The sequence below is a fragment of the Allobosea sp. BH3 genome (assembly GCF_025499465.1).
Taxonomy (GTDB): Bacteria; Pseudomonadota; Alphaproteobacteria; order Rhizobiales; family Beijerinckiaceae; genus Allobosea.
Window position 1 is genome coordinate 55446 of the sequence record NZ_JAIMCA010000001.1, and the last position, 54941, is coordinate 110386.

Consider the following 54941-nt stretch of genomic DNA (forward strand, 5'->3'; position numbering starts at 1 on the left):
GTGGCGGTGGAGGAAACCTTCATCAACCGCGATCCACAGTCGGCGTTGAAGCTCGGCCAGGCCCGCGGCATCGCTCTGGTGGTGCCCTCTCTGGCCGGCCTCGGCGTCGCGGAATACGCCGCCAATCTCGTCAAGAAGACCGTGGTCGGTGTCGGCCATGCCGACAAGAAGCAGGTCCAGGCGATGATCCGCGTGCTGCTGCCCAAGGCCGAGACAAGCTCGGCCGACGCGGCGGATGCGCTTGCCGTCGCGATCTGCCACGCCCAGCATCGCGGCATGAAGGCGCTGGTCGCGCAGTTGAAGGCGTCATGACGGCCATGCTGCCGATCGACATTTTCCGCGCCGCCCCCTCCCCCGGGTCATCCCGGGTCTCCCTCCGGTCGCCCGGGATGACGCCTGGAGAAAATCCATGATCGGCAAGCTCAAGGGCCTGATCGATTCCTATGGCGAGGACCACGTCATCATCGACGTGCAGGGCGTCGGCTATGTCGTGCAGTGCTCGGCGCGCACGCTGCAGCGCCTGCCGAAGCCCGGCGAGGCAGCCTCCCTCTCGATCGAGACCCATGTCCGCGAGGATGCGATCCGCCTCTACGGCTTCATGTCCGATGTCGAGCGGGATTGGTTCCGGCTGATGCAGGTCGTGCAGGGCGTCGGCGCCAAGGTCGCGCTCGCGATCCTCTCGACGCTCGAGCCCGGAGCGCTCGCCGCCGCCATCGCCACCAATGACAAGGCGGCCATCGCCCGCGCACCGGGCGTCGGCCCCAAGCTGGCCCAGCGCCTCTGCGCCGAGCTCAAGGACAAGGCGCCCGCCTTCGGCCATATCGACCCCGGCGTCGTCCAGCTCTCCGGCGCGTTGGAAGACCGGAAGCTGCCGCAACCCATCGCCGACGCCGTCTCGGCGCTCGCCAATCTCGGTTATCCGCAGGCGCAGGCCGTCGCCGCCGTCGCCGCAGCCTCCAAGGCCGCGGGAGAAGGCGCCGGCACGGCCCAGCTCATCAAGCTGGGCCTGAAGGAACTGGCGAAGTGACCGCGCCCGAGCGGCTCGAGCTGCGGGTCGTCACCGACAAGAGCGAGCTGCTGCGGATTATGATGGCGGCCTGGGGCTCGCACAGCATGATGATCGGCCTGCATGTCTACGACGTCGCCGAGATCGATGCGCTCGGCCTGTTCACGCCCGATGGTGAGACGGCAGCGCTGGCGAGCTGGACCGCCCGTGGCGAGACCGCCTATCTCTGCGCGCTCCATTCGCTGAAGCCCGGCGAAGGCGTTGCCATCCGCATGCTAGACGCCGTCCTCTTCGCCGCCCGCAAGGCCGGCGCGAAGAAGGTCAAGGCGATGCTGACCAATGACAACATGCCGGGGCTGACCTTCTACCAGCGCCGCGGCTTTCGTCTTTCGGGGCTTTATCTCGAAGCCATCGACGCCTATCGCTCCGTGGTGCCGACCATCATCAAGACGGGGTACAAGGACATTCCGATCCACGACGCCATCGAACTGGAGATCGCGCTGTGAGCGAGCCGAAACGCTCGGGGCTGATGACGGCCGAGCGCCGTGACGACGACAGCGAAACCTCGCTGCGGCCGCTCTCGCTGTCCGATTTCACCGGCCAGGCTGCGGCGCGCGCCAATCTGCAGGTCTTCATCAACGCCGCCCGCACGCGGGGCGATGCGCTCGACCATGTCCTCTTCGTCGGCCCGCCGGGGTTGGGCAAGACGACGCTGGCGCAGATCGTCGCGCGCGAGCTTGGCGTCAACTTCCGCTCGACCTCCGGCCCCGTCATCGCCAAGGCCGGCGACCTGGCCGCTCAGCTCACCAATCTCGAAGAGCGCGACGTGCTCTTCATCGACGAGATCCACCGCCTCAACCCGGCGGTGGAGGAAATCCTTTACCCAGCGATGGAGGATTACCAGCTCGACCTGATCATCGGCGAGGGCCCGGCAGCCCGCTCGGTCAAGATCGACCTGCCCAAGTTCACCCTCGTCGGCGCCACCACGCGCGCAGGCCTGCTGACCACGCCGCTGCGAGACCGCTTCGGCATCCCGATCCGCCTGCAGTTCTACACGGTCGAGGAGTTGCAGGGCATCGTCGCGCGCGGCGCCCGCGTGCTCGGCGTGCCGATGTCGGATGACGGCGCAAACGAGATCGCCAAGCGGTCCCGAGGGACACCCCGCATCGCCGGCCGCCTGCTCCGGCGCGTGCGGGACTTCGCCATCGTCGACGGCGATCCGATCGTCACGCGCAAGGTCGCCGACAAGGCGCTCTCCTTGCTCGATGTCGACGCCATCGGCCTCGACCAGATGGACCGGCGCTACCTCACCACCGTGGCGATCAACTTCGGCGGCGGCCCGGTCGGCATCGAGACCATCGCCGCCTCACTCTCCGAGCCGCGCGATGCGATCGAAGAGATCATCGAGCCCTTCCTGCTGCAGCAGGGCTTCATCCAGCGCACGCCGCGCGGCCGGCTCCTGACGCCCCACGCCTTCCGCCATCTCGGCATGCCCGAGCCATCGCGCGAGACGGCGCAGTTCGGGCTGTTCGGAAGCGACGAGGACGAGGCGTGAGGCAGATCTTTCGGAATGTCGCTCTGGCGCTTGCCCTGACGGGCCTGTTCGCGGCCCTGGCGATCTCGGCGCACGCAGGCGACGACGTCCCGCGCGGGCCGGTCGAAGAAGGCTATGCCATCACGATCAAGGTGCTCGCCGCCAAGGGCAAGGCTCCGCCGCCGGCCTGGCGCCCGCCGCATCGCGACAGGCTGATGAGCAAGAGCCTCGCCGCGCTCTTCGCCCGCGACGATCTCTACCAGGACGAGAGCGGCGATATGGGCCAGATCGGCGCCGATCCTTTCCTCAACGGCCAGGATGGCGAGATCAAGAAGCTGAGCCTCGATACGCTGCCGGTTGCAGCCGGCAAGGCGACGGTGGTGGCGAACTTCCGCAGCTTCGGCAAACCCGTCATCGTCCAGTTCCAGATGCTGCGCGAGAACGGCGGCTGGCGCATCGACGACATCGTCAACCAGTTCGAGGGCAAGAGCTATTCGATCCGCGAGGCTCTCTCGCAGCCCTATGACTGCGGCTCCTTCATGGATAAGCCCTGCAAGCGCTGAGCGCCCATTCGAAAACCTGCAGCCCTCATCCTGAGGAGCGCTACAAGTTTCCAAACAGGCGGGTTTCGCTGCCCGCTACGACTGCCGGGCGATCTTCGAGCGCATCATGGCGGGACGAGCGCCGGCATCCTTGAGCGCGCCAGATTTCGCAGCCTTTGGATTCTCGACGGATCGCATGCCCTTGCCTGCGGTCCGGCTCGCGGGACGCGTCGGCGCCTGCTCGCGCTGCTTCAGGGCGAGCGCCTTGCGGGCGATGCTGCGCTGGCTCGGGGCCCGCAACTTCTCGGCGCGGCGCGTCTGCTCGGCGCCGACCCGCTTCAGCGCCACGGTCAGCGCATCGGCCTTCGCCTTGCTGCCGTGATTGTCGGTCGCCGGACGCGTGCCCTGCGGAGCAGCCTTGCCGCGGAACTCGCGGCGCTGCTGGCGCGCGACGGTGCGAGCCTTGTCGCGGCGTTCGCGCAGCGTCCGGGAGAGGTCGCGTAGATCCTGGTCCTTCTCATCCGCGAGCTTGCCCCTGCGGGTGCGCGCGACGAGGCCGAACTCCGACTTGTCGAGCAGGCGCTCCAGTGCCTTGGCCGAAAGCGACATATGCGTCTCCTTCCTGTTTTACCCAGCCCCTTCTGCTACCCGCGGCGGCGCCTCCTGGTTCCACTATTTGCCTGCAGCCGTCGCGACGACTATGCCGGCCACCATGACCAAGACCCATCAGATCACTGTCCGCGTCTATTATGAAGACACGGATTTCTCCGGCGTCGTCTACCACGCCTCCTATCTGCGCTTCATGGAACGCGGTCGCACGGAGCTGATTCGCGCGCTCGGCGTCGAGCAGCGCGAGCTCTTCGACGGCGAGACGGCGCTCGGCTTCGCGGTCCGCAAGATGACCATCGACTTCCTGCGCGCCGCCGTGATGGACGATCTGCTGACCATCGAGACGCGTTCCGTCGAGGCACGCGGCGCCACCATGGACCTCGAGCAGCGCGTGCTGCGCGGCGAGGAAGTCTTGATCACGGCGCAGGTCAAGGTCGCCTGCGTCGGCGGCGGCCGGGCCAGGCGCATCCCCGATGGGCTCCGCAAGCGGCTAATGCTCGACGACTGACACGATGAACAGCACCGTCGACGCCGGACCCGCCCCCATGTTAGCGCTCTTTACATGAGCTGGAAGCGCGACAGGCCCGAACATCCCCGCGGCTATCACCATGGCAACCTCAAGGAGGAGCTGGTGCGGGCCGCGCTCGGACTGATCGGCGAGAAGGGACCAAACGGCTTCACCTTCGCGGAAGCCGCACGTCTCGCCGGCGTCAGCCCCGCGGCGCCCTATCGCCATTTCCGCGACCGCGACGAGCTTCTCGCCGATGTCGCGACCCGCGGCTTCCTGGCCTTCGAGGCGGCGCTGACGCGAGCCTGGGACCAGGGCCGGCCCGACCCCGAGACCGCCTTCCAGCGGCTCGGTCGCGCTTACCTCGCCTTCGCCCATGACGAGCCGGCCTATTACTCGGCGATGTTCGAGGCCGGCGTGCCGCTCGATGCCAGCCCCGAGCTGCGCGCCGCCGCCGAACGAGCCTTCGCGGCGCTGCGGCAATCCGCGGAGGCGCTGATCGCGCTGCTGCCGCAGGGCAAGCGCCCCCCCGCCCTGATGATGGCGCTGCATATCTGGGCGATGTCCCACGGTATCGCCGCCCTCTTCGGCCGTGCCGATGGCGGGCGCCGCCCGCTGCCGATGTCGGCGGCCGAGCTGCTCGAGGCCGGAACGCTGATCTATCTGCAGGGCTTGGGCATCGGCGGCGACGGGCCCGCTTCGGACGACTGAGCGCGCCGCCGTTCCGGAGCAGGCCGGAAGCCTGAGCTAGGCACCCAAGCAGGGCAGCCATCCAGTCCCCGTCATGCTCGCCTCCGTGGCGAGCAGCCACATCTTGAACACCGCTTTCGATCAGCAAATAGCTGGATGGTGGGACAAGCCCGAACGTGATGGAGAAGCCGCGCACGACCAGGAAGCGTCGTATTCGCGCGTTCCGCTCTCAGGCATCGGGACCGCCCCGGGCAACAGCCCAGCTCGCCTGACCGACAGCCCTCCCCCATATCCATCTTGACAAGCCGGGCGACCGGGGCCATTTATGTAAATGTGATTTACATTCACGTCATGGGACGCGGAGGAGGACAATGCCGATCGTCGAGAAGCTGGATCAATATGGGAAGGGAGCCTGGATCGCCTTCGCGGTTCTCGGTTTCATCGTGTTCTGGCCCCTGGGTCTGGCGACCCTGGCCTTTCTTTTCTGGAGTGGACGCATGGGTTGTGGTTACGCGGGAGACCGTTACGAGCACCGGATGAACCGCCTGCAGGACAAGATGGACCGCATGCGGGAGCGCATGGCTGGCCGTGAAGGCCGCGGCTTCGGCGGTTTTGGCGGCTGGGGACGCGAGCCTTCGAGCGGCAACCGCGCCTTCGACGAGTACCGCGGCGAAACGCTGCGCCGCCTCGAGGAGGAGCAGCGCGAGTTCCAGGATTTCCTGGGCCGGCTGCGCATGGCCCGCGACAAGGCCGAGTTCGACCAGTTCATGACCGAGCGCCGTAGCCAGCGGCCCACGCCGCCGAGCCCGCCCTCCGCCCAGCCCGACGCGGCCTGAAGCCAGCTCTGCAATCCTGACGCGCAGCGTCTGCGCCGATCTCGCCCGCTCCGTGCAAACGGAGCGGGTTTTTCTTTTCCCGGCGCGTCGGAGAGGCATGCGCGAACCCGCCGTATACCCGGCATTAACCTTGCTGGATGCTTAACTCGATCTGGAGCATGCGTTTCGTGGGAAACCCCGTTTCGGCCCATCTTTCGCCGGATTCACGCGCGATTGACGGGATACGGCATTTTCCCCGATCGCGGAAACGGGCGGCGGCGTGGGTCTCCCGCGACGCGAGCGGCGGGGTTTGGGCCGGAGCCCGGACCGGGAGCAAGGATCTCCCGGCTCGGAAATCGGCCATACCGCCTGTGTAGAAGGATGACAGGATGAACCCCGCCGACGTCGCGCAGGCCGCGCCGCAGATCGACATGTCGTTCTGGACGCTTTTCTGGCACGCTCACATTGTCGTCAAGCTGGTCATGATGGGCCTGCTCGGTGCCTCGGTCTGGTGCTGGTCGATCATCATCGACAAGACGCTGCTCTACCGCCGTACCCGCAAGGACATGGACGCCTTCGAAGAGGGCTTCTGGTCGGGCCGCTCGTTGGAGGAGCTCTATCGCGATCTCGCGGGCCAGCCGGTCAACGACATGGCCGCGGTCTTTGTCGCAGCGATGCGGGAATGGAAGCGCTCCTTCGAGAATGGCGGCCGCTCCGTCGCCAGCCTCTCGCAGCGCATCGACAAGGTTCTCGACGTCACCATCCAGCGCGAGACCGAGCGGTTGGAATCGAAGCTGCTCGTGCTCTCCACCATCGCTTCGGCCGCGCCTTTCATCGGCCTGTTCGGCACGGTCTGGGGCATCATGAATTCCTTCACCGCGATCGCGGTCTCGAAGAACTCCTCGCTCGCCGTGGTCGCGCCCGGCATCGCGGAAGCCCTCTTTGCCACCGCCATCGGCCTCTTCGCCGCGATCCCCGCCCTGATGGCCTACAACAAGCTGCAGGCCGAGGTCGCCAAGGCACAGGGCCGGCTGGAAGCCTTCGCCGACGAATTCTCCGCGATCCTGTCGCGGCAGATCGACGAACGCATGGCGGCCTGACCGATGGGTATGTCTGCAGCCACAGCCGCTAAGGGCGGCTCCCGCCGGGGCCGTCGCGGGCGCCGTCACGGCGCCATCGCCGAGATCAACATGACGCCGTTCATCGACGTCATGCTTGTGTTGCTGATCATCTTCATGGTCGCCGCGCCGCTGATCGCGACCGGTGTGCCGCTCGATCTGCCGCAGACCGGCGCCAAGCCGATCAATGTCGATCAGAAGCCGATCACCATCGCCATCGACAGCAAGGGCCAGATCTTCCTGCAGGATCAGCCGACGCTGGAGCCCGATCTCGCAGCGAAGCTACAGGGCCTCGCCAAGCAGGGCTTCGACGAGCGCATCTATGTGCGCGGCGACAGGCAGGTGGATTACGGCAGGGTTGCCTCGGTGATGTCGACCATCACCTCGGCCGGCTACAAGCGCGTCGCGCTGGTCACCGAGCCGGCGAACCGCTGAAGGCGTAGAAGCGTAGGGATGTTAAGGGCGTGAAGCTTTCGACCTCCGAACCTGGCATGCTGATGTCGGCGCTCGGCCACGCGACGGTCCTCGTCGCGGGGCTATTGGCGTTCTCGTCGCCGACGCCGCTGCCGGAGAACGAAGAAGCCATCGCCGTCGAGCTCGTCGACCCCAGCGCGCTGAACCAGGTGACGCGCGGCGAGCGCAACGCCCAGAAGGTCGAGGCCGAGCCCAAGCCGCGCGCCGAGCGCCAGTCCGAGGTGACGGAGCGCAAGGAGGCCGGCGAGGCCAAGACCGACGCGCCCGCCCCGCCCTCCCGCCCGGCCGAGCTGAAGACCGCTGACGAGAACGCCTCCGCGCCGTTGCCGCCGACCCGCACAGCCGAGGCGCCGAAGCCCGAAGCCAAACCGCCGGAGGCCGCCAAGCAGCCGCCGCAGAAGAGCGAGGCCGCCGCCGCGCAGGAGGCCGAGCAGAAGCGCGAGGCGCAGGCGAAGCTCGCCGAGGAGGCGGAGCTCGCCGCCAAGGCCAAGCAGGCCGAGGAAGAGCAGAAGGCTGCGGCCAAGGCGAAGGCTGAAGCCGACGCCCAGGCCAAGCGCCTCGCCGAGGCCAAGGTAAAGGCCGAGGCGCTCGCCAAGGCCGAAGCCGACAAGGCTGCCAAGGAGAAGGCCGAGGCCGCCGCCAAGGCCAAGGCAGAGGCTGAGGAGAAGGCCAAGATCGCCGCCGAAGCGAAGGCCAAGCGGGAGGCCGAAGCCAAGGCCAAGCGCGAACTCGAGGTGGCCAAGAACTTCAACGCCAGCGACATCGAGCGGCTGCTGCAGTCGAAGGAAAAGGCCCAGTCTTCCGGCTCGTCGGCGCCGCAGGTCAACCGCACCGCCTCGCTCGGCACCGAACGCGGCTCCGCGCAGAAGCTCAGCCCCTCGCTGCGCGCGCAGCTCATCGGCATCATCCAGGACCAGTTGCTGAAGTGCTGGAACGTGCCGATCGCGCTCGCTAACGCCCAGGGCGGCGCCAGTATCGTGCCGTCCGTCAGGATGAAGCTCAACACGGATGGCTCGCTCGCCGGTCAGCCGGGCGTGATCAATTCGTCCTCGGACCCGCTTTTCCGTGTCGCCGCCGATTCGGCGCTGACCGCAACCCGACGCTGCGCACCGTTGCGCATTCCGGCTCAATTCGCCGCCTATTATGACGACTGGCGTGATGTCGTCGTCAATTTCGACGCAAGGGACGTACTGTGACCCTGATCGACCGCACTCCCCTTCCGCTGCTGGCGTCCGCCCCGACGCGCCGCAGCCTGCTGGCGACCGCCGGCGCAGCCCTTCTCGTGCCCGCGGCCGCCCGCGCCGAGCTCGTCATCGACCTGCGCGGCGGCAGCTTCCAGCCGATGCCGATCGCTATCGCCGATTTCGGCGGCGAGGGCGGCGTGCTGGTCTCCGGCGTCATCGCCAACAACCTGAAGCGCTGCGGCTATTTCCTGCCGGTCGACAAGGCTCGCTTTCCCGAACCCAACCCGCCCTTTGACAACGCGCCGCGCTTCGACGCCTGGAAGGCGGCCGGCGTGCAGGCGCTGGTCACCGGCCGCGTTGCGCGCGACGGCGGGCGCCTGCGCACCGAATTTCGCCTCTGGGACGTGGCGACCGGCACCCAGACCGACGGTCAGCAGTATTTCACCGATCCGAACAACGCCCGCCGTGTCGGCCACATCATCTCGGACGCGATCTTCAGCAAGGTCACCGGGCTTGGCGGCTTCTTTGACACGCGCGTCGTCTTCGTCGACGAATCCGGCCCGAAGGAGAGCCGCCGCAAGCGCCTCGCCATCATGGACCAGGACGGCGCCAATGTGCGCTACCTGACCGACGGCAACGTCTCGGTGGTGACGCCGCGCTATTCCCCGGTCTCGCAGGACGTCACCTTCATGTCGCAGCGCCAGGGCGAGCAGCCGCGCGTGCAGGTGCTCAACATCGAGACCGGCCAGCGCCAGATCGTCGGCAACTTCCCCGACATGAGCTCGAGCCCGCGCTTTGCGCCCAACGGCCAGCGCGTCGTTCTCTCGTTGCAGCAGGGCGGCAATTCCAATCTCTACGCCATCGACATCGGCTCACGCACCACGATGCGGCTGACCTCGACGGCGGCGATCGACACCTCGCCCTCCTATTCCCCGGACGGCGCGCGCATCGCCTTCGAGAGCGACCGCGGCGGCCAGCAGCAGCTTTATGTGATGCCGGCGGCCGGCGGCGAGGGCCAGCGCATCTCCTTCGGCCAGGGTCGCTATTCGCAGCCGGCCTGGTCTCCGCGCGGGGACCTGATCGCCTTCACCCGCCAGGGCGGCGGCGGCTTCGCCATCGGCGTGATGCGCCCCGACGGCTCGGGCGAGCGCATCCTCACAGAGGGCTTCCACAACGAGGCCCCGAACTGGGCGCCGAACGGGCAGTACATCATGTTCTTCCGCGATCCCGGCGGGCAATCCGGCGGCAAACTCTACATGGTCGATATCACCGGCCGCGTCGAAGTGCCGGTCCCGACCCCGGCCTTCGCTTCGGACCCGACCTGGTCACCGCTGCTCAGCGGCGGTCGTTGAGGCGAGAAGAGCCCCTCACTCTTGTATTTCGGAAAGCCGCCCGACGATCTCGGGCGGCTTTTGCTTTGGCGCCATGCCGGGCTCAATCGCGATAGATCGGCTCCTCGGCATCGAGCTGTCGGCGGATCGAAGCCAGGTGCAGGCGCGCCGATTCCGGATCGCCCTCGCGCATCTGGCGATAGGCCGCCTCGGCGATCTCCGGCTTGACCGGCAGGACCTGGCGCCCCGTCGCGAGCGCCAGCGCCTGAACCTCGCAGGCCCGCTCCAGATAATAGAGATCGTCCCAGGCCTCGGCGATGTTCGGGCCGAGCACCATCACGCCATGATGCTTCATGAAGACGATATCGGCGTCACCGACCGCGGCAGCGATGCGGTCGCCCTCGCGCTCGTCGAGCGCCAGCCCGTTATAATCGCGGTCGACGACGGTGCGGCCGTAGAACTTGAGAGCCGTCTGCCCCGCGAAGACCAGCGGGTCCCCCTCCGTCATCGAGAGCGCCGTCGCATAGGGCATGTGCGTGTGGAAGGCGACCTTGGCGCGCGGGATGTTCTTGTGGATCCGGGCATGGATGTAGAAGGCCGTGGCCTCCGGCTGCCCTTCACCGGAAACGACATTGCCGTGGAAGTCGCAGATCAGGAGCTTCGAGGCCGTCAGTTCCCGGAAGGCCCAGCCATAGGGATTGACGATGAACAGGTCGTCATAGCCCGGCACCAATGCGGAGAAGTGATTGCAGATCCCCTCCTCGAAGCCGTAGCGCGCGGCCATGCGGAACGTCGCCGCAAGGTCGCGGCGCGCCTCCCATACCGGTTCGGAGTCGAGATCGGGCTGGTTCGGACCTCGGGCAGGCGCGGCATATGCAGCACCGGACTTGAGGGAGTGGGCCATGGAGATCTCCGGTCGGCGGGAAAAGTGAAATCGAGCTAATATCCAGCCAAATCTGGCCGAACGATAGGTTCAGATGGCGAAACAAGCGCTGCAATTGCCATGCCGATTTGCAAGCTTCTTTCGCAAGCCACGAAATGTAGCGCTTGCAGCACAGCCGCTGCCGAAATTGCCTTTCGCCATAATTGGTTAACCATATGCCCTAATGCCGCCACTTCGCCTTGTTCTGGCAAGGTCTCGTTTAGGTTGACGCTTCATTGATGGAGCCACGCGAAGCCGTTCCTGAAGCGCGACGCCAAGAGATTTTTGAACAAGATTCGATCGCCCGGAGTTCAGCCATGATGACCACCCTTTTCGCCGGCGGCCGCACGGTCCGCTTCGCCGCCGCCCTCGCCGCCACGCTCGCGCTCGGCGCGTGCTCGAAGGACCAGAATGCCGATGGCTCGGGCTTCGGCGCCGGCGGCGCCGCGACCCCGGGCAGCGCGCAGGACTTCGTCGTCAATGTCGGCGACCGCGTGTTCTTCGAGACCGATCAGACCGACCTGACCTCGACCGCGACCGCGACGCTGGACAAGCAAGCCGCCTGGCTGCAGCGCTATCCGCGCTACACCTTCACCGTCGAAGGCCACGCCGACGAGCGCGGCACCCGCGAATACAACTACTCGCTCGGTGCCCGTCGCGCCCAGACGGTGCGTGACTACCTCGCCTCGCGCGGCATCCCCGCCAACCGCATTCGCACGATCTCCTACGGCAAGGAGCGCCCGGTCGCGGTCTGCAACGACATCTCCTGCTGGTCCCAGAACCGCCGTGCCGTCACGGTGCTGGACGGCGCCGGCGGCGTCTGATCGCCGCGGCAACGCGAAAAGGAAAGGCCCCGGACATCGTCCGGGGCCTTTTTTGTTTGCCGTCATTCTCGGGCTTGACCCGAGAATCTCATGACCGGAAGACGCTGGTTTCCGAGATGCTCGGGTCAAGCCCGAGCATGACGAACAGCGTTACCCCACCGCCGTCGGGATCAGGCTCTTCGCCACGCCCTCGATTCGCTCGGCCGCAGCGACCAGCGCTTCCGCCGCGCGATCCTCGATCTCGGTCAGGCGTCGGTCGATCGCCCCGGCATTGCCCTGCGTCGCTGCGAGGTCGGCCTCGAGCCGTCCCACGCGCTGTCTGAGTTCATGCACCTCGTCGGTCACCATCAGCGCCGCCATCACATGCAGGCGCATGTCGCCGATCTCGCCGAAGGCCTGCCGCATCTCTCCGATCTTCTCGTCATAGAGCCGCGCGAGACCTTCCAGATGGGCTTCCTCGCCCTCTCCGCAGGCCATGCGATAGGCCTTCCCGGCGATCATGACGTTGACTTGCGGCATGTGCTTTCCTGCCTTCTTCTCGTTTTCAGCCTCCGGCTCCCCCCAAACCGGATCCTGTTTACGCCCTTACTCTTCCATCTCCGGCTCGACCGGCTGCTGGGCCTGCACGCGCTCGATCACCACACCGATCACGTTCATCGCCCGCTGCAGCCGCTGGTCGACATCGGCCGCCGCCGTCTCGACATGGCCGAGTCGCGCCATCGCGCCGTCGAGATCGGCCGCGAGCCGCGCCCGATCGTCCTGCATCAGCGCCAGTTCCGTTTCGAGGTTGGAGCGGCTGCGCTCCGCGTCGATCCGCCGCCGTGCGGCTGCTTCCAGCTGTCCCAGCGCCCCATCCAGCCGCGCCAGCGCATTGTCCAGCATCAGGCTCGCCACCATCGCTCTCCTTTCAGATCGAAGCCGGCTCACGCGATTCGTGACTGAATTTACAGCAGAACGCGGGAAAACAGGAATCGCCCCTTTGCAGGGAAGCACAGCTTCGCAATGGCTTGGCAACCGAGGCTGAGACTCAGCCTCACGGAAAACCGACCCGAACCGGCTCCGCGGGCCCAAAATGCGGGCATCCCGAATTGACTTGGACGGAGCGCAAGGCCTAATCCACCCGTCCTTTCGAAGCCGAAGTCCCGGCCGAGCCGCCCGCCAGACGGAACCCCGAGAGTATCATGACCAGCATCGACCGCGCCCAGCACGACAAGCTCGCCAACGCCATCCGCGGCCTGGCGATGGACGGCGTCGAGAAGGCCAAGTCCGGCCACCCCGGCCTGCCGATGGGCGCGGCCGACATCGCGGCCGTGCTGTTTACCCGCGTGATGAGCTATGACGCTTCCGATCCGCGCTGGCCGGACCGCGACCGTTTCGTGCTTTCCGCCGGCCACGGCTCGATGCTGCTCTATGCCCTGCTCTATCTCACCGGCACGCCGGGCATGGAGCTCGACGACCTGAAGCTCTTCCGCCAGCTCGAATCCAAGACGCCGGGCCATCCCGAGAACTTCATGACGACCGGCGTCGAGACCACCACCGGCCCGCTCGGCCAGGGGTTGGCCACCGCCGTCGGCATGGCGATGGCGGAGCGCATGCTCGCCGCCGACTTCGGCAAGAAGGTCGTCGACCATCGCACCTATGTGCTGGCATCGGACGGCGACCTGATGGAAGGCATCAGCCAGGAGGCGATCGCGCTCGCCGGCCATCACAAGCTCAACAAGCTGATCGTGCTCTGGGACGATAACGGCATCTCGATCGACGGCCCGCTCTCGATCTCCGACTCGGTCGACCAGGTCGCGCGCTTCAAGGCCTGTGGCTGGCGCGCCGAGCGCGTCGACGGCCATGATCCGGACGCCATCGAGGCCGCTATCCGCCGCGCGCAGAAGTCCAGCAAGCCGACCATGATCGCCTGCAAGACGGTGATCGGCTTTGGCGCGCCGAAGAAGGCCGGCACCTCCAAGGCCCATGGCGAGCCGCTCGGCGCCGAAGAGCTCACCGCCGCCAAGCAGAAGCTCGGCATCACCGGCGGCGCCTTCGAAGTCGCCGCCGAGGTGCTTAAGGCCTGGCGCGCCCACGGCACGGCCGGCGTCGCCGCCCGCCGCGACTGGCAGGATCGTTTCGCGGCGCTGTCCGAGCGCAAGCGCGGCGAGTTCGCCCGCCGCCTCGGCCACACTCCGCCGGCCAAGCTCGACAAGGCGATCCTCGCCCACAAGAAGGTGCTGGTCGCCGCGCCGCAGGCCGTCGCCACCCGCAAGGCTTCGGAGCTGGCGCTGGAAGCCATCATCCCGATCATGCCGGAGCTGGTGATGGGCTCGGCCGATCTGACGCCCTCGAACAACACCCGCGTCAAGGCTGCCGAGGACTTCACGCCCAAGACGCCGAAGGGCCGCTACATCCGCTACGGCATCCGCGAGCACGGCATGGCTGCGGCGATGAACGGCATCAACCTGCATGGCGGCTTCCGCACCGCGGGCGGCACCTTCCTGGTCTTCGCCGACTATGCCCGCCCTTCGATGCGGCTAGCCGCGCTGATGGGCCTGCCGGTCGTCTATGTCATGACGCATGACTCGATCGGTCTTGGCGAGGACGGCCCGACCCACCAGCCGGTCGAGCATCTCGCCTCGCTGCGCTCGATGCCGAACATGCGCGTGTTCCGCCCGGCCGACACCATCGAGACCGCCGAGGCCTGGCAGTATGCGCTGGAGCACACCAAGGGGCCGACCGTGCTCGCCCTTTCGCGCCAGAACCTGCCGCAGCTTCGCACCGACGCAACGGTGAAGAACCGCAGCGCCACCGGCGCCTACGAGCTTCTGCCGGCCGAAGGCGGCAAGGCGCAGGTTTCGCTCTTCGCTTCCGGCTCCGAGGTGGAGCTCGCCGTCAACGCCCGCAAGCTGCTGGCCGAGAAGGGCGTGCGCGCCCGCGTGGTTTCGGTGCCCTCGCTCGAGCTCTTCCTGGAGCAGGACGAGGCGACGCAGAACGCCGTCATCGGCTCCGCGCCGGTCAAGGTCGCGGTCGAGGCCGGCGTGCGCTTCGGCTGGGATGCGATCATCGGCCGCGAGGGCAGCTTCGTCGGCATGCACTCCTTCGGCGCCAGCGGCCCCTACAAGGAGGTCTACAAGCACTTCGGCATCACGGCGGAAGCGGTGGCCGAGGCCGCGATCAAGCGTCACAACGGCTGACGTTTCCCGTCATTGGGAGCAGAGCGAAGCAATCCAGGGGCGGCAAGGCTCGACGTCCCCCTAGCTGGCTTCGTCGCTTCGCTGCTCGCAGTGACGGTTTTCCCTTGCGTTCGGCCACGCTTTGGCCGAATTGCCCGCGTGAATGGCGTGCGAGCGCCGTGGCAGAGTATCGCGCGGAAGAGTGGACACCGGTTTTTCGCGGAAGCGATGCTCCGAATGGGCGAAGGAGAGGATTGAGATGACGGTCAAGGTGGCGATCAACGGCTTCGGCCGCATCGGGCGCAATGTTCTGCGCGCGATCATCGAGTCGAAGCGCAAGGACATCGAGGTCGTGGCGATCAACGATCTCGGCCCGGTCGAGACCAATGCCCATCTCTTCCGCTTCGACTCCGTCCATGGCCGCTTCCCCGGCACGGTGACCGTCTCCGGCGACACGATCGACGTCGGCCGCGGCCCGATCAAGGTCACCGCGATCCGCGACCCGAAGGACCTGCCGCACAAGGCGCTCGGCGTCGACATCGCCTTCGAGTGCACCGGCATCTTCACCACCCGCGACAAGGCGGCCGCCCATCTCGCCGCCGGCGCCAAGCGCGTGCTGGTCTCGGCCCCTTGCGACGGCGCCGACCTCACTGTGGTCTTCGGCGTCAACCATCACGAGCTGACCAAGGACCACCTCGTCGTCTCGAACGCGTCCTGCACCACCAACTGCCTCGCGCCGGTCGTGCGCGTGCTCCATGACGCCGTCGGCATCGACAAGGGCTTCATGACCACGATCCACGCCTATACGGGCGACCAGCCGACGCTGGACACGATGCACAAGGATCTCTATCGCGGCCGCGCCGCCGCGCTCTCGATGATCCCGACCTCGACCGGCGCCGCCAAGGCGATCGGCCTCGTCATCCCAGATCTGAAGGGTCGTCTCGACGGAACCTCGATCCGCGTGCCGACGCCGAACGTCTCGGTCGTGGACTTCAAGTTCCTGGCCAAGCGCAAGACCACGGTCGAGAAGATCAACGACGCGATCATCAAGGCTTCGAAGCGCGGGGCGCTGAAGGGCATCCTCGGTGTGACCGACCAGCCGAACGTCTCGATCGACTTCAACCACGACCCGCATTCCTCGACCTTTGCCCTCGACCAGACCAAGGTCATGGACGACAAGTTCGTGCGCGTGCTGTCCTGGTATGACAACGAGTGGGGCTTCTCGAACCGCATGAGCGACACAGCCGTCGCCATGGGCCAGCTCCTCTGACCATCATGAGGGCCGCGCCACACAGCGCGGCCCTTTTCGTCTACCCTCATCGGACGGACAGCTGATGACCAAGATCGAGCCCACCATCGACCAGCCCGCAGCGGAAAGCAGCGAGCCGAGCACCTCGCCAGCCACATGGCGGCAGGTCCGGCAGCAGGACACCGTCTCGCCCGAAACGATCGAGCCAGCGCTCGCCGCAATCCCGGTCCCGGCTCCGCAGGTGATGCCGAGCGTCGCCGCTCCGCCGCCGGTGGCCCCGCCGCCCGCAGCGCAGACGATCGCCGTCGCTCCCGCGCCCGCCCGCGCCACCGATCCGCGCCAGCTCGACCAGCTCGCCCGCATCGAGGAGAAGGCCGCGCGTATCGAGGAGAAGTTCGCCCGCTACGAGGCCGTGCTGACACGCGCCGAGGCCTCGCTGGAGCGCGCCGCCCACAAGGTCGACGCCGCCGCCAGCACCATGGATTTCGCCTCGATCCGCGGCGAGGTCGCCGCCCTGCGCGAGCGCATCGACGCCACGCCGCGCGCCGGCATGCTCTTCGTCACCGCTGCCGTCACCGCGGTGCTGACCGTGATCCTCACCGTCCTCGTGCTGCGCTTCGGCGTGCCCGGCCTGTTCGGGAGCCTGCTGGTCCGATGAGCGCCTTCCGCACTCTCGACGACGCCGATCTCGCCGGCAAGCGCGTCCTCCTGCGCGTCGACCTCAACGTCCCGATGGAGGATGGCAAGGTCAGCGACACCACACGCATCGACCGCGTGCTGCCGACCATCCGCGAGATCGCCGACAAGGGCGGCAAGCTCATCCTGCTCGCCCATTTCGGCCGCCCCAAGGGCCGCGACGACAAGAACAGCCTGAAGCAGATCGTTCCGGCGCTCGCTCACGCGCTCGGCCGCCCCGTCACTTTCGTGGACGATTGCATTGGCGATCCGGCCGTGAAGGCCGTCGCTGCGGCGAAGAATGGCGATGTCCTCCTCTTCGAGAACACCCGCTTTCACGCCAGCGACGAGAAGAACGACCCCGAATTCGTCAAGGCGCTCGCCGCCAATGGCGATCTCTACGTCAATGACGCCTTCTCGGCCGCCCACAGGGCCCATGCCTCGACCGAGGGCCTCGCCCATGTCCTGCCGGCCTATGCCGGGCGCACCATGCAGGCGGAGCTCGAAGCGCTATCCGCCGGCCTCGACAATCCCGCCCGGCCGGTGATGGCGATCGTCGGCGGCGCCAAGGTCTCGACCAAGCTCGAGCTGCTCGGCAATCTCGTCAAGAAGGTCGACGTGCTCGCCATCGGCGGCGGCATGGCCAACACCTTCCTGGCGGCGCGCGGCGTCAATGTCGGCAAGTCGCTCTGCGAGCACGATCTCGTCGGCATCGCCCGCGAGATCGAAGAGAAGGCCAAGGCGGCCGGCTGCGAAATCCTCCTGCCCGTCGATGCGCTGGTGGCGCGCGAGTTCAAGGCCCATCCCGGACACCGCGTCGTGCAGATCGGCGACGTGGAAGCCGACGAGATGATCCTGGACGCCGGCCCGCTCTCGATCGCCGAGGTCGTGCTGCGGCTGGAGAAGGTCAAGACGCTGGTCTGGAACGGCCCCTTCGGCGCCTTCGAGCTGCCGCCCTTCGACACCGCGACCGTCGCGGTCGCCAAGGCGGTAGCCAAGCACGTCAAGGCCGGAGAGCTGGTCGCGGTCGCGGGCGGCGGCGACACCGTCGCGGCCATGAACCATGCCGGCGTGGCCGAAGACCTGACCTATGTTTCCACGGCCGGCGGCGCCTTCCTCGAATGGATGGAAGGCAAGGCCCTGCCCGGCGTCGAGGCGCTGCGGAAGGGCTGAGCAGAACCTGCAGACCAAATCAAAAGCCGCGCTGCCACCAGCGCGGCTTTTGATTTTAAGCGCATTTTCCGCTTTCGCTTTACCTTCGTCTTAGTTCGCCGCTAAACCCTCCCCTACATCCATTGCCTCAAAGGGGAGAGCCATCGTGGCCCGTATTACGCTTCGCCAGTTGCTCGATCATGCCGCCGAGAACGACTACGGCGTGCCAGCCTTCAACATCAACAACATGGAGCAGGCTCTGGCGATCATGTCGGCGGCGGATGCGACCGACGCTCCGGTCATCATCCAGGCGTCGCGCGGCGCCCGCAGCTACGCCAACGACATCATGCTCAAGCACATGATGGACGCCGTCACCGAGATCTATCCGCATATCCCGGTCTGCGTGCATCTCGACCACGGCAACGAGCCGGCGACCTGCATGACCGCGATCCAGGCCGGCTTCACCTCCGTGATGATGGACGGCTCGCTCAAGGCCGACGGCAAGACACCCGGCGACTGGGACTACAATGTCGGCGTGACCCGCACCGTAACCGAGATGTCCCATCTTGGCGGCATCTCCGTCGAGGGTGAGCTCGGCGTGCTCGGCTCGCTGGAATCCGGCGAGGGCGAGAAAGAGGACGGCCATGGCTTCGAAGGCAAGCTCAGCCACGACCAGCTCCTGACCAACCCTGACGAGGCGGTTAAGTTCGTGGCCGAAACCAAGGTCGATGCGCTCGCCATCGCCATGGGCACCTCGCACGGCGCCTACAAGTTCACTCGCAAGCCTGATGGCGCGATCCTGGCGATGCATGTCATCGAGGAGATCCACAAGCTGCTGCCGAACACGCATCTCGTGATGCACGGCTCGTCCAGCGTTCCGCAGGACCTCCAGGACGTCATCAACCAGTACGGCGGCAAGATGCCCCAGACCTGGGGCGTGCCGGTCGAGGAGATCCAGCGCGGCATCAAGCATGGCGTGCGCAAGATCAACATCGACACCGACAACCGCATGGCGATGACCGGCCAGATCCGGAAGATCCTGTCGGAAAACCCCGGCGAGTTCGATCCGCGCAAGTATCTCAAACCCGCCATGGAAGCGATGACCAAGCTCTGCAAGCAGCGCCTGGAAGAGTTCAACACCGCGGGCCAGGCTTCGAAGATCAAGCGCGTCATCACACTGGCCGACATGGCCAAGCGCTACGCCAAGGGCGAGCTCGACCCGACCTTCGGCGCGAAGAAGGCCGCCTGAACGGGCGCGGCAGCGATCTGAAAGAGAAGAGCCGCCGGAGCGATCCGGCGGCTCTTTTTCGTTGCAGGCTGGCTGCGCCTCAAACCCCGATCTTGCCGCCGCCGCGCTTGGTGATCGCCACCACGGAAGGCCGCACCGGCATGTCCGGCTTGAAGTCCGGCCAGCGGGTCGAGAGGTCCTCGTAATAGGAGCGGCGGCCGAAGGCCGGCCAATCCGGCCCATCATCGCCCGGATGCTGCACGGCGACGAAGGCCGTGGTGTCATCCGGCGTGAAGCAGGGCCCGCAGAGTTCCGCGCCGTGCGGCACGCGGTAGAACAACTTCGAGGTGCGGCGCGCGCCGCCCTCGGTGTCGACCGCCCAGAGACCGTCAGTGCGCCCAGTCACGTCGATGCCGTTGCCGTCGGTCGCGACCCAGAGCCGGCCGGCGGAATCGACAACAGCATTGTCGGGCATGCCGAACCAGCCGTTTTTCGTCGTCTCGGTCGAGAAGCTCGCGCCAACCTCCGCGACGGAAGGATCGCCGCATTTCAGCAGGATCTCCCAGCGCCCTTTGGTCGCCGTATGGTCGCCATCGGCCTCGGCGATCTCGATGATGTGGCCGAAGGCGTTCTTGGCGCGCGGATTGGCGGCGTCGACCTGCTCGTCCTTGCGGCTCGTGTTGTTGGTCAGCATCACATAGACCCTGCCCGTCACCGGGTTGGGCGTGATGTCCTCGGGCCGGTCCATCTTGGTCGCGCCGAGCAGGTCGCCGGCGCGGCGCGCCTCGATCAGCACGTCGGCCTGGCTCTGGAAGCCGTTGGCAGCCGTCAGAGGCCCCAGCCCGAAGACCAACGGCAGCCACTCATGGGTGCCGTCGGCCGCGAACTTCGCGACATAGAGCGTACCGGAATCGAGCAGGTCGAGATTGGCCGCGCGGTTCTTCGGATCGAACCGGCCGGTCGTCACGAATTTGTAGACATAGTCGAAGCGCTCATCGTCGCCGAGATAGGCGACCACGCGCCCGTCCCTCGCGACGATCATGTCAGCGCCCTCATGCTTGAAGCGGCCGAGCGCGGTGCGCTTCTTCGGGGCCGCGCTCGGATCGAACGGGTCGACCTCGATCACCCAGCCGAAGCGATTGGCCTCGTTCGGCTCCTTGGCGAGGTCGAAGCGCTCCTCGAAACGCCCCCAGGCATAGGGCGAAGATGGCACGGCGAGGCGCTTGTAGTTCGCCTCCTCGCGATGGCCCTCCGGCAGCTTGCCGGAGAAATAGCCGTGGAAGTTCTCCTCGCCCGAGACGAAGGTGCCCCAGGGCGTCAGCGCGCCCGAGCAGTTGTTGAGCGTGCCCAGCACCTTGCGGCCGGTCGCGTCGGCGGCGGTCTTCACGCGGTCCGTGCCGGCGACGGGGCCGGAAAGCTGCATCTCGGTGGTGACCGTGATGCGGCGGTTGTATTTGGAGTCCTTCACGAGCGCCCACTGGCTGCCGGTCTTGCGGATCTCCGCAACCGTCGCGCCATGCGCCATCGCCTCGACGGCGAAGCGCTCGGGCGTCGCATTCTTCATCACCGCCTTGCCGTCCTTCATTTCGACGACGCCGGGGAACATCAGATGCGGATTGGTGTACTCGTGATTCACGAACAGCAGACCATGGGCCGAAGGATCGGCCGCGCCCTGCATCGGCACATAGCCGACGAAGTCGTTGTTGTAGCCGAACTGCTTCGCCTGCGACCGGGCCGTCTGCTTCGTCGGGTCGAATTCAGGCGCGTCGGCGAACAGCGGGTCGCCCCAGCGCAGCAGCACCTGCGCGTCATAGCCTTCGGCGACATGGTGGTCGGCGTCGACGCCGATCTCGACCTCCTTGAAGTCGAAGGCGGATTTCGCGCTTTGGGCTTGCGCCTGCGCCGCCGTCTCGAGCGCGACCGTGCCGATGGTGGCGGAGATGGCCGAGACTGCAAGCGCGCCCTTCAGCAGCCCGCGCCGGGAGAAGCGCTGTGAGATCAGCTCGCCCATCGTCGGGTTATCGGAGAGGTTGCGCGGCTCCGCGTCCTCATGCTCGAGCATGCTGGCGCCGAAGGTGGATTCGTAATCGTCATCGCGCATGGCCGGCCCCGCTGGCTCGAACTGGAACAATGAGAATAGCTACGGTTCGGGATTGACGGCCACATGACAGCACAGGCCCGCCGGGCCGCGTGCCGCAGCATCGCCCCCGCCTTGCTCCCGCCACCCTTTCCGCTTTCGGCTATTTCTGGTTCAACACTCGCCCTTCCCGCTCTTAGCCTGCCATTCCCTCCCGCCATGTCCATCGTGTTCTCCGCTCTGGTCGCGGTCTTCGTCGGCTTCGCCGCCTCCGTCGCCGTCATCCTCGCCGCCGCCCAGGCGATGGGGGCGAGCGCGAGCCAGACCGTGTCTTGGGTCGCAGCGCTTGCGATCGGCACCGCCCTGTCGAGCACGATCTTGTCGTGGCGCTACCGTATGCCGATGATCTGCGCCTGGTCGACGCCGGGCGCGGCGCTGATCGCCGCCGCGAGCGGCTTCGACATGGCGTCGGCAGTCGGCGCCTTCCTCCTCGCCGCGGTGCTGATGATGCTGACGGCCGCTTTCCGCCCGCTGGGGCGATTGATCGAGCGCATCCCGATGCCGATCGCCTCCGCCATGCTCGCAGGCGTGATCTTCCGCTTCGTCGTCGCCGTCTTCGACGAGATGCGGCTTGCGCCCGGCCTCGTACTGGCGCTTCTGGTCGTCTTCCTGGTCACGCGGCTGATCAGCCCCTTCCTCGGCGTCATCGCCGCGCTCGTCGCCGGCATCGCCATCAGCTTCGCCGGCGGGCTCAGCCATTGGCCGGCGGATGGCGTGGCGCTGACCAGCCTCGAATTCGTCACGCCCCGCTTCGATATTGCGGCCATGCTCGGCATCGGCATCCCGCTTTATCTGGTCACCATGGCCGCCCAGAACCTTCCGGGCTTCGCCGTGCTGCGCGCCGCCGGCTATCACCCGCCGACGGCGCCTGCCCTCTTCGTCACCGGCCTGGCCTCGCTCGTCACGGCCCCCTTCGGCGCACATATGACGAACATGGCCGCGATCAGCGCCTCGATCTGCACCGGCGGCGACACCCACCCCGATCCGGCCCAGCGCTGGAAGGCGGGCGTGATCTACGGCCTCTCCTATTTTGCCGTCGCGGGCTGCACCGGCCTGCTTATCGCGCTGCTGCTGTCGCTGCCGAAGGCGCTCATCGTCGCGGTCGCCGGCCTCGGCCTCGCGGGCTCGCTGACCGGCGCCCTCGCGCAGGCGATATCCTCCGACCGGGAGCGCTTCGCGGCAGTCGTCGCCTTCGCCGTCGCGGCCTCCAGCCTGTCGATGTTCGGCGTCGGCTCGGCCTTCTGGAGCCTCGTTGCCGGGCTTGCGGTCTTGACATTGGACTTCGCTGCGGGCCGTTTGCGCAGCCGATCATGACCACACACGCTTCACATACCCGCCTGATGCTCGTCACCCCGCCCGTCGCGGATGCGGAGGCGTTCGCCTTTCGCCTGATGCAGGCCATGGCCGGCGGCGACGTCGCCGCCATCCTGCTGCGCCTGACGCCGGGCGACGAGCGCAGCCGCATTGAGCGCGTCAAGCGCCTCGCCGGGCCAGTCCAGGCCAACAACGTCGCGCTCGTCGTCGAGGACTCGGCGCTCGTCGCCGCGCGCGGCGGCGCCGACGGCGTGCACCTGACCGGCGGGCCGGAGGCGATCGCCGAGGCCCGGTCGAGCCTGAAGACCGAGCGCATCATTGGCACGGGCGGTCTTCGCGCCCGCCATGACGCCATGGACGTCGGCGAAGCCGGTGTCGACTATGTCATGTTCGGCGAACCGCGCCCGGATGGCAGCGTGCCGCCGCTGCCGGCCGTGATCGAGCGCGCAGGCTGGTGGGCCGAGATCTTCGAGACGCCCTGCGTCGCCTATGCGCCTGACGCGGAATCCGTCGCAGCGCTCGCCGAGACCGGTGCGGAATTCGTCGCGCTCGGCCCCTGGGCCTTCGATGAGGGGCAGGACGTCCGTGCGCTGGTCGAGGCGGCCAACGCCGCGATCACCGCATGCGCAGCACGGAAGACGGCGCGATGATGCGGGTCGCCCGCCTCGCACCTCTTTTGCTCCTTCCGCTCATGACGCCAGCCGCGGCGGCGCCTGTCGTCGACATTGCCTATGGCGCCTATCAGACCGGGCACTATCGTCGCGCCCAGGCCGAGGCGTTGAAGCGTATCGAAGCCAACAACAATGACGCCGCCGCCATGACGCTGCTCGGCGAACTCTATCGCCAGGGCTTCGGCATCCCGGCCGATCAGAAGGTCGCGACCGAATGGTATGAGCAGGCAGCGGCGCGTGGCGACATCAACGCCACCTTCGCGCTGGCCATGCAGCTTCTCGACGAGAAGAGCAGCAGGCGCGATCCGGCCCGCGCCGGGGTCCTGCTGGAGAAGGCCGCAGCCGCGGGCCATCCGCAGGCCAGCTACAATCTGGCGCTCGCGCTGCTGGCCACCGGCCGCCCGGAGGACGACAAACGCGCCGTCTCCTATCTGGATATCGCGGCCAAGGCCATGATCGGCGAGGCCATGTATGCGCTCGGCACACTGGCGCGTCAGGGCCGCGGCATGCAGGAAAGCGAAGAGGCGGCTGCGGGCTGGATGAAGCGCGCGGCCGAGGCCGGCAATGCCGCCGGCCAGGTCGAATACGCCATCATGCTCTTCAACGGCACCGGCGTGGCGAAGGACGAGGCGGCGGCCGGCAAGCTCTTCCTGCGCGCCGCCGGACAGGGCAACGCCATCGCGCAGAACCGCCTCGCCAAGCTCTATCAATTCGGCCTCGGCCTGCCGCCCGACAGGATCGAGGCTGCCGCCTGGCATCTCGTCGCCCGCGCCCAGGGCCTGGAGGACGCATCGCTCGATGGCCTCTTCGATCGTCTGAATCCCGAGCAGCAGGCTCGCGCCGGGCGCATCGCCGCCTCCCGCATCAGCACCGCCGTCTTGACGTCGCCCTAAGACCCGCGCAAGTGACGGCTCGCTAAATTTTTCGCCGGGCGCGAGGCTTGCGCCGCTGGCTCATCGCGGCGTTCTGGCGCGCAAGAGGTTTCCGATGATCCGTTCCCCCCTGATGACCGTGATGACCGACGCCGTGATCAAGGCGTCCCGCTCGCTGAAGCGCGATTTCGGCGAGGTGGAGAACCTGCAGGTGCTCGCCAAGGGCCCGGGCGACTTCGTCTCGAAGGCTGACCACAAGGCGGAACAGATCATCCGCGAGTCGCTGGAGAAGGCCCGCCCCGGCTACGGCTTCGTCATGGAGGAGAGCGGCGTCGTCCAGGGCACGGACGAGAGCAACCGCTGGCATATCGACCCGCTCGACGGCACCCACAACTTCCTGCGCGGCATCCCGCACTGGAATATCTCGGTCGCGCTGGAACGCGACAACCAGTTCATCGCCGGCGTGGTCTATGACGCCGCCAAGGACGAGATGTTCATCGCCGAGAAGGGCAAGGGCGCCTTCGTCAACAACCGCCGCCTGCGCGTTTCCGGCCGCACCGACCCCTCCGAGATGCTTATCGGCACCGGCATCCCGCATATCGGCAAGGGCGGCCACGGCCTCTTCCTGCGCGAACTGGCCGCGGTCATGCCGCGCTTCTCGAACGCCCGCCGCATGGGCTGCGCAGCCCTCGACCTCGCCTATGTCGCCGCCGGGCGCTTCGACGGCTATTGGGAGCGCGGCCTCAACACCTGGGATTTCGCGGCCGGCAGCGTGCTGGTGCGTGAGGCGGGTGGCACCTTCGGTACGCTGGACGGCAAGCCCGCGACCAGCGCCAGGGACATCATCTGCGGCAACGAGGCCGGCGAGCAGGCGCTGCGCGCCGCGCTGAAGACGGCGGCGGGCTGAGAGCTCGAACCACGAAGCCGAGAGCTCCCGTCATGGTCGGGCTTGTCCCGACCATCCACCTCTTCGCCAGTCGAAGGTCGTGCTGGAGACGGAGATGCTCGCCACAACGATGAGCATGAGGGGAACGGGATAGCGGTCCCGCTCGCAGGTTCTGCACGCTTCCGTGAAGGCCTGCCCCAGAACAGTGCCGCGTTTCCGCGCAACACCGGCCATATGGCGGGAACCCTGCGCCTCTTTCGTGCTTGATCCCGGCGGCGGGGGAGGCGACAGTTCCTCCCGCACTCCGAGGCGAACGGAAGACGATTCATGGCGACTGAGGATCTTGCGGCCGAGCCGATCGAGGCCGCACCAAAGCGGATCGAGACTCGCTTCTCGCGTCCGTTTCGCTACGTCGTCCGTGCGCTCCTGTTCCTCGCGCTGATCGGCTTCCTCGGCTACATCCTTCAGGCCGGGCTGGTTCAGGCGTTCATGACCAATCCGGGGCTGAACGGCCTCATCCTCGGCGCGCTTCTGGTCGGCGTGCTGATAGCGCTGCACGAACTCTGGCGTCTCCACGGCGAGGCTCGCGCCACCACCCGCCTCGCCTCCGCCCCCCTCGCCGCCGAGGTGACGCGCAGGCAGGTCATCGCCCCGCTCGGCCCGGTGCTCCCGGCCCTGGAGCACGGCACGCTGGCCCCGGCCCAGGCCGCCTCGGCGGTCGAATCGATCGCGGTCCGGCTCGATGACGGGCGCGAGGTGCTGCGCTATCTCGCGGGCCTGCTCGTCTTCCTCGGCCTGCTCGGCACATTCTGGGGCCTGCTCGACACGGTCTCCTCCGTCGGCAACGTCATCAAGACGCTGCGCACCGGCGCAGAGGCCGGCGTGCTCTTCGACGAGCTGAAGGCCGGCCTCGCCGCGCCGCTCGCCGGCATGGGCCTCTCCTTCTCGTCTTCGCTCTTCGGCATCGCGGGCTCGCTGATCCTCGGCTTCCTCGATCTCCAGGTGGCGCAGGCGCAGCGCCGCTTCCGCAACGAGATCGAGAGCTGGCTCGGCACGCGCACCGGCGTCATCGGCGGCGCGCTGGAGCTTGCGCCGCTGCCCGCGACCGGTGATTCGCTCTCCCATCGCTTCGACCGGCTGAGCGTCGCGATGTCCGACGGCGCCGCCAACAACCGCGCCGCGACCCAGGCGCTGGCCAATCTCGCCGAGGGCATCCAGGGCCTCGTCCAGCATATGCGTGCCGAGCAGCAGATGATCCGCGACTGGGTCGAGGCGCAGGCCTCCCGCGAGAAGGATCTCAAGCGCCTGATCGACCGCCTTACGGCCGACCAGGTCACAGAGCCATGATCGCTGGCCACACCTTGGGGATCTGAGCATGGCCCTCTCCCGCGCTCATCGCCGCGAGGAAACGAACTTCTGGCCGGGCTTCGTCGACGCGCTCTCGACGATGCTGATCGGCATCGTCTTCCTGCTGACCGTCTTCGTGCTCGGCCAGTTCTTCCTCTCGCAGGAGATCACCGGCAAGGACACGGCGCTCGAGCGCCTCAACAAGCAGATTTCCGAGCTCACCGACCTGCTGGCCTTGGAGCGGTCCTCGAACCGACAGGCGCAGGAGAGCCTGCAGCTCATGCAGTCGACCCTGACGCGCGAGCAGGCCGAGCGCGGCCGCATCCAGGACATGCTCAGCACCCAGTCCAGCAATGGCCCGGCCCAGCTCGCCGACGCGCAGAAGGCACTGGAAAGCGAGAAGCAGCTCACCGCCCGCGCCCAGGCCACGGTCGATCTGGTCAACCAGCAGATTCTCGCCATGCGCCGCCAGCTCGCCGCGCTGGAGGAGGCGCTCTCCGCGTCGGAGGCCAAGGACAAGGATTCGCAGGCCCGCATTTCCGAGCTCGGCTCGCGCCTCAACGTTGCGCTGGCCCAGCGCGTGCAGGAGCTGGCGCGCTATCGTTCGGACTTCTTCGGGCGCCTGCGGCAGGTGCTCGGCACGCGGCCGGACATCCGCGTCGTCGGCGACCGCTTCGTCTTCCAGTCCGAGGTCTTCTTCGATGCCGGCCAAGCCGTGCTGAAGCCCGAGGGCAAGGTGGAGCTCGACAAGCTCGCCACGATCCTGGTCGATCTCGGCCGCGAGATGCCGCCCGACCTGCCCTGGATCCTGCGCGTCGACGGCCATACCGACAACCGTCCGATCAAGACCGCGCAATTCCCCTCGAACTGGCACCTCTCCTCGGCTCGCGCCATCGCCGTCGTCGAGTACCTGATGTCGCGCGGCCTTCCGAGCGACCGTGTCGCGGCCACCGGCTTCGGCGAATACCAGCCGCTCGACGTCGCCAATACCGACGAGGCGCACCGCCGCAACCGCCGTATCGAATTCAAGATCACGGAGCGCTGAGATCACGGATCCACGGCCGGCCAACCCGGCGGCTACGCCCCCTGCCCCGCCCGGCCTTCCCCTGTAACGGCGATGACTCGCCGCAGGGTCGCGCGCAAATCCGCCGCCTCCTGCGTGCCAAAGGCCGCCTCGAACTCGGCCTGCGCCTCTTGCCAGCGCCCCGCAGCCGCAGCGAGCTTCGTTTCTCCGGTCGCCGTCAGGTGCAGGCTGCGCGTCCGGCCGTCCGGGCCCGGCCCGATCTCCAGCAACCCGTCGCGCTCGAGCGGCTTGAGCGCCCGTCCGAGCGTGGTGCGGTCCATCACCATCCGCTGCGCCAGCGCGCCGATCGGCTGGGGGCCGCACCGCCCCAGCGTCGAAAGGATCGAGTACTGCGAAGCGCGCAAGCCCTCCGCAGCGAGATGGCGTTCATAGATCTGGCTGACATGCCGCGCCGCCTGGCGTAGCGCCAGGCTGTTGCAGAGCGTTGCCGAGCGTTCCTCGAAGGTCGCTTTTCGCATGGCATCCATTCTCCATACGCGCCGCCTCCGGTGCGCCCGGCCCTTGGAAACAGGTGCATATGCGCGTATTGCCGGCAAGACAAGTGCATATGCACCTTTTCCGGAGATGGTTATGGACGCGCGCACCCGACGCCTGCTGGAAGCGCCAGTCGGTCCGACAATCATTCGCCTGGCCCTTCCCAATGTCGCGGTGATGGTGGTGCAGGCCTCGATCGGCCTGATCGAGACCTATTTCGTCGCCCGGCTGGGGCTGGACGCGCTCACAGGCATGGCGCTGGTCTTCCCGCTGCTGATGCTGCTGCAGATGGTCTCCGCCGGCGCGATGGGTGGCGGCATCCTGTCCGCCATCGCCCGCGCCCTCGGCTCCGGCCGGCGCGAGGAGGCGAACGGGCTGGTCTGGCATGCGGTGGCGATCACCGTGCTGCTCGGCACCCTGACCACGGTCGCGGCCTTCGCCTTCGCACCGAGGCTGTTCACAGCCATGGGCGGCCGCGAGGGTTCGCTCGCCGCCGCCCTGCTCTATGCCAACATCGTCTTCGCCGCCGCCGTGCCGCTCTGGCTGTTCAACTCGCTGGCTGCCGTCATCCGCGGCACCGGCAACATGGTCTTCCCTGCGGCGGTCATCGTCGTCGGCGCGATTATCCTGATCCCGCTCTCGCCCGTGCTGATCTTCGGCTACGGTCCGCTGCCACATCTCGGCGTGGCCGGCGGCGCGCTCGCAATCGTGCTCTACTACTGCGTCGGCACGGTCGTCTTCGCCGTCTACATCTGGTCGGGGCGCAGCGTGCTGAAGCCGTCGCTGCTGCCGCCGCGCCTGTCCTGGCCGCCCTTGCGCGACATCCTGCGGGTCGGCGCCCTCTCTTCTCTCGTCTCAATCTCGACCAACGTCACCGCCGCGGTCGCCACCGGCCTTGCCGGGCTCGTCGGTTCGGCCGCCGTCGCCGGCTATGGCACCGGGGTCAGGCTGGAATATCTGCTCGTCCCGCTGGTCTTCGGGCTTGGGGCGCCGACCGCGGCCATGGTCGGCACCTGCATCGGCGCAGGGAACCGGGAACGTGCGCTGAAGGTCGCCTGGACGGGGGCGATCATCGCCGGCCTGATCACCGAGGTGATCGGCATCGCGGCCGCGCTCTGGCCTGCGGCCTGGCTCTCGCTCTTCGGCGATGATCCGCAGATGATCGCTGTCGGCTCGGATTACCTGCGCATCGTCGGACCGACCTATGGCTTCTTCGGCTTCGGCCTGACGCTCTACTTCGCCTCGCAGGGCGCCGGACGCATGACCTGGCCGATGCTGGCCGCGCTGCTGCGCGTCGCCATTGCGGCAGGCGGCGGCTGGCTCGCCGTCATCGCCTTCGGCCAGAGCAACGGTCTCTTCGTCGCTCTGGCGGTCGCGCTCGTCGTCTATGGCGTCGCCAACGGACTCATCGTCGCCAGCGGCGCCTGGTTCCGCGAGCCGGCAAAGGCGCGGGCCGTGGCCGGGCAGCCCGCCTGAAGCTCAGGCCGCCTCCAACCCGAACTGCAGCGCCGCCAGCCGGGCATAGAGCCCGCCGCGCGCCTTGAGCTCGGCATGGCTGCCTTCCTCGACGACGCGCCCGTCCTCCATGACGAGAATCCGGTCGGCCGAGAGGATGGTGGCGAGGCGATGCGCCACCACCAGCGTCGTACGGCCCTGCATCAGCCGGTCGAGCGCATCCTGCACCGCCCGCTCGCTTTCGGAATCGAGCGCGCTCGTCGCCTCGTCCAGCAGCAGGATCGGCGCGTCCTTCAGGATGGCGCGGGCGATGGCGAGACGCTGCCGCTGCCCGCCCGAGAGCGTCACGCCCCGCTCGCCCACCACCGTCTCGTAGCCTTGCGGCAAAGCGCGGATGAAACCGTCAGCCGCAGCGAGCTTGGCCGCCGCCTCCACCTCCTCCAGGGAGGCGCCGGGCCGGCCATAGGCAATATTGTCACGGATCGAGACGCCAAACACGGTCGGCTCCTGTGGCACCAGCGCGAAGCGCTCGCGCCAGGCCTCCGGATCGGCCTCCGGCCCGGCGACGCCGTCGACGACGACACGCCCGCCCTGCGGATCGTAGAACCGCAGCGCCAGCTGCAGCACCGTGCTCTTGCCCGCTCCCGAGGGCCCGACCAGCGCGACGCGCTCGCCCGGCCGGACCGAGAAGTTGAGCTTCGCCAGCGCCGATCCGTCCCGCCCTGGATAATTGAAGGAGACATTCTCAAAGGAAAGCTCGCCGAGCGAAGGCTGCGGCATGGCCTTCGGGTGCGGCGGGGCGGCAATGGCGGGCTTCAGCGCCAGGATCTCGCCGAGACGGCTCGAAGCGCCGGCCGCCGCGCTGATGTCTCCATAGACCTCCGAGAGCTGGCCGAGCGAGCTCGCCGCCAGCACGGCATAGAGGATGAACTGCGAGAGCCGCCCGCCGGTCATCCGCCCGTCGAAGACTTCGGTCGCGCCCGTCCACAGCACCGCGACGACGCTGGCGCTGACCAGGAAGATCGCGACGCCCGAGAGCAGCGCCCGGGAGACGGTGGCCGAGCGGGCCGTATCATAGGCCTCGTCTGATGCCGCCTGGAAGCGCTGTGCCGTCTGCCCGGCAGCGCCGAAGGACTGCATCGTGCGGATTGCGCCCACGGCCTCGGCGGCGAAGGCGGAGGCGTCGGCGAGCCTGTCCTGCGCCATCCGCGCCCGGCGCCGGACCGAGCGGCCTGACAGCACCAGCGGCACCACGATCAGCGGAATCACGCCGATCACGATGGCGGAGAGCCGCGGGCTCGTCGCGATCATCAGCCCAAGCGCGCCCAGCGCCATGATGGCGTTGCGCAGCGCGATCGAGGCGGTCGAGGCGAAGGTCGACTTGATCTGGGTGGTGTCGGCGGTCAGCCTCGAGACGAGATCGCCCGCGCGGCTCGAATCGAAGAACGCCGGCTCGAGCCGCGTCAGATGGCGGAAGACGTCGGCGCGCAGCGAAGCGACGATGCGCTCGCCAACCGTCATGACGAGATAGAACCGCGCCGAACTCGCCAGCGCCAGCACGGCGACCACGCCGATCAACAGAATGAAATAACTGTCGGCGAGCTGCCTCTCGCCGCCCGCGAAGCCGACATCGATGACGCGCCGGACCGCCAGGGGCAGCGCCAGCGTCGCCAGCGAGGCGACGATGAGCGCGATGAGCGCCAACGCGATCCGCCCCTTCTGCGCCCGTGCATAGGGCCAGAAGGTCATGAGCGACCGGAAATCGGGCCGCACCTTGTCATTCGCCTTTCCGGCGGTGTTGTCAGCCTCGGCCACGCGCCGGAACTCCTGCACTGCGCGCCTGTCTCGGCCGCGCTTCCTCGGTCCATATAGATTGCGCGCGGGTGAAGCCCATCGCGGCCCGCTTGGCAAACGACGCAACGCCGCAGGCGGTATTGGCCTGCCGGTGAACTTGCCCGTGAACTTGCCGGCGAACTTGCACTGAAGCCCTGGCTGCGATATGTGCACGCGACTTCACGACAGGCTCATCCGAATTCTTTCGACGGGCCGGGCAGGCTCGCCTGCTTGTCGACACGCCCTTTTGTACGTTCGAGGATTTCGTCATGGCCAAGACCGGCATCCACCCCGACTACCACACCATCAAGGTCGTGATGACCGATGGTTCCGAATACTTCACCCGCTCGACGTACGGCAAGGAAGGGGACACCCTCAACCTTGACATCGACCCCAAGACCCACCCGGCCTGGACCGGTGGCTCGGCGCAGTTGATGGACCGCGGCGGCCGCGTCTCGCGCTTCAACTCGCGCTTCGCGGGCCTGGGTGCGATCGGCAAGAAGTGATGCTGCGGCGCCCCGGCGCCGTCGTTGACCTGAGACAAAAAACCCGGCCGAAAGGCCGGGTTTTTCGTTTTGGCCTAGCCGTCATTGCGAGGAGCGAAGCGACGAAACAATCCAGGGAGACGTAGAACTCTGCCGCCCCAGGAGTGCTTCGCTGCGCTCGCAATGACGGTGCGATGCCCGCACCCGAACTGCCTACCAGGAGATCCCGAGCCGGGCCTGCAGGCTCGCGAGCTGATCCTGAACCGGATTTGCCGTCTCGCCGGCAGGAGCCGTGCCGTTCATCTGGCTCTCGAGATGGCGCACGCGCGCCTGCAGCCGCCCGGCATGGGCCATCAGGTCGAGCAGGCGCTCCGGCAGCTGCGCGACGATGTGCTCGGCCGGCGTCCCCATCGGATCGCTGATCCTGACCCGGTTCTGCTCTGCTCTCGCCTGCTCGGGGCTCAGCTCGCCCTCGGCGACCGCGCGCTGCGTCAGCAGCCAGGAGGCGATCTGCATCAGCCGGGTCGTCAGGCGCATGCTTTCGGTGGCGTAGCTCAGCGAGATCTCGCGCGGCAGCGCCGCGGCGTCCTTGCGGCCATCGCCGTCGAGATAGGAGGCTGTCTGCTCGACCAGGCCCATGCCCTCGCGGAAGAGCAGCATGAAGGCTTCGGAGCGGACGAAACGGCGCGCGAAGGACAGCGCGCCCTCCTCGGTCGGCGGGTCCATGAGCTGGACGTCGTTCATGCGGTGTCTCCCATCGGCACAGGCCCGTGCACGTCTGAAACGCGTCACGGATGATGCCGCTCACATCGCAAGGATAACGCCGATCGATGCGATCGATGGCGGTAAGATGTTGTTAACCTTAACAGCGCTAGACATCCGTGGCGAAAGCGAGGCGACCGTCCACAGAAACGGGAACGCGGCCGGGTCGCAAGGGAGCGCCGGACAAAAAAGAGCCGCCTGAAGGCGGCTCGTGAAGGTCAACAGGGAGGCGTCAAACAGAGTGGGCAGGAGCCACTCGACATCCAGACAAACTGGATGGTCCGATTCATACTTTGGAATCATTAACGCCCCGTTAACGGTGGCCCTCCGTGACGCTTTTTCAGGCGGGTTTTCGAAAGAACGCATCCGCGGCAGAGCGTGAGGCATCCTTGCGGGCCCGCGCCTCGTCGAGCCGCTCGATCTCCGCTCTCAGCGCGGCAATCCTCTCGTCGATCTCGGCCAGCGACAGCATCGACAGATCCTGCCCGATCTCGTGTACGCTTTTCGGCTTGGGCCGGTCATCATCCGCGAATATCGACATGGCGACCTCGTATCTGCTCAAACTGCGCGGCAGGCTAGCCAACTCACGGCCGCAGTCACGCTGCGCCGCACAATGCCGGAAAGACGGGACTCGATGCACACCACGCCAGAGACGATGACCGCGATCGGAATCGCGACGCCGGGCGCTCCCGAAGTCCTGAAGCCCGAGACGCGACCGGTTCCGAAGCCGGGGCCGGGCGAGGTCCTGGTCGCGGTCGCGGCTGCCGGCGTCAACCGGCCGGACGTGCTGCAGCGCAAGGGCAACTATGCCCCCCCGCCGGGCACCTCCGACATCCCCGGCCTGGAGATCGCCGGCACGGTCGTGGCGCTCGGCGAAGGCGCGACGCGGTTTGCCATCGGCCAGCAGGTCTGCGGCCTCGTCGCCGGCGGCGGCTATGCCGAATATGCGGCGGTGCACGAGAGCAACGCCCTGCCGGCGCCGAAGGGGCTTTCCCTCGCCGAGGCCGGCGCGATCCCGGAGACCTATTTCACCGTCTGGACCAATGTCTTCCAGCGCGGGCGGCTTGCGGCCGGCGAGAGCTTCCTCGTCCATGGCGGCTCCTCCGGCATCGGCACCACCGCAATCCAGCTCGCCAAGGCCTTCGGCGCGACCGTGCTGGCGACGGCGGGCTCCGACGACAAATGCCGGGCCTGCCGCGATCTCGGCGCCGACCACGCCATCAACTACCGCACCGAGGATTTCGTCGCTGCGGCGAGGGCCGCAACCGAGGGGCGCGGCGTGAACCTGATCCTCGACATGGTCGGCGGCGACTATATCGACCGCAACTACGAAGCCGCGGCCGACCAGGGCCGCATCGTCCAGATCGCCTTCCTCAACGGCCCGAAGGCCAGCGTCAATTTCAGCCGGCTGATGCTGAAGCGCCTGACCCATACCGGTTCGACGCTGCGGCCGCGCACGGTCGCGGAGAAGGCCGCAATCGCCGCCGAACTGCACGAGAAGGTCTGGCCGCTGCTGGAAGCCGGGCGCTGCAAGCCGCTGGTCCACGCCACCTTCCCGCTGGCGCAGGCGTCCGAGGCGCACCGGCTGATGGAATCGAGCGCCCATATCGGCAAGATCGTGCTGACCGTGTGATCCCGGCCGCAACCGCGGCCTCGATATGCTGCGGTTGCGGCGGATCATATCTTGATCCGCCGGGAATTGGCGTCTAAACGCAGCGTCACAGGGTCCGCAGTTCACCCAGGCGTCGCCGATCCCGCAAGGGAAGCTAAACCTGCGATTTCGATATCTTGCCAGACAGCTTGTCCTTGGCCGGGTCGTAAGACGGTGACCACGACACTCCGATCCGGAGCGGCCTTTCATCGAGGATGAGAGATGTCGAGATCCCAAATACCCTTCGTCGCCGACGACATGTCGGCACTTGCACGCTCCCTGCGCACGCAGCTCGCCGGCCGCGACGGCCTGCCCGGCCATGTCGAGCTGCTGAACATGCTGTCGCGCGCCGCCGGCCGGCGCAATTTCCAGCATTTCCGCGCTCAGGCTTCGGCGCATGAGCGGCTTGCGGCCCCGCTGGCCGCGCCTGAGCCTGTCGATCACCTGCGCGTCGCGCGCACGGCCCGGCAGTTCGACGCCGATGGCTGCCTGACGCGCTGGCCGAGCCGCCCCTGGCAGCGCCAGCTCTGCCTCTGGGTGCTGTGGTCGGGCATCCCGGCCGGTGAGACCTTCTCGGAGAAGGCCATCAGCACGCTGCTCAACGGGCTCCAGCGCTTCGGCGACCACGCGCTGATGCGTCGCGAGCTCGTCGACAACGGCTTGCTCTTCCGCACCGACGACTGCCGGATCTACCGGCGGATCGAGCGAAAGCCGCCGGCCGACGCGGTCGCGCTGATCCGGCACCTGAAGACGCGCGCCTGACAGGCGCGCTCCTCATCCTCCCGCCCGGAGAACGTCATGAATCATTTCGAAGCGGCGGCCGGCGCGAGGCCCCGCCCAGCCTTGCTGCAGACACAACAGGGGCCGGTGCAGTACCATTCATCCGGTGACGGGCCGGCGTTACTGGCCCTTCACGGCGGCATGGGCGGCTACGATCAGTCGCTGCTCCTGGCCGGGGCACTGCTCGGGCGTTCGAGCGGGCTGCGAGTGATCGCACTCTCGCGCCCTGGTTATCTCGGCACTCCGCTCGGAAGTTGCCTGACGCCGGAAGCGCAGGCGGATCTCTATGTCGAGGTTCTCGACTCGCTCGGCATCGACAAGGCAAGGATCGCAGCGGTCTCGGCCGGTGGTCCTTCCGCCTTGCAGTTCGCGATACGACACCCCTCCCGATGCGCAGCTCTTATCCTGGTCTCTGCCTGCAGCGGTCGCCTCTCGACTCCGCCCTCTATCCTATCGCGCCTGCGCGTCATGCGCCTGCTCACCCTGATCCCGGGTCTGTCTGCGCTCCTGCGCCGCCGTGTCCGCAGATCGCCGGAACGGGCAATGACACGTTCGATCCCCGATGCTGCGACACGGGCCAGCGTGTTGGCTCACCCCGACGCAGGCAGGCTGATGCTCTCCCTGCAGGACAGCGTCTTCGACGCATTGCCCCGGCGCATAGCGGGCACGATCAACGACATCGAACGTTTCGCGGCGCTGGAGCCCATTCCCTTCGAACGGATCCTCGCACCGACCCTGGTCGTTCACGGAACAGCGGACAAGATCGTCGCCCCTGCCCATGGGGAGAGCGTTGCCAACGCAGTGCCGGGCGCAGAGCTGATGTCGATCCCTGGCGGGAGGCACGTCGCCCTGGTCACGCATCTCGATCTCGTGAGGGCCAGAGTCGCGGCATTTCTGGGCATTGCATAGTCGAACGCATCGCACCGGACGGCCGCTCTTTTCGTGGACAGCCGCCCCGCCCTCGCCTATAAGGCGCGCCATCCTGCTCATCGACGATGATTTGGATGGCCGGCCGGGGAGGCCGGTCGGCGCATGAGAGCTATTGTCCGCGACCCTGCCCTTGCGAGCCCTGCAGCGGCACCAAAGGCATTTCAGGAGACGCAACCCGTGTCACAAACCCCGCTGATGCCCAAGGCCACCGCGGTCTGGCTTGTCGAGAACACCTCGCTGACGTTCGAGCAGATCGCCGAGTTCTGCAAGCTGCACCCGCTCGAGGTGCGTGGCATCGCCGATGGCGAGGTGGCGGCCGGCATCAAGGGCCTCGACCCGATCACCTCGGGCCAGCTCACCCGCGAGGAGCTGGAGCGCGCCGCCAAGGACACGAACCACCATCTGCGCCTGGCCGAGCGCAAGGTGAAGGTGCCGGAGATCAAGCGCACCAAGGGCCCGCGCTACACCCCCGTCTCCAAGCGCCAGGACCGGCCGAACGCCATCCTCTGGCTGCTGCGCAATCATCCCGAGCTCAAGGACGCGCAGATCATCCGCCTGATCGGCACCACCAAGTCGACCATCGCGCAGATCCGCGAGCGCACCCACTGGAACGCCCAGCAGCTCCAGCCGATCGACCCGGTCAGCCTCGGCCTGTGCTCGCAGATCGATCTCGACTTCGAGGTCGGCCGCGCCGCCAAGGACCGCCCTGCCGCACTGGCGGAAGCCGGCTCGACGCTGCTCTCGGCCGAAGAGACCACCGCGCCCGTGCCCACGCACAGCGAGAGCCAGCCCTTCGCCGATATGAGCCGGCCGAAGCGCGAGGAGGAAGCGGCGATCGACGTCGACTCCGTCTTCGCCAAGCTGAAGCAGCTCAAGCGCCCGGCCGACGACGAGGACGACGAGGGCTGAGGCTCTCCGCAGGCGTCATGCTCGGGCTTGACCCGAGCATCTCGGAAACCAGCGCTTGCCGTCATGGTCGGGCTTGTCCCGACCATCCACGTCTTCGCTGGTCGCGTGTTGTGTTCCAGGCGTGGGTGCTCGCCACAAGGGCGAGCATGACGCTGACTGAAACGGCATCGTGTTCATGGATTCCGGGTTCAGGCCTGCGGCCTGCCCCGGAATGACAGCGGGGCCTACCCCAGCCCCCTGCCTTTAAGCGCCACGCCGATCTCGGCCAGCACGGTGATATCCTCGATCGTCGCCGGAACGGCATAGTCCTCGCCATCGGCGATCTTCTTCATCGTCGCCCGCAGGATCTTGCCCGAGCGAGTCTTCGGCAGGCGGTTCACCGTCAGCGCCAGCTTGAAGGCCGCGACCGGCCCGATCCGCTCCCGCACCAGCGCGACGAGTTCCCGCTCGATCTGGTCCGGCGGCAGGGCTACGCCCGCCTTCAGCACCACGAAGCCGCAGGGTTGCTCACCCTTGAGTTCATCGCGGATGCCGACCACGGCGCACTCCGCCACCGCAGGATGCGCGGCCAGCACCTCCTCCATCCCGCCCGTCGAGAGCCTGTGGCCGGCGACATTGATGATGTCGTCCGTGCGGCCCATGATGAAGATATAACCGTCCTCGTCGATGAAGCCGGCGTCCGAAGTGTCGTAATAGCCCGGGAAATGCGCGAGATAGCCGTCGCGGAAGCGGACCTCGTTGCCCCAGAGCGTCTGCAGCGCGCCGGGCGGCAGCGGCAGCTTCAGCACGATCGCGCCCATCGTCCCCGGCTTCACCGGATGGCCGCCTTCGTCGAGGCATTGCACATCCCAGCCCGGCAGCGGCACGGTCGGCGAGCCGTGCTTGACCGGCAGCGCCCCCAGGCCCAGCGGATTGCCGACGATGGGCGAGCCCGTCTCGGTCTGCCACCAATGGTCGATCACCGGCACCTTGAGCAGCGCCTCGGCCCATTTCAGCGTCTCCGGATCGGCCCGCTCGCCCGCCAGGAACAGCGCCCTGAAGCCCGAGAGATCATGGCCTGCGAGGTGGCGTCCCTCCGGGTCCTCCTTGCGGATGGCGCGGAAAGCGGTCGGCGCCGTGAACAGCACCTTGATGTCGTGCTCGGCGATGAGCCGCCAGAAGGCGCCGGGATCGGGGGTGCCGACCGGCTTGCCCTCGTAGAGCACGCTCGTCGCCCCCTGGATCAGCGGCGCATAGACGATGTAGCTGTGCCCGACGACCCAGCCGACATCCGAGGCGGTGAACATCACCTCGCCCGGCTTCACGTCGTAAAGCTGGTCCATCGTCTCCTTGAGCACGACCATGTGCCCGCCATTGTCGCGCACCACGCCCTTGGGCCGCCCGGTCGTGCCGGAGGTGTAGAGGATGTAGAGCGGGTCCGTCGCCGCGACCTCGACGCACGGGGCCTTGCGCCCCGCGGTCTTGGCGGCGGCGACCAACGTGCGCCAGTTCTTGTCGCGCGTCGCATGCATCGAGGCCTCGGCCTGCGGGCGCTGCAGCACCACGCAGGTTTGCGGCTTGTGCGCGGCCATCTCGATCGCGCCGTCGAGCAGCGGCTTGTATTCGACCACGCGCGACGGCTCGATGCCGCAGGTCGCCGTCAGGATCACGCGGGGCTCGGCGTCGTCGATGCGGCTCGCAAGCTCCTTGGCCGCGAAGCCGCCGAACACCACCGAATGCACCGCCCCGATGCGGGCGCAGGCCAGCATGGCGAAGACCGCCTCCGGCACCATCGGCATGTAGATCAGCACGCGGTCGCCCTTGCCCACGCCGAGATCCTGCAGCACGGCGCCGAGGGTCGCGACCTCCTCCAGCAGCGCGGTATAGCTGTAGAGCGCCTTGGTGCCGGTGACGGGGCTGTCGTAGATCAGCGCCGCCTGCCCGCCCCGCCCGTCGCGGACATGGCGGTCGAGCGCGTTGAAGCAGGTGTTGCAGGTCGCGTCGGGGAACCAGCGGCCATAGGCGCCGGCATCCGGGTCGAACGCCTTCTGCGGCGGCTTGATCCACTCGATGCCGCGCGCGATCTCCAGCCAATAGGCTTCCGGGTCGGCCTGCCAGCGCGCATAGGTTTCGCGATAGCCTTCGCCGGGACGGGCGGGTGCCGCATGGAAGCCATTCATCGGAAGCGTTCCTCTGAGCCGGGTTTCATCTTAAAGCCTCGCGGCGAGCCGGCATGCGCGGGCGGGTTTTGCCGGGAATCCTGAGCACTCCCCTCGGCCAGCGCAAGCTCGCCGCCTTAAGACTTTCGCCCATCCCGTCCCACATCTCTCGGCCCAGCGGCGCAGCCTCCCTCCATGCCCTTCGACCTGCTCTTCTTCGCCGCCATGGTGCCGGCCGTCGTCCTGACCGGCCTGGCGAAAGGCGGCTTTTCGGGCTTGGGCCTGCTCTCCCTGCCATTGATGGCGCTGGTCGTCTCGCCGGTCACGGCTGCCGCGATCATGCTGCCGCTGCTGATCGCGCAGGATGTCGTCTCGGTCTGGTCCTACCGTCGCGACTTCGATCGCCGCAATCTCGCGACGCTCGCACCCGGCGCCCTGCTCGGCATCCTCGTCGGCTATCTCCTGGCCGCGAAGGTATCGGATGCGGCCGTCGTGCTCGCGGTCGGGCTGATCTCTGTCGGCTTTGCGCTGCGCCGGATGCTGAGCGACGGCAAGAAGCCCACCCTAGCTACTCAGGCCAACTGGAGCGGCGGAAGTCTCTGGGGCTTCGTCTGCGGCTTCACCAGCATGGTCGCTCATGCCGGTGGCCCACCCTTCCAGATCTATGTCATGCCGCAGAAGCTGCCGCCCGCCGTCTTCGTCGGCACGGGCGCGGTCTTCTTCGCCGCGATGAACCTCGTGAAGCTCGTCCCCTATCTCGCGCTCGGCCAGCTCAACGGCCAGAACCTCCTGGCCTCGGCCGCGCTGCTGCCCTTCGCGGTCGCCGCGACCTTTGCGGGGGTCTGGCTGGTCCGCCGCGTCCCGCCCGAGCGCTTCTACGGGATCGTGTACTGGCTCCTGCTGCTCGTCGGCACGAAGCTGATCTGGGACGGCGTCCAGGGGCTGGTTCAGTGACGGCACCGTCTCGCGACCCGCTCATACGTATTGCCACACCGGAGGATGCGCGCGCGATCGCGCAGGTCCATGTCGCGTCCTGGCGGGAAAGCTATGACGGGCTCGTCCCCGAGCCGATGCTGGCCACCCTCTCCGTTGAAGCGCGGGAGCACAGCTGGCGGGCGATGCTGGCCGACCTCGCCGCCTCCGGCCACACGGCGATCCTGGTCGCGGAGGACGATGGCGCGATCGTCGGCTTCGCGGCCTGTGGGCGCCAGCGCGAGGCCGGCCTCGCCGCACAGGGCTATGCCGCCGAGATCGGCTCGATCTATGTGCTCCAGCGCTGCCAGCGCCGGCAGCTCGGCACGCGGCTGATGCACGCCGCCTTCGGCGCCCTTGCGGAGGCCGGCTTCGAAGGCGCCAGCCTCTGGGTCCTGCGCGACAACGCCCCGGCGCGCCACTTCTACGAGCGCCTCGGCGGAAACCTCATCGGCCAGAAGGCCGACCAGAGAGGCTCCGTCGTCCTGCCGGAAGTCGCCTATGGCTGGCGCGACCTCGGGGTGATCAACGGCTAGGTCTTCGGCTGGCGCTTCGCCGCCGGTGTCGGCAGAATGGATAATTACCAGCGGCGGCGCTGGCGGCTAAGTCTGTCCGCGCTTGCGTGGAAGGTTCTGCAATGACCCGCTCGGCCTATGACACCGATCTCGACCGCAACCCGGCGAATTTTCAGCCGCTGACGCCGCTGACATTCCTGGAGCGCGCCGCCGCCGTCTTTCCGAACCACACGGCCATCGTCCACGGCCCGCTGCGGCGCACCTATTCCGAGTTCTACGCCCGCTCCCGCCGCGTGGCTTCGGCGCTGGCGAAGCACGGCATCGGCAAGAACGACACCGTCGCCGCGATGCTGGCGAACACGCCGGCCATGCTCGAATGCCACTACGGCGTGCCTATGGCCGGCGCGGTGCTGAACACCCTGAACACGCGGCTCGACGCCGCGATCATCGCCTTCTCGCTCGACCATGGCGAGGCCAAGGTGCTGGTCACAGACCGCGAATTCTCGAAGACGATCAAGGAGGCGCTCGCGCTCTGCAAGGCGAAGCCCATCGTCATCGACTATGACGACCCGGTCTATGACGGGCCGGGCGAGCGGCTGGGCAGCGTCGAATACGAGGATTTCGTCGCCGGCGGCGATCCCGATTTCGACTGGCTGATGCCGAATGACGAATGGGACGCCATCGCGCTGAACTACACCTCCGGCACCACGGGCGACCCCAAGGGCGTTGTCTATCACCATCGCGGCGCGAGCCTGCTCGCTACCTCGAACGTCATTACAGGCAATCTCGGCCGCCATCCGGTCTATCTCTGGACGCTGCCGATGTTCCACTGCAACGGCTGGTGCTTCCCCTGGACGATCTCGATCGTCGCCGGCACGCATGTCTGCCTGCGTCAGGTCCGTGCCAAGGCGATGTTCGACGCGCTGGCCGACCATGGCGTGACCCATCTGTGCGGCGCGCCGATCGTGATGTCGACGCTGCTGAACGCGCCTGCTGCCGAGCGCCGCGACTTCTCCCAGACCGTCTCCTTCTTCACCGCCGCCGCCCCGCCGCCCGAAGCCGTGCTCGCCGGCATGAAACAGGCGGGCTTCGCAGTCACGCATCTCTACGGGCTGACCGAGGTCTATGGCCCGGCCGTCGTCAACGACTGGAACGGGGCATGGGACGCACTGCCAGCTTCCGAGCAGGCCGCGCTCAAGGCCCGCCAGGGCGTGCGCTATCCGGCGCTGGAAGGGCTCGACGTGCTCGACCCCGAGACGATGGAGCCTGTTCCACGCGACGGCCTGACGCTGGGCGAGGTGATGATGCGCGGCAACGTCGTGATGAAGGGTTATCTCAAGAACCCGAAATCGACGCAGGCGGCCTTCGATGGCGGCTGGTTCCACACCGGCGATCTCGGCGTGCGCTATCCTGACGGCTACATCCAGCTGAAGGATCGTTCCAAGGACATCATCATCTCCGGTGGCGAAAACATCTCCTCGATCGAGGTCGAGGATGCGCTCTACAAGCACCCCGCAGTGCAGACTGCGGCGGTGGTGGCCAAGCCCGACGAGAAATGGGGCGAGACGCCCTGCGCCTTCATCGAGCTAAAGCCGGGCAAGGAGGCGACCGAGGCCGAGATCATCGCCTGGTGCAAGGAGCACCTCGCCTCGTTCAAATGCCCGCGCACGGTGATCTTCGCCGAAGTGCCGAAGACCTCGACCGGCAAGATTCAGAAATTCCGCCTGCGCGAGATGGCGAGGTCCCTGTAGCCGGCCTCGGCTCGCAGAGACGTGGATGCTCGCCACGAGGGCGAGCATGACTTGCGGGAATGACGGCACGCTACGGCCAGCCTCAAGTCCTGTTCAAATTCCCGCCCGGCGTATAGCGATCCACCGCATCGGGAAGCACGCGAGAGAGCCGGTCGAGCAATTCGGCTCGCGACAGACCGGTGTGCTGGCTGATTCGGGAGAGAACCTCGGGCCCGAGCACCTGCTCAAGCTCGGTCGGAGCGACCTCTTCGTTCGGTCCCTGGCGCACCCAGGAATCCGCCTTCGGGCCCTGCCCGGACTGGTTGAAGCGCTCGATGAGCTCGCCGAGCCCGCCATTGACCAGCGCGCCTGCGCCCCCGGCGCCCAACAGCCCGCCGAGAAGGCCGCCGAGGCCGCCGCCACCCGCCAGAGTGCCAGCGTCGGACTGGTTCGGTTGTGGCGACGGGATCGGCCCCGGTGGCAGCATGTTGCCGGGCTTAGGATCAGGTTCGAGCTGGCCGTTGCCGCCCAGCCATTCGGTGATCTTGTCGCGGTTCTGGTAACCCGCGACGGCGAGCATTCCGAGCAGAGCGGTCAGGGATGGAAAGCCGCTGCTGCGATCTTCGTCACTCACGACGGTCACTCCTCTTGGCGATGGAACGGGACGTTCAGGCTGCCCGGTTACGGCTGAGCATGCCCCAGATGGCGAGCACGACGATCGCACCGACGACTGCGCCGATCAGCCCCGCGCCCTGCCCTGGCGCGTACCAGCCGAGCGACTGGCCGAGAAAGGTCGCGACGAAGGCACCGACGATCCCGAGGATGGTCGTCAGCACGAAGCCGGACGGCTCGTTGGAGCCCGGCATGATGAACTTGGCGATGATGCCGGCGACGAAGCCGATGATGATGGTCCAGACGAATCCCAAGACTGCCTCCCCATGTCAGCGCCGGCCCCGCCGGCCTTGAACGGAGGTTCACGCCCGATTGCGTCAGCATGGTGACCGAGCGGCAAGCTGTCGGCCGACAAAAAACCGGCCCCTTTCAGGGCCGGTTTCCACATGGCTAGAATCCCCCGGCGGGTCGCAGACCCGCTTCGACTCAATGCAACGTCGGTCCTGGCACGATCCGCGCCGTCAGCTTCCGCTCCGGCATGGTCTGCTTTACGCGTGCGATCTCGTCCTTCAGTTGCAACTTCTTCCGCTTGAGCTCGGCGACGCTGAGATCGCTCGACGACGGGCTCGCCACTGCTTGGGCGATAGCGTCTTCAAGCTGACGGTGCTTGCGCTCGAGTTCGGCAAGACGGGTATGCAACGACATCTGGTGGATCCTCCTGATACCGGTTGACGTCCCAATCTGACATAGAGCCGGCTTCACGTCTGCCCCGGGCGTCATGCGGCATACATAAGATTCTGTGATCCTCACCGGCTCCTTTCCGGAAAGCCGTTAATAGAAGGCTTCCGGCCGCCGCCAGCGCTCTTGCAGGGCGCATGGCGGCAAAGGCATAGTCGCGCCCGATAAAGGCGATGATGAGATGGCCATGGGATTCGAGCTCAGCCCGGAAGAGGTCGAGACCTTCACCTCGGAGTTGGCGAGGCTGCGCGAGGAACACCGCGATCTCGACAGCGCCATCGACGCTCTCGAACGGGTCGGCGCGATCAATCAGATCCAGGTGCAGCGCCTCAAGAAGCGCAAGCTCTACCTCAAGGACCGCATCTCCCAGATCGAGGACGCGCTGACGCCGGACATCATCGCCTGACATAAGGCGTCTCCGGCAGTGTTCGGCCCGATTCGCCCTTGCTTCCGGGGCCTCAGGCAGTCTAGATCGCCCGCTTCCGAAGGCTAAGCCCGAGCGCGTTTCATGGCCGAGACCAGCCCACCCGTCGCCATCATCATGGGCAGCCAGTCCGACTGGGCGACCATGCGCCATGCCGCCGAGACGCTCGACGTGCTCTCGGTCGCCTATGACGCCCGCATCGTCTCGGCTCACCGCACGCCGGAGCGGCTCTTCACCTTCGCCAAGGGCGCCAAGGCGGAGGGCTTCAAGGTGGTGATCGCCGGAGCGGGCGGAGCCGCCCATCTGCCCGGCATGGCCGCCTCGCTGACGTCGCTGCCGGTCTTTGGCGTTCCGGTCGAATCCAAGGCGCTGTCGGGGCAGGACAGCCTGCTCTCGATCGTGCAGATGCCGGCCGGCATCCCGGTCGGCACGCTCGCCATCGGCCGCGCCGGGGCCGTCAACGCCGCGCTTCTCGCGGCCGCCGTGCTCGCGCTCTCGGATGAAAAGCTCGCCGAGCGGCTCGATGCCTATCGCGCCCGCCAGAGCGCCGGCATCGCCGAGCGCCCCACCCGCGAGGACACATGAGCCCGCCGGTCCCGACCGGGCTTGCGCCCGGCGCCATGCTCGGCATCCTCGGCGGCGGCCAGCTCGCCCGCATGATCGCGCTGGCAGCCGCCGATCTCGGCATACGCTGCCACATCTTCGCGCCCGAGGCCGACAGCCCCGCCTTCGATGTCGCCGCGCGCCACACCGTCGCCCAATACGAGGATGAGGCGGCACTCGCTGGCTTTGCGGCCGCCGTCGACGTCGTCACCTATGAATTCGAGAACGTCCCGGCCGCTACCGCCGCGTTCCTGGCCGGGCGCGTGCCGCTCCACCCCGGCGCGCGCGCGCTGGCCGTGACGCAGGATCGGCTCACCGAGAAGAGCTTCGTCGCCAATCTCGGCCTGCCCGTCGCGCCCTTCCGCGCCGTCGATACGTTGGCCGATATCGAAGCGGCGGTGTCCGAGCTGGGCCGGCCTTCCGTGCTGAAGACGCGCCGCTTCGGCTATGACGGCAAGGGCCAGGTCAAGATCGCGCCGGGCAGCAATCTCGCTGAAGCCCATGAAGCGATCGGCCGCTTCCCGGCGATCCTCGAAGGCTTCGTGCCCTTCGTCCGCGAGGTCTCGGTCATCGCCGCGCGTGGGCTCGACGGCGCCTTCGCCGCCTTCGACGTCTGCGAGAACGAGCATCGCGACCATATCCTCGCCTTCACCCACGTGCCGGCTGCGCTCTCCGCTCCGGCCTCGGAGGCGGCGATCGACGCCGCCCGCCGCATCGGCGAGGCGCTGGGCTATGTCGGCGTCTTCGCCGTCGAGATGTTCGTGCTGGAAGCCGAGGGCGACCTGGCCGAGCGAATCGTCGTCAACGAGATCGCCCCGCGCGTCCACAACTCCGGCCACTGGACTAGCGAAGGCGCGCTGACCTCGCAGTTCCACCAGCATGTTCGCGCCGTCTGCGGCTTCCCGCTCGGCGCCACCACGCGGCGCGGCCGCGTCGAGATGGAGAATCTGATCGGCGACGCCGCATTGCGCTGGCGCGCGTTCCTGGCCGAGCCCGGCGCGCATCTGCACCTCTACGGCAAGCGCGACGCCCGCCCTGGGCGGAAGATGGGCCATGTCACGCGGGTGAAGCCGGAATAGCGCGCAGGCCGTCATTTTTCACGGTATCATGCCGTGGACAGGCCAAATGAATTCTGCTATCCGCACGAACCTTCGAGCGATGCACCCCGGTGCTGTCGCCGGCCCTCATTTTGGATCAACCGCTAAGGACGGACGTTTCACGTGCAGGTTCTCGTTCGCGACAACAATGTCGACCAGGCTCTCCGCGCCCTCAAGAAGAAGATGCAGCGCGAGGGCATCTTCCGTGAGATGAAGCTCCGCGGTCATTACGAGAAGCCTTCCGAGAAGAAGGCGCGCGAGAAGGCAGAGGCTGTCCGCCGCGCCCGCAAGCTCGTCCGCAAGAAGCTGCAGCGCGAAGGCCTCCTTCCCGCGCCGGTCAAGCCGAAGCGCCCCTGATTCAGTCACGGCGGCCTTCGGGCCGTTCCGGACAGGGCCGATAGCTACGGCGCCTGGAGCCTGCTCCGGGCGCTATTGCTTTTTCGGATGGTCTCCATGCAGCCAACAGTGGCGAATGGGACCTTCGCGCCGGCTCGATGTGAGCGTGCATGTCCCTGCTGCAAAAGAGCTTCCCGTTTTTGCCGGGCATGGCCACGTCGTTAACCAAGTTTTGGCGGGTTTCAGGCGTTCTCTTCGGCAGGCGCTGTCGGTTCGGGAGCGCGATCAGGTCGCGATTGGCCCTTGGGCAGGCTCCATGACGGAGCGAGCGGCAGGCAAGCACGAGACCAGAGAGGCTTAGCATGATCCGAGGCAGTTATTGGCTGGCAGCCGCCGGCATGTCGCTGGCACTCGCAGGCTGCGATACCTTCTCCAGCGCCTCGCAGCCCGCTGTCGCCGAGCTCGACACCCGCAACAGCGCCGATGCCAGCGTCAACATCGGCTCGCTCAGCGAGGTCGTGAACCGCAACCCGAACGACCCCGGCGCATACAACACCCGCGGCGCGGCCTATGCCCGCATCGGCCGTTTCTCGGACGCGATCTCCGATTTCACCAAGGCCGTCCAGCTCGATCCCAACCTTGCCTCGGCCTATACGAATCGCGGCCTGGCGCTGCGCCAGAGCGGCCGCGCCGATGCTGCGCTCGCCGATTTCAACCGCGCCACCACTGCCAACCCGAACTACGCCCCGGCCTATATCGCCCGGGCCAACCTGCTGCGGCAGCAGGGCAACAGCCAGCAGGCCATTGCCGACCTCAACACCGCGATCCGCCTCAACCCGGAAGCGGCCGAGGCCTTCCATGCGCGCGGGCTGGTCTATCAGAAGGAAGGCCAGCACCAGCACGCGGTCACCGATTTCGACTCGGTGATCGACCGCAATCCCTACACCGCCCCGCCCTATATCGCGCGCGGCCAGAGCCTGAACGCACTCGGCAAATATGATGCGGCGCTGGAAGATTTCACCGCCGCGCTCAACGTCGACAATCGCAATGCCGACGCCTGGGCCGGCCGCGGCTTCGCCTTCGAGAAGCTTGGCAAGAAGACGGAGGCCTCCGAGGCCTACCAGCGCTCCCTCAGCCTTGACGGCAACAACGCCCAGGCCCGAGCCGGCCAGGCCCGCATGGGTGGCGGCGGCTTCTTCCGCAGCTAGAGCATTTTTCAGCGAAGCGGACACCGCTCTGCGCGAAGAGAATGCGACAAGGCTGACGCTGCATAAAAAAGGGCCGCAAACGCGGCCCTTTTTGTTTTTGCGAGCTCGGAAGCGCCGCCGTCAGGCGGCAGAGCGCATCGGCCGTCCGAAGCTTTGCGCCGGCACGCCTTCGACACGGAAGCTCGCCAGCAGCTCCGCCAGCTCGGCGGTCGCGAGCTGAAGATTATGCGCCACCGATGCGCTCTCCTCGGCCATCGAGGCGTTGCGCTGCGTCATGTCGTCCATATGGGCCACGACCTTGGCGACCTCGTCGACAGCGCTCGCCTGCTCCTGCGAGGCGCTGGCGATGTCACCGAGCGCGGTCGCGACGCTGTTCGAGGATTCGACGATCTGGGACAGGGCCTTGCCCACATCCTTGACCAGGCCGACGCCGGTCTGCACCTCGCCGGTCGAGTTCGAGATCAGCGCCTTGATGTCGTTGGCGGCCGTGCTGGAGCGCTGTGCCAGGGCGCGCACCTCGCTCGCGACCACGGCGAAGCCCTTCCCGGCATCGCCGGCACGGGCTGCCTCGACCGCTGCGTTGAGCGCCAGCAGATTCGTCTGGAAGGCGATTCCGTCGATCACGGCCACGATCTCCGAGATGTCGCTGGAAGCCTTCTCGATCCGCTCCATCGCCGAGACGGCGCCCGTAGCCACCGCGCCGCCATGGTCGGCCGCAGCCTTCGCGACCTCGCCGAGGCCTGTCGCCTGCGAGGCGCGCTCCGCGCTGTGCTTGACCGAAGCGGCCAGCTCTTCCGTGGTCGCCGCCGTCTCCTGCAGGCTGCTCGCCTGCTCTTCCGTGCGCTGCGCCAGCGCCCGGCTGTCGCCGGTGATGCGCTGCGAGCCCGCGCTGATCGTCGCGCAGATCGTGGACGTGCCGCGCACGATGTCCGCCACCGTGTCGACCAGCTCGTTCACGCCTGCGCAGAGCGCCTTGATGTCGCCCTCCTTGCCGGTCAGCGCGATGCGCTGCGTCAGGTCCCGGGCTGTGGCGGCCTGCACAATCGTACGCGTCTCTGCGACGGCGCCCTGCAGCGCCTCCTGCGCTTCCTTGGCGGCGGTGATGTCGGAGGCGTATTTCACGACCTTGAACGGCTCGCCGAGTGCGTTCAGGATCGGGTTGTAGGTCGCCTGGATCCAGACCTTGCGGCCGCCCTTGCCGACGCGCAGATACTGCCCCTCGTCGAACTCACCCCGGCCGAGTTTGGCCCAGAACTGGCCGTAAGCCGCGCTCTCGCGCTCCGCCGGCTCGACGAACATGGAGTGATGCCGTCCCTTGATCTCGTCCAGCGTATAGCCGAGCGCATTCAGGAAATTCGCGTTGGCTTCCAGCACGTTTCCGGAAAGATCGAACTCGATCACGGCCTGCGACTTGCGGATCGCAGCCACCTGCCCCTCGAAATCCGAGATCATCTCCTTCATCCGGGTGATGTCGGTGGCGAACTTGACGACCTTGAACGGCTTGCCGGAGCGGTCGAGGATCGGCGTATAGGTCGCCTGCAGCCAGATGCGCCGCCCGCCCTTGCCGATCCGCAGGAACTGCGCCTCGAGGAATTCGCCGCGCGCCAGCTTGGTCCAGAATTCCTTGTAGGCCGCGCCGCCCGCCTCGGAGGGGTCGACGAACATCGCGTGATGCTGGCCCACGATCTCGCTCAGCCCGTAGCCGATGGTGTCGAGAAAGAGCTGGTTGGCGGTCAGGATCCGCCCCTGGACGTCGAACTCGATGACGGCTTGCGAGCGCCTGACGCTCGCCGCCTCCGCAGAGGCACTGCCTCCAAACACACCAGTGAGCATTGATCCCTCGAAAGATCATATTGATTAAAAGTTGCATCGCTATGAAAGTGCAACTAATCAACTATTGTTATAGATAATCGTAAATTCTTAGTTACCTTCCTTTATAGCGACGCATAAACCCGCCGTAACCCACAAAACGCTTCGTCATCTTGAAGGATAAATTCAATACAACTTTTATAAAGTCAAAATATAAATCAATTTATACGATAGAGACGTCCCAATTTTCGTTTGGTCACCAGAGTATCGCGGCAAATATCCGTCGACCCTAAAAAAGAAGGCCGGCGTTGCCGCCGGCCTGGATAACCTATTCGTGATCGCGCAGTGCCGCCGATCCAGCCGCGCCTCAGTGCGCCATGGCCTTGACGATCTCGTCCGTGACCTTCTTGGCGTCGCCGAACAGCATCATCGTATTGGGTCGGAAGAACAGCTCGTTCTCGACACCGGCATAGCCGGCGGCCATGCCGCGCTTGATGAACAGCACGGTCTTGGCCTTCTCGACGTCGAGGATCGGCATGCCGTAGATCGGCGAGGACTTGTCGGTCTTCGCCGCCGGGTTCGTCACGTCGTTGGCGCCGATGACGAAGGCGACGTCGGCCTGGCCGAATTCCGAGTTGATGTCCTCGAGCTCGAAGACCTCGTCATAGGGCACGTTGGCCTCGGCCAGCAGCACGTTCATATGGCCCGGCATGCGGCCCGCCACCGGATGGATGGCGTATTTGACTTCCACGCCCTCCTTCTTGAGCGTGTCCGCCATCTCGCGCAGTGCGTGCTGCGCCTGCGCCACCGCCATGCCGTAGCCCGGCACGATGAGGACCTTGCCCGCGTTCTTCATGATGTAGGCGGCGTCATCAGCCGAGCCCTGCTTGACCGGGCGCGCCTCGACCGCACCTGCGGCGCCGGCCGCGGCATCGTCGCCGCCGAAGCCACCGAGGATGACCGATATGAAGCTCCGGTTCATCGCCTTGCACATGATGTAGGACAGGATCGCGCCCGAGGAGCCGACCAGCGCGCCGGTGATGATCAGCGCCATGTTGCCAAGCGTGAAGCCGATGCCGGCGGCCGCCCAGCCGGAATAGGAATTCAGCATCGAGACGACGACCGGCATGTCGGCGCCGCCGATCGGGATGATCAGCAGGATGCCGAGCGCCAGCGAGACCGCGACGATCAGCCAGAAGACCGCGTGGCTCTCCGCCTTGATGAAGATCGCCAGCAGCACGACGAGCGCGATGCCGAGCCCGATATTGATACCATGGCGCTGCGGCAGCATGATCGGCTTGCCGCTCATGCGCCCGTCGAGCTTCAGGAAGGCGATGATCGAGCCGGTGAAGGTGATCGCGCCGATGGCGACGCCGAGCGCCATCTCGAACAGGCTCGCGCCCTTGATCGTGCCAACGCGGCCGATGCCGAAGGCCTCGGGCGCATACAGCGCGGCGGCTGCCACCAGCACCGCCGCCAGACCCACCAGCGAGTGGAAGAAGGCGACAAGCTGCGGCATCTGCGTCATCTGCACGCGCTTGGCCATATAGGCGCCGATGCCGCCACCGATACCGATGCCGGCCGCGACGAGCAGCCAGCCGGAGAAGCCGGATGGCGGGAAGAACACCACGGTCGTGACGATGGCGATCGCCATGCCGATCATGCCGTAACGGTTGCCCTGCCGCGACGTGGTCGGATGCGACAGGCCCCGCAGGGCCATGATGAACAGGACCCCGGAAACGACGTAGAGCAGGGCTGAGAGGTTCGCGGCCATGCGTCAGTCCTTCTTCTTGTACATCGCGAGCATCCGCTCGGTGACGAGGAAGCCACCGAAGATGTTCACCGAGGCGAGGATCAGCGCGAGGAAGCCGAACACCTTGGCCCAGATCGGCCCGTCGCCCAGCGCCGGCAGCGCCTCGACGCCGACAGCGAGCAGCGCGCCGACGACGATGACAGAGGAGATCGCGTTGGTGACGGACATCAGCGGCGTGTGCAGCGCCGGGGTCACCGACCAGACGACGTAATAGCCGACGAAGACCGCGAGCACGAAGATCGCGAGGCGGAAAACCGTCGGGTCGACACCGCCGGTTGCGATGCTGGCCGCCGCCGCCGCCTGGTCGGCGTAGCGCTCGGCGAGCTCGGCCGCCTGCCTGGCGAGCGCCGCCGCGTTGCGGGCCTGCTCGATAGCCTGTTCGGGAGAGGGATTTGCCATGGTCGGAATTCCTTCGCTCAGGCCTTCGGCGCGAAATTCGGATGGATGACGGCGCCGTCCTTTGTCAGGGCGGTCGCCTTGACCAGCTCGTCCTCCCAGTTCACCGCGAGCTTCTTCTCGGCCTTGTCGATCAGCGTCTCGACGAAGGCGAAGAGGTTCTTGGCGTAGAGCGAGGAGGAGGTCGCGGCCAGACGGCCCGGCACATTGAGGTGGCCGACGATCTTGACCCCGTTCGGCGTGATCGCGATCTCGCCCGGCTTGGCCAGCTCGCAATTGCCGCCGCGCTCGACCGCGAGGTCGACGATGACGGAGCCGGGCTTCATGCTCTCGACCATAGCCGCCGAGATCAGCTTCGGCGCCGGGCGGCCGGGGATCAGCGCAGTGGTGATGACGATGTCCTGCTTGGCGATGTGGCTGGCGGTCAGTTCCGCCTGCTTCGCCTGGTATTCCTTGGACATCTCCTTGGCGTAGCCGCCCGACGTCTGCGCCTGCTTGAACTCCTCGTCCTCGACGGCGAGGAACTTGGCGCCGAGCGACTCGACCTGCTCCTTGGTAGCGGGGCGCACGTCGGTGGCGGTGACGATGGCGCCGAGGCGCCGCGCGGTCGCGATCGCCTGCAGGCCGGCGACACCGACGCCCATCACGAAGATCTTGGCGGCGGGCACCGTGCCGGCCGCGGTCATCATCATCGGCAGCGCCCGCCCATATTCGGCGGCGCCGTCGATCACGGCGCGGTAGCCTGCGAGGTTCGCCTGCGAGGAGAGCACGTCCATCACCTGCGCACGCGTGATGCGCGGCATGAACTCCATGGCAAAGGCGGCGACATTGGCCTTGGCCAGCGCCTCGACCTCAGCCTCGCTGCCATAGGGGTCCATCACGGCGAAGACGAGCGCGCCCTTCGGCAGCGCCGTGATTTCCTTCTCCGCCGGACGGCGCACCTTCAGCACGATCTCGGCGCCCTTCAGCGCCTCCTTGGCCGTCTTGGCGATCGTCGCCCCGGCCGCCTCGTATTCCGCATCGAGAATGCCGGAGGCTTTGCCTGCCCCCGCCTCGATCACGACCTCGGCGCCGAGGCCTTTGAACTTGCGGACGGTCTCCGGCGTCGCGGCGACGCGGGTTTCCGCCCCTTGCGTTTCGGCTGGGACAGCAATGCGCATGGCGGGGGAAGGCCTTTCCGGCGTTATGGGAAGACGGTCAGAGAAGCAGCAGCGCGAGCAGCATCAGGACCAGCGCGACGACGGGCCCACGCCAGGAGATCTTGTCCGAGGCGATGCCGACGCCAGTGCCGATCACCGTGAGCAGCGTGCCGATCAGCGCCGTGCCCCAAGCGTGCTTGGTGCCGCCGACGGCGAGCGCCGCGACGATGGCGAGCGCGGCGACCGTGGCGACCTCGGAGAAATGCATGAAGCCGGCATAGGTCCGCTCATGCTCCTCGTAGTCCATCGCGGGGATGTCGGTGGCGTGATGGGCGTGGTCGGCCATGATCTCGATCCTGAAAAAGACACAGTCTCTTTAAGCCTGTAGCGCACCCGCGACGCACGGGCAACGCGGCAACGCGCTGCAACCGTGGAGCGTGGCGCAGCTCACCGTATCGCCAATCTCTAGCGAGGACCGCAGAGCAATTCAATCGATTTAGATAGAATGGAATTCTCTCGTTTCACTGCATTTTGGAACGATTCACGCCGATCTGCACTGAGAGGAGCCAAGCCCTGCGAGCTTCGCCTATACTCGGACCGTCGAAAGGGGCCCCTGTGGACGATCGAACCAAGCGAGCTGCGAAGGATCAGCTCCCGGACCTCGACCCTGCTCTGCGCGAGAAGGCGCAGCGCTGGTTCGCGGAGGCACGCGAGCAGAGCAGGCGCGACGATGAGGAAATCGCCGCATGGCGCCGCGCGTCGGGCGGCGGCGATGGAGGAAGCGGAGGCTTCGGCGACGACGGTGGAGGGGATTGCGGCAGCGGGGGCGATTGATCCCCGCGAAGCTGAAGCATCGCTCCGAAAAGTGGACCGCGGTTTTCGGATAAGGCCGATGCTAGGGCTTCAACCCCGCCGCGACCAGCGCCGCTCTTTGCCGCTCCGCGATACCCTCCACGGAAAACCCCTCGATCTCCGCCTCGAACAGCCGGTGGAAGTTCAGCTCGGCGTCGAGATGCAGGAATACGCCGCCCAGCCCAATGGCGGCGCGGTCCATGAAGACGAACTCGCGCGGCACCGTGACCGGCCCGCGCTTCTTCAGCGCCTGATGCACCTGGAAGGCCTGCTTGCGGCCGTATTCGGCCGGGCTGACATCCTCCGCGATGCGCCGGACACGATCCTCCATCAGCGGCCCATAGATGAAACGCGCCCAGATATTCAGCGTGTCGACGAGGTCCTTCGTCAGCCCCTTGAAGCCCCAGGTCTCGTAGGCATGGACGACCCGCGCCTCGTCGCCTTCCAGGATGCCGCGATAGAGATCGACCACCCCACCGACAAAGGAGGGAGGGAAGATGCGGATGCAGCCATAGTCCAGAAGGTTGATCCCCTGCGGCTCCCCGCCTTCCGAGAACACCGTGTAGTTCCCGAGATGCGGATCGCCATGGATGACGCCATGATGGCTGAAGGGCCGCCACCAGGCCTTGAACATCGCGGTCGAGATGCGGTCGCGCGTCTCCTGCCCATCCTGCTTGTGCGAAAGGATCGGGCTGCCGTCGAGCCAGTGCATGGTCAGCAGCCGCCGCGTCGACAGAGCCGGCTCGACCGCCGGCACGCGCACCTCGGGTGTGTCGGCAAGGATGGAACGGTAGAGCGCGATGTGGCTGGCCTCGCGCCGGTAATCGAGCTCCTCGCGCACGCGCGCACCGATCTCCTTGGCGATTTCGGAGGTGTCGATCACCGCGCCCATGCGCCGATGCAGCGCGAACAGCACCTCGAGCTGGGCGATATCGGCCTCCACCGCCGATTCCATGTCCGGATACTGCAGCTTGCAAGCGAGTGTCGCTCCATCGGGAGTCGTCGCCCGGTGCACCTGCCCCAGCGACGCGGCAGCCGCGGGCCTCAGGTCGAACTCGCCGAAGCGCTCCCGCCAGTTCGCGCCGAGCTCCGCCATCATCCGGCGCTTGACGAAGGCCGCGCCCATCGGCGGCGCCTGCGACTGCAGCTTCTGCAGTTCGGCGGCATATTCGGGCGGCACAACGTCAGGGATGGTGGCGACGAGCTGCGCCACCTTCATGATCGGCCCCTTCAGGCCGCCGAGCGCCTTGGCCAGCGCCTCGGCATTGGACGCGTCCCGCCCCTCCCCGCCGAAGATCCGGTTGCCCGCGATCCGCGCGGCAACCCCGCCGACATTGGCGCCGACGCGAGCGTAGCGCGCGGCGCGAGCGGAAAAGCGATTGGCTTCGGCATCATGGTCGGACATGGGATCGACGCTCCCGGTTCATGCTCTTGACGGTATTTAGGGCACGCCCTGCTCAACACCAACGCAGGGCGCCGCCGCCGCGACGATCGGCCCCGATGCATGTTCGGACATCGTCGCGGCAACGTCGCGATTCCAGGCGATAAATGCGCTGATCCGTAACCAGCGGACGGGGTCTCCCTCTCGGCGGCGATGGTCCGCTTCTTGCTGCTGCGCAGGGGCCTAACCGACAGCCTCTGCCTGCCGCCGTCCGCTCCTCCCTGACGTACCGAGAGCATGCGCCCCAGACGCGTCACCGACTATTATGGCATCGATGCCGTGCCAGGCTTCGTGGCGCGCATGAGCAGCCCTGCGCAGACACATGTCCCAGAGCTGGCCGGCCTGCGCGGCATCGCCATCCTGACCGTCGTCATGGGTCACTTGCTGCAGCGGGTGGAGCGCTTCTACGGGCGCGAAACGCTCAATCAGATCGAGACTTTCGTCCTCGCGATCCTGGCCACGCCGTTTTCAGGCTGCAGGTTGCTGTTCTGCATCACGGGATACACGGT

Annotated in this window: 58 protein-coding genes (2 of these 58 cut by a window edge); 39 read left to right on the plus strand and 19 right to left on the minus strand. The window is 67.1% G+C overall.

Annotated features, from left to right (window positions below; all coding sequences use genetic code 11):
- From ruvC to BoBH3_RS00295, 5 genes are all read left to right on the plus strand, one after another.
- On the plus strand, nt 1-312 hold the 3' portion of the coding sequence (gene ruvC / locus BoBH3_RS00275; RefSeq protein ID WP_262328756.1) for a crossover junction endodeoxyribonuclease RuvC. Its footprint begins 201 nt before the window's first position; the window shows 312 of its 513 coding nt (coding positions 202-513); its start codon lies off the left edge, out of view; it ends in the stop codon at nt 310-312.
- Nucleotides 313-409: 97 nt separating this feature from the next.
- A complete protein-coding gene (gene ruvA / locus BoBH3_RS00280) occupies nt 410-1027 on the plus strand; it encodes a Holliday junction branch migration protein RuvA (protein WP_262328757.1) in 618 nt (205 codons plus the stop codon).
- The gene (locus tag BoBH3_RS00285; RefSeq protein ID WP_262328758.1) at nt 1024-1512 is read left to right on the plus strand and encodes a GNAT family N-acetyltransferase; all 489 of its coding nucleotides are present in this window, start codon (nt 1024-1026) and stop codon (nt 1510-1512) included. The genes ruvA and BoBH3_RS00285 overlap by 4 nt, the downstream gene beginning before the upstream one ends.
- 23 nt (nt 1513-1535) lie before the next feature.
- The gene (gene ruvB / locus BoBH3_RS00290; protein ID WP_262329636.1) at nt 1536-2561 is read left to right on the plus strand and encodes a Holliday junction branch migration DNA helicase RuvB; all 1026 of its coding nucleotides are present in this window, start codon (nt 1536-1538) and stop codon (nt 2559-2561) included.
- Entirely contained in the window at nt 2558-3103 is a 546-nt protein-coding gene (locus tag BoBH3_RS00295; RefSeq protein ID WP_262328759.1) for a YbjP/YqhG family protein, read from the plus strand. The genes ruvB and BoBH3_RS00295 overlap by 4 nt, the downstream gene beginning before the upstream one ends.
- A 75-nt stretch (nt 3104-3178) precedes the next feature.
- Here BoBH3_RS00295 and BoBH3_RS00300 read toward each other — a convergent pair whose 3' ends face one another.
- The gene (locus BoBH3_RS00300; RefSeq protein WP_262328760.1) at nt 3179-3691 is read right to left on the minus strand and encodes a hypothetical protein; all 513 of its coding nucleotides are present in this window, start codon (nt 3689-3691) and stop codon (nt 3179-3181) included.
- A gap of 103 nt (nt 3692-3794) precedes the next feature.
- Here BoBH3_RS00300 and ybgC point away from each other — a divergent pair, with 103 nt between their 5' ends.
- From ybgC to tolB, 7 genes are all read left to right on the plus strand, one after another.
- A complete protein-coding gene (gene ybgC / locus BoBH3_RS00305; protein ID WP_316045070.1) occupies nt 3795-4199 on the plus strand; it encodes a tol-pal system-associated acyl-CoA thioesterase in 405 nt (134 codons plus the stop codon).
- A 54-nt stretch (nt 4200-4253) separates the two neighbouring features.
- Nucleotides 4254-4910 carry a TetR/AcrR family transcriptional regulator gene (locus tag BoBH3_RS00310; protein WP_262328761.1) on the plus strand — a complete coding sequence of 219 codons (657 nt, stop codon included), beginning with the start codon at nt 4254-4256 and terminating at the stop codon, nt 4908-4910.
- A 350-nt stretch (nt 4911-5260) separates the two neighbouring features.
- Nucleotides 5261-5725, plus strand: coding sequence for a DUF2852 domain-containing protein (locus BoBH3_RS00315; protein WP_262328762.1), 465 nt, complete (start codon nt 5261-5263; stop codon nt 5723-5725).
- Nucleotides 5726-6093: 368 nt separating this feature from the next.
- Nucleotides 6094-6804: a protein TolQ gene (tolQ, locus tag BoBH3_RS00320; protein ID WP_262328763.1), complete on the plus strand. Its 711-nt coding sequence runs from the start codon at nt 6094-6096 to the stop codon at nt 6802-6804.
- Nucleotides 6805-6807: 3 nt separating this feature from the next.
- Nucleotides 6808-7257, plus strand: a complete 450-nt coding sequence (locus BoBH3_RS00325; RefSeq protein ID WP_262328764.1) for an ExbD/TolR family protein — start codon at nt 6808-6810, stop codon at nt 7255-7257.
- Between the two features lie 29 nt (nt 7258-7286).
- Complete coding sequence (gene tolA / locus BoBH3_RS00330) at nt 7287-8492, plus strand: cell envelope integrity protein TolA (RefSeq protein WP_262328765.1); 1206 nt, start codon at nt 7287-7289, stop codon at nt 8490-8492.
- Between the two features lie 2 nt (nt 8493-8494).
- On the plus strand, nt 8495-9832 hold the full coding sequence (gene tolB, locus BoBH3_RS00335) for a Tol-Pal system beta propeller repeat protein TolB (RefSeq protein ID WP_410050550.1): 1338 nt from the start codon (nt 8495-8497) through the stop codon (nt 9830-9832).
- 82 nt (nt 9833-9914) lie between these two features.
- Here tolB and BoBH3_RS00340 read toward each other — a convergent pair whose 3' ends face one another.
- Complete coding sequence (locus tag BoBH3_RS00340; RefSeq protein ID WP_262328766.1) at nt 9915-10715, minus strand: aldolase; 801 nt, start codon at nt 10713-10715, stop codon at nt 9915-9917.
- Between the two features lie 338 nt (nt 10716-11053).
- On the opposite strand from BoBH3_RS00340, the gene pal reads away from it, so the two are divergent.
- Nucleotides 11054-11557 (plus strand): peptidoglycan-associated lipoprotein Pal, encoded by a 504-nt coding sequence (pal, locus tag BoBH3_RS00345; RefSeq protein ID WP_262329639.1) that lies wholly within the window; start codon nt 11054-11056, stop codon nt 11555-11557.
- 150 nt (nt 11558-11707) lie between these two features.
- Here the strand turns inward: pal and BoBH3_RS00350 are convergent, their stop codons facing one another.
- Nucleotides 11708-12076, minus strand: coding sequence for a cell division protein ZapA (locus tag BoBH3_RS00350; RefSeq protein ID WP_262328767.1), 369 nt, complete (start codon nt 12074-12076; stop codon nt 11708-11710).
- 66 nt (nt 12077-12142) lie between these two features.
- Nucleotides 12143-12454 (minus strand): DUF4164 domain-containing protein, encoded by a 312-nt coding sequence (locus BoBH3_RS00355; protein WP_262328768.1) that lies wholly within the window; start codon nt 12452-12454, stop codon nt 12143-12145.
- Nucleotides 12455-12738: 284 nt separating this feature from the next.
- Here BoBH3_RS00355 and tkt point away from each other — a divergent pair, with 284 nt between their 5' ends.
- The 5 genes from tkt to fba all read left to right on the plus strand — a co-directional run bounded on the left by tkt (nt 12739) and on the right by fba (nt 19040).
- Entirely contained in the window at nt 12739-14736 is a 1998-nt protein-coding gene (gene tkt / locus BoBH3_RS00360; RefSeq protein ID WP_262328769.1) for a transketolase, read from the plus strand.
- Between the two features lie 238 nt (nt 14737-14974).
- Nucleotides 14975-15985 carry a type I glyceraldehyde-3-phosphate dehydrogenase gene (gene gap, locus BoBH3_RS00365; protein ID WP_262328770.1) on the plus strand — a complete coding sequence of 337 codons (1011 nt, stop codon included), beginning with the start codon at nt 14975-14977 and terminating at the stop codon, nt 15983-15985.
- A 64-nt stretch (nt 15986-16049) separates the two neighbouring features.
- Complete coding sequence (locus tag BoBH3_RS00370; RefSeq protein WP_262328771.1) at nt 16050-16622, plus strand: hypothetical protein; 573 nt, start codon at nt 16050-16052, stop codon at nt 16620-16622.
- A complete protein-coding gene (locus BoBH3_RS00375) occupies nt 16619-17812 on the plus strand; it encodes a phosphoglycerate kinase (protein WP_262328772.1) in 1194 nt (397 codons plus the stop codon). Before BoBH3_RS00370 ends, BoBH3_RS00375 begins: the two co-directional genes overlap by 4 nt.
- Before the next feature lie 145 nt (nt 17813-17957).
- Nucleotides 17958-19040 carry a class II fructose-bisphosphate aldolase gene (gene fba / locus BoBH3_RS00380; RefSeq protein ID WP_262328773.1) on the plus strand — a complete coding sequence of 361 codons (1083 nt, stop codon included), beginning with the start codon at nt 17958-17960 and terminating at the stop codon, nt 19038-19040.
- Nucleotides 19041-19119: 79 nt separating this feature from the next.
- Here the strand turns inward: fba and BoBH3_RS00385 are convergent, their stop codons facing one another.
- Nucleotides 19120-21120 (minus strand): PhoX family protein, encoded by a 2001-nt coding sequence (locus tag BoBH3_RS00385; RefSeq protein ID WP_410050535.1) that lies wholly within the window; start codon nt 21118-21120, stop codon nt 19120-19122.
- A gap of 195 nt (nt 21121-21315) precedes the next feature.
- Between BoBH3_RS00385 and BoBH3_RS00390 the strand changes: the two genes are divergently transcribed.
- From BoBH3_RS00390 to BoBH3_RS00415, 6 genes are all read left to right on the plus strand, one after another.
- Nucleotides 21316-22470, plus strand: a complete 1155-nt coding sequence (locus BoBH3_RS00390; protein ID WP_262328774.1) for a benzoate/H(+) symporter BenE family transporter — start codon at nt 21316-21318, stop codon at nt 22468-22470.
- Entirely contained in the window at nt 22467-23120 is a 654-nt protein-coding gene (locus BoBH3_RS00395; protein WP_262328775.1) for a thiamine phosphate synthase, read from the plus strand. Before BoBH3_RS00390 ends, BoBH3_RS00395 begins: the two co-directional genes overlap by 4 nt.
- The gene (locus BoBH3_RS00400; RefSeq protein WP_262328776.1) at nt 23093-24034 is read left to right on the plus strand and encodes a tetratricopeptide repeat protein; all 942 of its coding nucleotides are present in this window, start codon (nt 23093-23095) and stop codon (nt 24032-24034) included. The genes BoBH3_RS00395 and BoBH3_RS00400 overlap by 28 nt, the downstream gene beginning before the upstream one ends.
- A gap of 94 nt (nt 24035-24128) precedes the next feature.
- Nucleotides 24129-24920, plus strand: coding sequence for an inositol monophosphatase family protein (locus BoBH3_RS00405; RefSeq protein ID WP_262328777.1), 792 nt, complete (start codon nt 24129-24131; stop codon nt 24918-24920).
- Between the two features lie 306 nt (nt 24921-25226).
- Complete coding sequence (locus BoBH3_RS00410; RefSeq protein WP_262328778.1) at nt 25227-26246, plus strand: flagellar motor protein MotA; 1020 nt, start codon at nt 25227-25229, stop codon at nt 26244-26246.
- A 28-nt stretch (nt 26247-26274) separates the two neighbouring features.
- On the plus strand, nt 26275-27291 hold the full coding sequence (locus BoBH3_RS00415) for a peptidoglycan -binding protein (RefSeq protein ID WP_262328779.1): 1017 nt from the start codon (nt 26275-26277) through the stop codon (nt 27289-27291).
- Between the two features lie 32 nt (nt 27292-27323).
- Here the strand turns inward: BoBH3_RS00415 and BoBH3_RS00420 are convergent, their stop codons facing one another.
- Complete coding sequence (locus BoBH3_RS00420) at nt 27324-27788, minus strand: MarR family winged helix-turn-helix transcriptional regulator (RefSeq protein WP_262328780.1); 465 nt, start codon at nt 27786-27788, stop codon at nt 27324-27326.
- 112 nt (nt 27789-27900) lie between these two features.
- On the opposite strand from BoBH3_RS00420, the gene BoBH3_RS00425 reads away from it, so the two are divergent.
- Nucleotides 27901-29280, plus strand: coding sequence for an MATE family efflux transporter (locus BoBH3_RS00425; protein ID WP_262328781.1), 1380 nt, complete (start codon nt 27901-27903; stop codon nt 29278-29280).
- A 3-nt stretch (nt 29281-29283) separates the two neighbouring features.
- On the opposite strand, the gene BoBH3_RS00430 is transcribed toward BoBH3_RS00425, so the two are convergent.
- The gene (locus tag BoBH3_RS00430; protein WP_410050551.1) at nt 29284-31008 is read right to left on the minus strand and encodes an ABC transporter transmembrane domain-containing protein; all 1725 of its coding nucleotides are present in this window, start codon (nt 31006-31008) and stop codon (nt 29284-29286) included.
- A gap of 353 nt (nt 31009-31361) precedes the next feature.
- Between BoBH3_RS00430 and rpmE the strand changes: the two genes are divergently transcribed.
- Nucleotides 31362-31598, plus strand: coding sequence for a 50S ribosomal protein L31 (gene rpmE, locus BoBH3_RS00435; protein ID WP_262328782.1), 237 nt, complete (start codon nt 31362-31364; stop codon nt 31596-31598).
- A 192-nt stretch (nt 31599-31790) separates the two neighbouring features.
- Here the strand turns inward: rpmE and rcdA are convergent, their stop codons facing one another.
- Both rcdA and BoBH3_RS00445 read right to left on the minus strand, forming a co-directional pair.
- Entirely contained in the window at nt 31791-32321 is a 531-nt protein-coding gene (rcdA, locus tag BoBH3_RS00440; protein WP_262328783.1) for a protease adaptor protein RcdA, read from the minus strand.
- Nucleotides 32322-32679: 358 nt separating this feature from the next.
- On the minus strand, nt 32680-32880 hold the full coding sequence (locus BoBH3_RS00445; protein WP_262328784.1) for a DUF1192 domain-containing protein: 201 nt from the start codon (nt 32878-32880) through the stop codon (nt 32680-32682).
- Nucleotides 32881-32973: 93 nt separating this feature from the next.
- Here BoBH3_RS00445 and BoBH3_RS00450 point away from each other — a divergent pair, with 93 nt between their 5' ends.
- The 4 genes from BoBH3_RS00450 to BoBH3_RS00465 all read left to right on the plus strand — a co-directional run bounded on the left by BoBH3_RS00450 (nt 32974) and on the right by BoBH3_RS00465 (nt 36609).
- Nucleotides 32974-33972: an NAD(P)H-quinone oxidoreductase gene (locus BoBH3_RS00450; protein WP_262328785.1), complete on the plus strand. Its 999-nt coding sequence runs from the start codon at nt 32974-32976 to the stop codon at nt 33970-33972.
- 240 nt (nt 33973-34212) lie between these two features.
- On the plus strand, nt 34213-34752 hold the full coding sequence (locus tag BoBH3_RS00455; RefSeq protein WP_262328786.1) for a DUF2087 domain-containing protein: 540 nt from the start codon (nt 34213-34215) through the stop codon (nt 34750-34752).
- A gap of 36 nt (nt 34753-34788) precedes the next feature.
- Entirely contained in the window at nt 34789-35679 is an 891-nt protein-coding gene (locus BoBH3_RS00460) for an alpha/beta fold hydrolase (protein WP_262328787.1), read from the plus strand.
- Nucleotides 35680-35877: 198 nt separating this feature from the next.
- On the plus strand, nt 35878-36609 hold the full coding sequence (locus BoBH3_RS00465; protein WP_262328788.1) for a DUF1013 domain-containing protein: 732 nt from the start codon (nt 35878-35880) through the stop codon (nt 36607-36609).
- Between the two features lie 224 nt (nt 36610-36833).
- On the opposite strand, the gene BoBH3_RS00470 is transcribed toward BoBH3_RS00465, so the two are convergent.
- On the minus strand, nt 36834-38768 hold the full coding sequence (locus BoBH3_RS00470) for a propionyl-CoA synthetase (RefSeq protein ID WP_262328789.1): 1935 nt from the start codon (nt 38766-38768) through the stop codon (nt 36834-36836).
- Nucleotides 38769-38942: 174 nt separating this feature from the next.
- Here BoBH3_RS00470 and BoBH3_RS00475 point away from each other — a divergent pair, with 174 nt between their 5' ends.
- From BoBH3_RS00475 to BoBH3_RS00485, 3 genes are all read left to right on the plus strand, one after another.
- A complete protein-coding gene (locus tag BoBH3_RS00475; protein WP_262328790.1) occupies nt 38943-39701 on the plus strand; it encodes a sulfite exporter TauE/SafE family protein in 759 nt (252 codons plus the stop codon).
- The gene (locus BoBH3_RS00480) at nt 39698-40255 is read left to right on the plus strand and encodes a GNAT family N-acetyltransferase (RefSeq protein ID WP_262328791.1); all 558 of its coding nucleotides are present in this window, start codon (nt 39698-39700) and stop codon (nt 40253-40255) included. The genes BoBH3_RS00475 and BoBH3_RS00480 overlap by 4 nt, the downstream gene beginning before the upstream one ends.
- Nucleotides 40256-40356: 101 nt before the next feature.
- Entirely contained in the window at nt 40357-41985 is a 1629-nt protein-coding gene (locus BoBH3_RS00485) for an acyl-CoA synthetase (protein WP_262328792.1), read from the plus strand.
- A gap of 82 nt (nt 41986-42067) precedes the next feature.
- Here BoBH3_RS00485 and BoBH3_RS00490 read toward each other — a convergent pair whose 3' ends face one another.
- The 3 genes from BoBH3_RS00490 to BoBH3_RS00500 all read right to left on the minus strand — a co-directional run bounded on the left by BoBH3_RS00490 (nt 42068) and on the right by BoBH3_RS00500 (nt 43281).
- A complete protein-coding gene (locus BoBH3_RS00490; protein ID WP_262329642.1) occupies nt 42068-42544 on the minus strand; it encodes a YidB family protein in 477 nt (158 codons plus the stop codon).
- Nucleotides 42545-42632: 88 nt separating this feature from the next.
- Nucleotides 42633-42890 (minus strand): GlsB/YeaQ/YmgE family stress response membrane protein, encoded by a 258-nt coding sequence (locus BoBH3_RS00495; RefSeq protein WP_262328793.1) that lies wholly within the window; start codon nt 42888-42890, stop codon nt 42633-42635.
- Between the two features lie 172 nt (nt 42891-43062).
- Nucleotides 43063-43281: a YdcH family protein gene (locus BoBH3_RS00500; RefSeq protein ID WP_262328794.1), complete on the minus strand. Its 219-nt coding sequence runs from the start codon at nt 43279-43281 to the stop codon at nt 43063-43065.
- A gap of 220 nt (nt 43282-43501) precedes the next feature.
- Between BoBH3_RS00500 and BoBH3_RS00505 the strand changes: the two genes are divergently transcribed.
- The 5 genes from BoBH3_RS00505 (at nt 43502) to BoBH3_RS00525 (ending at nt 46982) form a co-directional block, all read left to right on the plus strand.
- Nucleotides 43502-43720 carry a YdcH family protein gene (locus tag BoBH3_RS00505; protein WP_262329643.1) on the plus strand — a complete coding sequence of 73 codons (219 nt, stop codon included), beginning with the start codon at nt 43502-43504 and terminating at the stop codon, nt 43718-43720.
- Between the two features lie 102 nt (nt 43721-43822).
- Nucleotides 43823-44323 carry a 5-(carboxyamino)imidazole ribonucleotide mutase gene (purE, locus tag BoBH3_RS00510; RefSeq protein ID WP_262328795.1) on the plus strand — a complete coding sequence of 167 codons (501 nt, stop codon included), beginning with the start codon at nt 43823-43825 and terminating at the stop codon, nt 44321-44323.
- Nucleotides 44320-45420, plus strand: coding sequence for a 5-(carboxyamino)imidazole ribonucleotide synthase (locus BoBH3_RS00515; protein ID WP_262328796.1), 1101 nt, complete (start codon nt 44320-44322; stop codon nt 45418-45420). Before purE ends, BoBH3_RS00515 begins: the two co-directional genes overlap by 4 nt.
- A gap of 141 nt (nt 45421-45561) precedes the next feature.
- Nucleotides 45562-45795 carry a 30S ribosomal protein S21 gene (gene rpsU, locus BoBH3_RS00520; RefSeq protein WP_038359685.1) on the plus strand — a complete coding sequence of 78 codons (234 nt, stop codon included), beginning with the start codon at nt 45562-45564 and terminating at the stop codon, nt 45793-45795.
- A 341-nt stretch (nt 45796-46136) separates the two neighbouring features.
- Nucleotides 46137-46982 carry a tetratricopeptide repeat protein gene (locus BoBH3_RS00525; RefSeq protein ID WP_262328797.1) on the plus strand — a complete coding sequence of 282 codons (846 nt, stop codon included), beginning with the start codon at nt 46137-46139 and terminating at the stop codon, nt 46980-46982.
- A 120-nt stretch (nt 46983-47102) separates the two neighbouring features.
- On the opposite strand, the gene BoBH3_RS00530 is transcribed toward BoBH3_RS00525, so the two are convergent.
- The 6 genes from BoBH3_RS00530 to BoBH3_RS00555 all read right to left on the minus strand — a co-directional run bounded on the left by BoBH3_RS00530 (nt 47103) and on the right by BoBH3_RS00555 (nt 54396).
- Nucleotides 47103-48815 carry a methyl-accepting chemotaxis protein gene (locus BoBH3_RS00530; protein WP_262328798.1) on the minus strand — a complete coding sequence of 571 codons (1713 nt, stop codon included), beginning with the start codon at nt 48813-48815 and terminating at the stop codon, nt 47103-47105.
- Nucleotides 48816-49158: 343 nt separating this feature from the next.
- Nucleotides 49159-50565, minus strand: a complete 1407-nt coding sequence (locus BoBH3_RS00535) for an NAD(P)(+) transhydrogenase (Re/Si-specific) subunit beta (protein ID WP_262328799.1) — start codon at nt 50563-50565, stop codon at nt 49159-49161.
- Between the two features lie 3 nt (nt 50566-50568).
- Nucleotides 50569-51003, minus strand: coding sequence for an NAD(P) transhydrogenase subunit alpha part 2 (locus tag BoBH3_RS00540; RefSeq protein ID WP_262328800.1), 435 nt, complete (start codon nt 51001-51003; stop codon nt 50569-50571).
- Between the two features lie 17 nt (nt 51004-51020).
- On the minus strand, nt 51021-52160 hold the full coding sequence (locus BoBH3_RS00545; RefSeq protein WP_262328801.1) for a Re/Si-specific NAD(P)(+) transhydrogenase subunit alpha: 1140 nt from the start codon (nt 52158-52160) through the stop codon (nt 51021-51023).
- A 37-nt stretch (nt 52161-52197) separates the two neighbouring features.
- Nucleotides 52198-52485: an aa3-type cytochrome c oxidase subunit IV gene (locus BoBH3_RS00550; RefSeq protein WP_262328802.1), complete on the minus strand. Its 288-nt coding sequence runs from the start codon at nt 52483-52485 to the stop codon at nt 52198-52200.
- A gap of 549 nt (nt 52486-53034) precedes the next feature.
- Nucleotides 53035-54396, minus strand: coding sequence for an ABC1 kinase family protein (locus BoBH3_RS00555; protein WP_262328803.1), 1362 nt, complete (start codon nt 54394-54396; stop codon nt 53035-53037).
- Nucleotides 54397-54669: 273 nt separating this feature from the next.
- Here BoBH3_RS00555 and BoBH3_RS00560 point away from each other — a divergent pair, with 273 nt between their 5' ends.
- Nucleotides 54670-54941, plus strand: partial view of an acyltransferase family protein gene (locus BoBH3_RS00560; protein WP_262328804.1) — the 5' portion only. The gene runs 949 nt beyond the window's last position; the window shows 272 of its 1221 coding nt (coding positions 1-272); its start codon is at nt 54670-54672; its stop codon lies off the right edge, out of view.

Coding starts and splice junctions, on each gene's coding strand:
- ruvA (WP_262328757.1), top strand. CDS start 410: ATGATCGGCAAGCTCAAGGGCCTGATCGATTCCTATGGCGAGGACCAC.
- ruvB (WP_262329636.1), top strand. CDS start 1,536: ATGACGGCCGAGCGCCGTGACGACGACAGCGAAACCTCGCTGCGGCCG.
- BoBH3_RS00300 (WP_262328760.1), bottom strand. CDS start 3,691: ATGTCGCTTTCGGCCAAGGCACTGGAGCGCCTGCTCGACAAGTCGGAG.
- ybgC (WP_316045070.1), top strand. CDS start 3,795: ATGACCAAGACCCATCAGATCACTGTCCGCGTCTATTATGAAGACACG.
- BoBH3_RS00310 (WP_262328761.1), top strand. CDS start 4,254: ATGAGCTGGAAGCGCGACAGGCCCGAACATCCCCGCGGCTATCACCAT.
- BoBH3_RS00315 (WP_262328762.1), top strand. CDS start 5,261: ATGCCGATCGTCGAGAAGCTGGATCAATATGGGAAGGGAGCCTGGATC.
- tolQ (WP_262328763.1), top strand. CDS start 6,094: ATGAACCCCGCCGACGTCGCGCAGGCCGCGCCGCAGATCGACATGTCG.
- BoBH3_RS00325 (WP_262328764.1), top strand. CDS start 6,808: ATGGGTATGTCTGCAGCCACAGCCGCTAAGGGCGGCTCCCGCCGGGGC.
- BoBH3_RS00340 (WP_262328766.1), bottom strand. CDS start 10,715: ATGGCCCACTCCCTCAAGTCCGGTGCTGCATATGCCGCGCCTGCCCGA.
- pal (WP_262329639.1), top strand. CDS start 11,054: ATGACCACCCTTTTCGCCGGCGGCCGCACGGTCCGCTTCGCCGCCGCC.
- BoBH3_RS00350 (WP_262328767.1), bottom strand. CDS start 12,076: ATGCCGCAAGTCAACGTCATGATCGCCGGGAAGGCCTATCGCATGGCC.
- BoBH3_RS00355 (WP_262328768.1), bottom strand. CDS start 12,454: ATGGTGGCGAGCCTGATGCTGGACAATGCGCTGGCGCGGCTGGATGGG.
- tkt (WP_262328769.1), top strand. CDS start 12,739: ATGACCAGCATCGACCGCGCCCAGCACGACAAGCTCGCCAACGCCATC.
- gap (WP_262328770.1), top strand. CDS start 14,975: ATGACGGTCAAGGTGGCGATCAACGGCTTCGGCCGCATCGGGCGCAAT.
- BoBH3_RS00370 (WP_262328771.1), top strand. CDS start 16,050: ATGACCAAGATCGAGCCCACCATCGACCAGCCCGCAGCGGAAAGCAGC.
- BoBH3_RS00375 (WP_262328772.1), top strand. CDS start 16,619: ATGAGCGCCTTCCGCACTCTCGACGACGCCGATCTCGCCGGCAAGCGC.
- BoBH3_RS00385 (WP_410050535.1), bottom strand. CDS start 21,120: ATGCGCGATGACGATTACGAATCCACCTTCGGCGCCAGCATGCTCGAG.
- BoBH3_RS00390 (WP_262328774.1), top strand. CDS start 21,316: ATGTCCATCGTGTTCTCCGCTCTGGTCGCGGTCTTCGTCGGCTTCGCC.
- BoBH3_RS00395 (WP_262328775.1), top strand. CDS start 22,467: ATGACCACACACGCTTCACATACCCGCCTGATGCTCGTCACCCCGCCC.
- BoBH3_RS00400 (WP_262328776.1), top strand. CDS start 23,093: ATGCGCAGCACGGAAGACGGCGCGATGATGCGGGTCGCCCGCCTCGCA.
- BoBH3_RS00405 (WP_262328777.1), top strand. CDS start 24,129: ATGATCCGTTCCCCCCTGATGACCGTGATGACCGACGCCGTGATCAAG.
- BoBH3_RS00410 (WP_262328778.1), top strand. CDS start 25,227: ATGGCGACTGAGGATCTTGCGGCCGAGCCGATCGAGGCCGCACCAAAG.
- BoBH3_RS00415 (WP_262328779.1), top strand. CDS start 26,275: ATGGCCCTCTCCCGCGCTCATCGCCGCGAGGAAACGAACTTCTGGCCG.
- BoBH3_RS00420 (WP_262328780.1), bottom strand. CDS start 27,788: ATGCGAAAAGCGACCTTCGAGGAACGCTCGGCAACGCTCTGCAACAGC.
- BoBH3_RS00425 (WP_262328781.1), top strand. CDS start 27,901: ATGGACGCGCGCACCCGACGCCTGCTGGAAGCGCCAGTCGGTCCGACA.
- BoBH3_RS00430 (WP_410050551.1), bottom strand. CDS start 31,008: ATGACCTTCTGGCCCTATGCACGGGCGCAGAAGGGGCGGATCGCGTTG.
- rpmE (WP_262328782.1), top strand. CDS start 31,362: ATGGCCAAGACCGGCATCCACCCCGACTACCACACCATCAAGGTCGTG.
- rcdA (WP_262328783.1), bottom strand. CDS start 32,321: ATGAACGACGTCCAGCTCATGGACCCGCCGACCGAGGAGGGCGCGCTG.
- BoBH3_RS00445 (WP_262328784.1), bottom strand. CDS start 32,880: ATGTCGATATTCGCGGATGATGACCGGCCCAAGCCGAAAAGCGTACAC.
- BoBH3_RS00450 (WP_262328785.1), top strand. CDS start 32,974: ATGCACACCACGCCAGAGACGATGACCGCGATCGGAATCGCGACGCCG.
- BoBH3_RS00455 (WP_262328786.1), top strand. CDS start 34,213: ATGTCGAGATCCCAAATACCCTTCGTCGCCGACGACATGTCGGCACTT.
- BoBH3_RS00460 (WP_262328787.1), top strand. CDS start 34,789: ATGAATCATTTCGAAGCGGCGGCCGGCGCGAGGCCCCGCCCAGCCTTG.
- BoBH3_RS00470 (WP_262328789.1), bottom strand. CDS start 38,768: ATGAATGGCTTCCATGCGGCACCCGCCCGTCCCGGCGAAGGCTATCGC.
- BoBH3_RS00475 (WP_262328790.1), top strand. CDS start 38,943: ATGCCCTTCGACCTGCTCTTCTTCGCCGCCATGGTGCCGGCCGTCGTC.
- BoBH3_RS00485 (WP_262328792.1), top strand. CDS start 40,357: ATGACCCGCTCGGCCTATGACACCGATCTCGACCGCAACCCGGCGAAT.
- BoBH3_RS00490 (WP_262329642.1), bottom strand. CDS start 42,544: ATGCTCGCCGTCGCGGGTTACCAGAACCGCGACAAGATCACCGAATGG.
- BoBH3_RS00500 (WP_262328794.1), bottom strand. CDS start 43,281: ATGTCGTTGCATACCCGTCTTGCCGAACTCGAGCGCAAGCACCGTCAG.
- BoBH3_RS00505 (WP_262329643.1), top strand. CDS start 43,502: ATGGGATTCGAGCTCAGCCCGGAAGAGGTCGAGACCTTCACCTCGGAG.
- purE (WP_262328795.1), top strand. CDS start 43,823: ATGGCCGAGACCAGCCCACCCGTCGCCATCATCATGGGCAGCCAGTCC.
- BoBH3_RS00515 (WP_262328796.1), top strand. CDS start 44,320: ATGAGCCCGCCGGTCCCGACCGGGCTTGCGCCCGGCGCCATGCTCGGC.
- BoBH3_RS00525 (WP_262328797.1), top strand. CDS start 46,137: ATGATCCGAGGCAGTTATTGGCTGGCAGCCGCCGGCATGTCGCTGGCA.
- BoBH3_RS00530 (WP_262328798.1), bottom strand. CDS start 48,815: ATGCTCACTGGTGTGTTTGGAGGCAGTGCCTCTGCGGAGGCGGCGAGC.
- BoBH3_RS00535 (WP_262328799.1), bottom strand. CDS start 50,565: ATGGCCGCGAACCTCTCAGCCCTGCTCTACGTCGTTTCCGGGGTCCTG.
- BoBH3_RS00540 (WP_262328800.1), bottom strand. CDS start 51,003: ATGGCAAATCCCTCTCCCGAACAGGCTATCGAGCAGGCCCGCAACGCG.
- BoBH3_RS00545 (WP_262328801.1), bottom strand. CDS start 52,160: ATGCGCATTGCTGTCCCAGCCGAAACGCAAGGGGCGGAAACCCGCGTC.
- BoBH3_RS00550 (WP_262328802.1), bottom strand. CDS start 52,485: ATGGCCGACCACGCCCATCACGCCACCGACATCCCCGCGATGGACTAC.
- BoBH3_RS00555 (WP_262328803.1), bottom strand. CDS start 54,396: ATGTCCGACCATGATGCCGAAGCCAATCGCTTTTCCGCTCGCGCCGCG.